The organism is Pseudomonas sp. R1-6, assembly GCF_051132115.1.
GTDB lineage: Bacteria > Pseudomonadota > Gammaproteobacteria > Pseudomonadales > Pseudomonadaceae > Aquipseudomonas.
Genome location: NZ_CP071662.1, coordinates 173,015 through 228,943, shown reverse-complemented (window position 1 = coordinate 228,943; position 55,929 = coordinate 173,015). Strand labels below are relative to the sequence as shown.

Below are 55,929 nucleotides of genomic sequence, written 5' to 3'. Positions count from 1 at the left end.
ACCGTGGCCAAGACCGGCAACATGATCGCCGCCAAATATCGTATCGAGGGCTCCATCAGCTCGATCGTCAAGCGCAGCGAAGATTACAAGGACGTGTTCTACAAGTTCAGCCTGCAACTGATCGACGTCGAAAGCGGCCTGGCCGAATGGATGGACGAAAAAGAAATCCGCAAGACCACGGAGCGTTAAGCCATGCGTACATGGATCGCAATGATGGCCCTGGCTTGCGCATTCACGGCGCAAGCGGCCCCAAAAGTCGCGGTGACGGATCTGGCGTACCAGGAACGCGTCGAGGAATACATCCACACGGTTTCGGCCCAAAGCAACTTCCAGGCAAGCCCGTACAGCGCCAGCGCGTCGTCGAGCTACGACGAGATGGAGGCCACCAGCAGTTACATCGAGCAGGGTGAGCTGCGCAAGTTCACTGGTGATATCAAGGGCGAGATGCTGCGCAGCGGCATGTTCCAGCTGGTGCAGGGTACGCCGTATACCGCGTCGTCCAAGGGCGACGTATACGACGTGATCAAGCGTATCAAGGCGGGGAACTTCAAGGGGGCCGACTACGTGCTGTTCGGCACTGTGTCGGACATTGACTTCACCCGCGACATCAATGAACTTGGCACTGCCGACAGCTACTCGGCGGTGCTGGCCCTGACGTTGGTGGCGGATTTCAGCCTGATCAACACCAAGACCTTTGAAATCACCTCGGCCTTCACCGCCATGGGCGAAGGCCAGGACACCAAGCTACTGAACCACCGTGACGTGCGCATCAGCCTCAATCGTCCGCGGGTCGTGCGTGAAGTGTCCAAGGCGCTGGGGGAAGATGTGGCACGGCAGTTGAGCGAACAGCTCGGCGGCCCGATCCAGGAGCAAGCCGGCGAACCTGTGCAGCGCAACAATCTGCCGAGGGACACGGCGCCAGTGATCCTGCGCTGATTTTCAGTCAGGTAACTGATTTTGTGGTGAGGGGATGGCTCCCCTCACCCCATTGGTTTACACCGCAGCCTTGCGGATCGTCGCCAGCAAACCCGCCGCGCCAATGAACAATCCGGCAAAGGTCCGGTTCATCCGCCGTTGCTGCTTAGGGGTACGCAACAGGCGCAACACCTTGGACGCCAGTCCGGTGTACCCGGCCATGACAATCAGATCGACGCAAATCATCGTCACGCCAAGGATCAGGTATTGCTTGACCAAAGGTGCATGGGGATCGATGAACTGTGGCAGCACGGCGAGCATGAACACCAGGGCCTTGGGGTTGCTGATGTTGACCAGAAAGCCGCGAAACACCAGCGCCAAGGGCTTGCCGATGGGGCGCACCGCCGCGTCGTCGCTGAGGTCGCCGGGGACGGCCCGCCACTGCTTGACGCCCAGGTAGACCAGGTATGCCACGCCGAACCACTTGATTGCATAGAAGGCGGTTGCCGACGCGGTGAGGATCGCGCCCACGCCTGCCGCGACAATTGCGATTTGCAGCGCCAGGCCCAATTGCAGGCCCAAGGCGTTCCAATAACCGCGCCAGAAGCCGTATTGCAAGCCACTGGACATCGATGCAATGGCACCGGCGCCCGGCGAAAGACTGATGACCCAGCAAGCGGCGAAAAACGCCAGCCACGTTTCCAGCAACATTGCACACCTCGGCTCAGATCCATCGAAACGACTAAGCTAATGCGCTGCCGGGCCGGTGGCCATTCTTTTTTTCAGGGGTCGCCAGGGTAGGTGCCGGGTTATTCGACGAAACCGCCGACCGGAAACGCCTCGCTGCCGCGCCAGCGCCGCACCGACCGTTGGAAAAACAGGCTATTGGGCACCTGAACCATGGAACTGCCGGTGCCGAGTTCCTCGGGTTCGATCAACGTGGTGTAGAGCAGATTGATCGCCACCACCCGCCCCTTGATGCCTGGCTTGTCGGTGGCTTCCACCAGCTCGACTACGTCGCCCAGGCGGAACGGGCCGACGGTGTAGATCAGGATGGCACACAGCAAATTCGACAATACGCTCCAGATGGCAAAGAACGCGACCGCCGCAACGGCAACGAACCCCGACAGCGCGGTCCAGAGCACCGTGGCCGAGACACCGAGGCGCTCCAGCGCCACCAGCACTGCGCTGCCCATGATCAACCAGCGCAGCACGCCGCGCAGAATGATCATCAGCTGGGTCGGCAATGGATAGCGCTCGCCGAGCCCCGTGAGGAAGCGCGCCACGAACCGCTGGGCAACATAACCTACCAACAGGATCAGCAGGATTTGCACACCGAGCCAGATCGGCTCGATCCACAGGACCGGTATGGGCAAGGACAACGCTTCCATCAGGACAACGCCTCCAGCTCCGCTTGCAGGTTTTCCAGCAACTCCAGGGCTTGCATCCACGCCTCCTCAAGTTCCGCTTCCCGAACCTTCAGCTTGGCCTGTTCGGCCAGCAGATCACGCAGCTCGTCCTTGCGTGCCGCCTCGTAGAGACCACTGTCCCCGAGGCTGGTTTCGATTTTTTGCAGCTTTTCATGCAGCTTGCCGAGCTCGCCTTCGAGCTTGTCGGCTTCGCGCTTGTGCGGCGCCAGTTGCTGGCGCAACGCCGCGGCGGCCTGGCGTTGGGCTTTCTTGTCGGTTTTGTCCGGGTTGACCGGCGCGCTGCTGACCGGTGCGTTGCGCTGGCGATAATCCACAAGCCAGCGCGCATAGTCTTCAAGGTCGCCGTCGAACTCTTCGACTTTACCGTCCGCGACCAGATAAAAGTCGTCCGTGGTGCTCTTGAGCAAGTGCCGGTCGTGGGAAACCACCAGCACCGCGCCGCTGAATTCCTGCAAGGCCATGGTCAGGGCCAGGCGCATCTCCAGGTCCAGGTGGTTGGTCGGTTCGTCGAGCAACAGCAGGTTCGGCCGCCCCCAGGCGATCAACGCCAGGGCCAGGCGGGCTTTTTCGCCGCCGGAGAAATTCAGCACCGGCTCGTCGATGCGCGCCCCGCGGAAATCGAAACCACCGAGGAAGTCCCTGAGTGTCTGCTCACGCTCGGTTGGCGCCAGGCGCTGCAAGTGCAGCAGCGGGCTGGCCTTGGCATCGAGGGAATCCAGCTGATGCTGGGCAAAGTAGCCGACCACGGTGTTTTCACCGCGCGTCAGGCGCCCGGCCAGAGGCTGGAGCTCACCGGAAAGGTTTTTGATCAGGGTCGATTTACCGGCGCCGTTAGGCCCCAACAGACCGATCCGCGCGCCGGGGGTCAGTTGCAACTTGACCTTCTCCAGCACGGTTTTTTCGCCATAGCCCAGTCGTGCATCCGACAGGTCAATCAACGGGCTGGAGATCTTCGACGACTCGCGGAAAACAAAATCGAATGGCGAATCGACATGGGCCGCCGACAGCTCTTCCATCCGCTCCAGGGCCTTGATCCGGCTCTGCGCCTGGCGAGCCTTGGTGGCTTGGGCCTTGAAGCGAGCGATGTAGCTTTCCATGTGCGCGCGCTGCGCCTGCTGTTTCTCATACGCTTGCTGTTGCTGGGCCAGGCGCTCGGCGCGGGCACGCTCGAAGGCGCTGTAGCCGCCGCGATACAAGGTGAGCTTGCGCTGATCGACATGGGCCACGTGATCCACCACGGCGTCAAGGAAATCCCGGTCGTGGGAAATCAGCAACAACGTGCCCGGATAGCTCTTGAGCCAGTCTTCGAGCCAGATGATGGCGTCGAGGTCCAAGTGGTTGGTCGGTTCGTCGAGCAACAGCAAGTCCGACGGGCACATCAGGGCTTGCGCCAGGTTCAGGCGCATCCGCCAACCCCCGGAGAAATCACCGACCTGACGGTCCATCTGTTCATTGGTAAAGCCCAGCCCGGCGAGCAATTTACGAGCCCGGGCGTCGGCGGTATAACCGTCGGCGCTGTCGAGCTCCGCGTGCAGGCGAGCTTGGGCGGCGCCGTCATGGGCGGCTTCGGCTGCGGCGAGGTCGCGCTGGACCTGACGCAGGCGCAGGTCGCCATCGAGCACATAATCCACCGCCAGGCGTTCGAGGGTGTCGACCTCCTGACGCATATGGGCGATGCGCCAATCGGCGGGCAGCAAGCAATTGCCGGAGTCCGGGTGCAACTCGCCGCGCAACAAGGCGAACAGGCTCGATTTGCCGGCGCCGTTGGCACCGATGAGGCCGGCTTTGTGGCCGGCGTGCAGGGTCAGCTCGGCGTCTTCTAGCAGACGTTGCGGGCCACGCTGTAAAGTCAGGTTCTGAAGTCGAATCATAATGGCGGCGGAGTCTACCAGCTTCGCCCGCAACTGGCGCGAGTAGCACGATGTCGTCTGATCTGTGGAGCTTTTCGATCAACCTCTACGCCAAGCCTGGTGTGGAATCCGCGTGCCTGGCACTACAGACAGGTGGCGCGAACGTGTGCCTGCTGCTCTGTGGGCTGTGGTTGGAACAACGCGGCGTGAGCTGTGATGAGCAAAAGCTTCAGCAGCTTAAGCATCTGGCCGGACCTTGGGACTCGACCGTCGTGCAACCGTTGCGCAAGTTACGCACCCAATGGAAAAACCTTGCCCTTCAGGATCCAGGGCTGGGTGGCTTGCGCGAACAGGTCAAGAAACTGGAACTGGAAGCCGAACGGCTATTGCTTGAGCGGCTGGAGGCAACGGTCAAGGAATGGCCAACGGGACAATCCTTGGATTCAGCGCAGTGGCTGCAAAGGCTTGCGGCAAATGCCGGCCAAGCCAACCACGACGCGCTGCATCAGCTGCGCGTCGCGGTTTCCGACGTTTAGGAAACGCGGGTTGGAGTGGGGCTTGGGGCGGTGGCTACACTCGGGTTCAGTGCCGGTGCTGGCGTACCAACTGTTGGCGCGGGGGTCGCCGCCGGAGCTGGCGCAGCAGGTTTGGCAGCCGGAGCGGTTGCCGGTTTTGCAGCGGCTGGCTTGGCGGCGGCTGGCTTTTTCACGGCCGGCTTCGCAGCGGGCTTGGCGGCGGCAGGTTTGGCGGCAGGCTTGGCGGCAGCGGCGCTCGCTGGTTTGGCTGCAGCCGGTTTAGCCGCAGGCTTAGCCGCAGCTTTGGCAGGCGCCTTGGCGGCGACTGGCTTGGCCGCGGATTTCGCAGCAGGTTTGGCAGCAGTGGCCTTGGTCGCAGTTGGCTTGGCAGCCGGCTTCGCAGCGGGTTTGGCGACCGCTTTCACAGCCGGTTTGGCAGCGGTGGCTTTCGTTGCCGCAGACTTGGCGGCAGCGGTTTTCGCCGCGGGCTTGGCAGCCACTTTGGCAGCAGGCTTAGCGGCGACAGGTTTGGCAGCGGCTGCTTTTACGGCAGGCTTGGCGGCAGCTTTGGCGGCCGATTTTTTCGCAACGGGTTTCGCCGCGCTGGCAGCAACCGGTTTTTTCACGGCAGGTTTGGCCACTGGTTTGCTGGCTGCCTTTGCCCCTACCTTGGTCACTGGCTTGGCGGCCACTTTTGTTGGAGTTTTTGCCGCGACAGGTTTAGCCGCTGGCTTCTTGGCCGATACAGCGGCAGGCTTGGCCGCGCGAAGCGTCAGCGCCTTGCCTGCGGCTTCCTGGACGCGACCCACGCCTTGGGCCAGCTTCAGGCTCTCCTGGGCGTCACGCTTGAGTTGCAGGATGTAGGCGCGGGTTTCGGATTGACGATCCTTCAGGGCATCGAGCAGGTTCTCGAGTTCCTTCACGGCATCCTTGGCCTTGGCTTGTGCCTTGGCTTTGCCAGCGGTTGCCGCGTCTTGCAGTTTGGTGCGCGACTTGTGAAGTTTTTCCTGCGCCTTGCCGCGTTGTTTTTCCAGCTTGGCGAGTAGTTTTTCAGCATCAGCCAGGGCTTGGGAGCAGGCATTTTCCAGATGCTCGAGCAAGCTGCCCGACAGTTGTTGGAGCAAGTGCAACGGAGTGTTTACAGGCTTCTTAGTGGCCGACATGGTTTACCTCCTGACTGACGTGAGTGCGGCTCATACTAGACCTCTGCTGCAACCGCCGCTAGGGCATGTTGACACTACACAAGGCGTTGCGTTGCACGGCACAAGAAATCTTCTGCGCCGGCGCCTGGGCAATTCACTTTTACTGTTTGCGGCACTGGCATAATCCCTCGAATCGAGGCCGGAGAAAGTACACATGTCGCGTCAACTTTTTTTACTTCTTTGCATGATTTTCCCAGTGGCCCACGCCACAGAAAAACCCAACGCAAACGAAGCCCGGGAGCTGGCCTACAGTCTTGGCGCGAGCCTGGGGGAACGCCTGCGCCAAGACGTACCCGACCTGCAGATACAAGCCTTGGTCGAAGGCCTGCAACAGGCCTATCTTGGCAAGCCGCTGGCGTTGGACGATGAACGCATCGAAAGGATCCTGGCCGAACACCAGGCGCAGTTGACGGCGCAATCGGCGACGCCGCAAGACCAAGTGGCGCTGAAGACCGAGCAAAAGTTTCTCAACGAGGAAAAAGGCCGGCCAGGCGTCCAGCAATTGCCGGACGGCATCCTGTTGACCGAACTCAAGCCAGGCAGTGGCACGAAAGCCGGCCCCCACGGCAAGGTCCAAGTGTTGTATGTCGGTCGTCTGCCGGACGGCACGGTGTTCGATTCCAACCATCAGGCACAGTGGTTCAATCTTGATAGCGTGATCGATGGCTGGCGCAGTGCATTACCGCAGATGCCCGTAGGCGCGAAGTGGCGGTTGGTGATTCCTTCAGCCTTGGCCTATGGCGCCGAAGGTGCCGGAGACGTTATTCCACCTTTCACGCCCCTGGTATTTGAAATTGAACTGCTGGGCGCGACGACTTGACGCCCTGAAAAGAAAAACGGCACGCAATGCGCACCGTTTTCTGTCCCGAAGATGTTCTCAAGCCTGGACCGCAGCTTCTTCCTTGTGGGCGTTGTGCAGCACTTCGATCAGGCAGTCTTCCAGCTCGAAACGCTCGTGCAACAAGCCGCCCAGTTCCTTGAATTTTTCCGCCACGCATTTGCCTTCATCGCACAGGTCGTTGAAGGCCAGCAGCTTCTCGGTGATGACATCGATGCGCGGGTAAATCGTGTCGGCCAGTTCCAGGCCGCGCTTGTCGTTGAAGGCCTTGGCCTCGCCCGTGAGTTGCTCGTAGATCTCGAAATGACCCGCGGACACATAGTCCACCAGCACACCACAGAACTCTTGCAAGGGCTTGCGGCTTTCACTCAGTGCTTCAGGCTTGTCGCCAAGAGCATCATAGGCTCGAACCAGTTCGTGACGCTCCTGCAACCAGCGGTCGATCAGCAGATGCACCCCACCCCAGCGTTCCTGAGCATTCTGACAACTTTCGAGCATGGTGATTTCTTCCCTTCTGAGTCACGCCCCTCGCCGTCTGAAACACCCGCCTGAATGATCAGGAGCAAGCCAGACACAACATGATCGAGTGGCATGATTCCAATGATACGTGCGGGCCAGATTATGCCCGCGCGACAACTGCTTCAAGGTACGCAGGAGAGAAAGTTCATACAAGTGTTTAATCCAGCGCCCGGACCAACTGCGACGTCTCGCCGCCGAGCGGCCGTACCAGGGCATCCCAGACCAGGCGCAACAGCAGGTAAGTCATCGAGACAGCAACGGCGAGGAAGAACAGCAGGCTCCATTCGGGGATGCTCAGGTCGAACAGCGTCCAGGTGACACTCGCACAGTCGGGGGCACCATTGGCGACGCGATGCGCGGCACTCCACCACGAGTCCACCTCCGGCAATTGGGCCACGCAGTCAGGCAGCAGCTCATGTGACTCGCTTTGCACCAGTACATTGCGCCAAGCCAACGCCAACCCTGCCGATGCAAAGGCAGCCCCCATCGCTGCATAGGCGATGCAGCCCTTGCGGGTTGGGCCATGCACGCACGCCACGAGGCAATTCACCAGGAAGAGCATCAGGCACAGCCGCTGCAAGATACACAGGCTGCAAGGGGACAGGCCAACCGCGTATTCCAGATAACTGGCGACGCCCATAGCCAGGGCAGCAGCGATGGAAGCCATGAGAAACAAGAAGCGTGAGCTGGCCAGAGACATGGCGGATCCGTAACAGAAGAGACAAGCTGTAACGGTAGAGGAAAGCCCCTGGGCCTTTCAAGGCAGCCCCGCGCAGACACTTCACCAGAGGTGTAGGGAATTCCCGACAGGCCAAAGAGGATTCAGCTCAGTGTGCTGTAGGACTTCGCTGAGCGCTTGGTCAGACCTCCAAAAACCGGGCCGGGATTCGCCACCGTTTGCCTCAGGATGGGCACGACGCCGTGGCGAGAGAGTGTGCTCTCCCTTCCCTGCGGTTCATACCCACCTCAAAGAGTCTTCGTCCCGCCTCAAGTTGACAGGACTTGAGGCGAAACCGGCAGCGGCGCCGCAAGCAAGCGCTCATCCAGCAACCCCAACCCCTCCTGGAACAGCTGGTTGCTTCGCTCGGCATCCCCCAACTGCGCCAGCAGCCGCGCCAACTCGGCGCAAGCTTCGGGGTTGCGCTGCATGCGCAGGCTGCTTTCCAGATAATCCCTTGCCTTGCCCCACAGGCTGTTCTGCAGGCACAGGCGCCCGAGCGTCAGGAGCAGGCTCGGATCATTCGGATGATCCTTAAGCCAGCCTTCAGCCACCTGCAGTTGCCGGCTCGAATCCGCGCCACGAACCAGGCCATACAGGCGCGCCAGGTGGCTGTCGTAGTTGCGCTTGAGCGCAGCGCGCAGCACCTCTTCCGCCTCTACCTGGGCACCCAGCTGCCGAAGCTGCTCGGCGTAGGCCAATACCAGTGCCGGTTCCTGGCGCTGGGCGGAAGTCAGTTGCTGCCACGCGCGATCAAGCGATTGCAGGCCGACACTGCCATCGGCCTCGCGGTGGGCTGCCAGGGTGAGGTTTTCGCCCCAGGCCCGGCGCTCCAGTTCTGCCAGTTCGGCGGCAGGCAGGACCTTGTCCTTGCGCAACTCGGGCAGCAACCGGATCACCGCCGGCCAATCCCCCCGCTGCTGGTGCAAGCGTTGCAGCTGACGCAAGGCCTGGGTGTTATGGGGGTAGCGTTCGTGCATGGCTTGCAGGGTAGTCAATGCACCGTCTGTGTCGCCACGGTCCATCTGCAACTGGGCGTGAGTCAGCGCGATAGCCAGCTCCGCCTGGGGCTGGCGCTCCAAGGCGCGCTCCAGCAAGCTATCGCTCTGATCGTAAAGGCCCTGCTCGTTGGCAGCGCGAGCGGCGCCGAGGTAATACAGCAACGGCTGCCGCTCGGCTTCGGCGGCACGATGCAAGTGCCGTTGGGCGCTGGCCCAGCGTCCCTCTGCCAGGTCCAACTGTCCGTGCTCGATTGCAACCTGGATTCGACGACTGCGGTTGCGCCGCGACCACGGGTTGACCACGCCGGTCGAGGTGGTCACCAGCCCAATCAGCGCGGTGACACCTCGCCACAGCAACCAAAGCACCGCGATCAATGCCAGCGTGACCCACAACCCGGCCTCGTAGCGGAAGTTCTTGTACGCCACCAACACGTAACCCGAATGCTCGGCAATCGCCACGCCCAGCACAGCGGCAACGGCGATGACCACGAACAGAATCACGTAGAGGCGCTTCATGGCGTGGCCTCCTGCTCACCTGCCTTGGGCAACGGCTTGACCGATTCTTCGGCGCTCACGTTGCGGCGTTCAAGATAGGCCTGGACGGCGCTGAGGGTGCCGGTCAGGTCTGGCGTGACCACCGTCACCGGCATCTTGCCCAGCTCAACGACTCGTTCCAGCATGATTTTGCTTTGCGGGTTGTCCTGGTTGAAATTGTTCTTGAGGACGTCACGGGCTTCGGCCAGTGCCTGGGTGTACACCGGCGCCTGGCCGTTGAGGGCGGCCCATTGCGCCTGCTCCAGGGCCAAGCTCAAGGCCAGGCGCACCTGCATCAGGCTCTGGCCGGCGAGGAGCGGACGGACATTTTCATCGGCATTGAAATCGATGCGGATGTAGCGCGAAATACGATCCCACCACTGCGACCACTGGCTGGCGCCGTCGCCATCGGCGGTCAGCCCCAGTAGCGATTCACCGCGGTCCTTGTATTCGGGAGCGATTTCCGACAACTGCAAGACCTGGTCACGCAGGGCGCCCAACTGGAGGAACAGGCCGGTGCGATCCGGCTGCTCTGTGCTGCGCAACGCAGCGAGGGTCTTGGCCAGCTGTTCGCGGGCAGCGAAGGACCCAGGATCGTTTTGCTCGCGAAGGATTTCATCGGCACCCTGCACAAGGGCCTGGGCACTGTTGATGTCTTGCAGGGCGGAAAGTCGCAGGCTGGCCAGGCGCAACAGGTGCTCGGCTTCGGCCAGGCGCCAGTCCTTGCGGCTGGAACCAAGCACGGTTTCCAGGCGCTGGTTCAGGCGCTGCTGGTCGCCTTGCAACTGGGCGACCTGACGTCGCCGCTCTTCCAGCTCTTGAGCCGCAGGCAACTGCTCCAGGCGTTCGCTCAGCCGCTGCTCGTTGAGCTTGAGGTTCTGGGCCTGGTCGTTGAGTGCCTGGACCTGAGCGGCTTGCTGCTGGGTATTGGCTTGCAGGTGACGCACTTGCCAGATACCCCATCCGCCCACGGCCACGCCGGCAGCGCCCAACAATAACGCGACAATCGCAAGCCCGTTACCGCGACGCGGCGCCACCGGCACCGACGGGTCAATCGGAGCTTCGACCGCTGGCTGATCTTGATCTTTTGGCAAGGCTGTTTCGCTCACGTATCCATCCTTTGCATTAGAAAACGGCACGGATTGTTCCCGTAAAGCCGCCAGCAAAGCCGCGGCACTGGCGCCACGACAATCCACAACTGTCCTGGCCCCGGCGGCACGCGCCATCTCGGCGACCCTGGGGCTTGGAACAAACAAGGGTAGCCGCGCCAGGGCGGGCCACGCGTCACCGGCCAGCCGGTGCAGATGCTCGAAGCTCTGCCCACTGCTGACCACCAGCGCGTTCAAGCGTTCCGCCTCGACCTTCGCTGGCAACTCGCCTTCGCCGTAGTGCGGCAAGCCGCGACGGTACAACTCCAGGTAGTCGACACTAGCACCTTGCTCTCGCAAACGCTCTGCCAGCAAACCGCGCCCACCCTCGCCACGCACGATCAAGACACGTGCGTCAGGCCGGTCGATAGCCTGGCGCAACGCTGCCAGCTCAAGCAGGGCTTCGCTGTCGTCACCGTTTTCGGGGTAAAAAACGCGGAGGCCGGCATCGGCCAGAATTTGCCCGGTCGCGGCGCCTACGCTGAACCAGGGTTGCTCTGGAAGGCGCGGCCAGTATTGACGCAGCAACTCCACGGCCAAGCGTGCCGCAGGCTTGCTGACGACGATCACCGCGCTGTACCGATCCAGAGCCTGGAACTTGTCTCGCTCGGACTCGGACAGGGGGACCGGCGTGATATCCAGCAGCGGCATGGCGCTGCTATGGATGCCCGCCTGCGCCAGAACGGCCGCCAACGCAGACGACTCGTCCGCCGGCCGGGTCAGTAGCAGCCGCCATCCCGTCACGCGTCGCCGGCCTCGCCGTAGACTTTCTTGAGAATATCGTCGGCGCCTTGGCTCAACAGGTCCTCGGCGACGCGCACGCCCAACGCCTCGGCATCGCGACGCGGCGCCCGGGCCTCGGCGGCGAGCAGTTGGCCGCCACTCGGATCGCCCACCAGGCCCCGCAACCAGACCTGCTCACCCTCAAGGACGGCGTAGCAGGCGATTGGCACCTGGCAGCCGCCGTTCAAATGCTTGTTGAGTGCCCGCTCGGCGAAGACTCGGATAGCCGTGTCTTCATGGTGCAGCGGCGCCAGCAGAGCGTGAATCTCGCTGTCGGCGCTGCGGCATTCAATGCCCACCGCCCCCTGCCCACCGGCCGGCAGGCTGTCATCGACGCTGATGGCCGAGGTGATGCGTTCTTCGAAACCCAGACGGATCAGGCCCGCTGCGGCGAGGATGATCGCGTCGTACTCGCCGGCGTCGAGCTTGGCCAGGCGCGTGTTGACGTTGCCCCGCAGGAAGCGGATCTGCAGATCAGGGCGACGGGCCAGCAGCTGTGCCTGGCGGCGCAGGCTCGATGTGCCCACCACACTCGCGGCGGGCAGCGCGTCAAGGCTGGAAAAGTCGTTTGAGACAAATGCGTCGCGCGGATCTTCCCGTTCGCAGATGCAAAAAAGGCCCAGGCCTTCGGGGAAGTCCATGGGCACGTCTTTCATTGAATGCACGGCGATATCGGCTTCATTGTCCAGCAAGGCTGTTTCCAGTTCCTTGACGAACAAGCCCTTGCCACCGATTTTCGAGAGTGGCGAGTCCAGCAGCTTGTCGCCGCGACTGACCATGGGCACCAGCGTCACGACCAGCCCCGGATGGGCCGTTTCGAGGCGGGCTTTGACGTATTCGGCCTGCCAGAGGGCCAAGGCGCTTTTACGGGTGGCGATGCGGATCTCGCGAGGGGACATGGATCAATCCGTACTTAAAAGATACGGCAGATAATAACAGCTCAGCCAAAACCGCTTTGACTTGAATCACGACGTCGCGGCCTCCCTGGCCGCCAATCCTGGAAACGGAACGCTCGAGGACGTCGCGCTAGAGCTGCTGCATCATCTTGCGCACGCCGGCGACATGCCGCCGACTGACGATCAGCGCGTCGCCATTCAATCCCTTCAGGTACAGCTGGAAATGCCCCAGCGGCGTACGCTGCAAGCGCTCGATACGTTCGCGGGCCACCAGGGCGTTGCGGTGGATACGCACGAACCGCTCGCCGAACTCATCCTCGAGAGCCTTGAGCGGCTCGTCCAGCAACACTTCACCGCTTTCGTGACGCAAGGTCACGTACTTGTGGTCGGCGATGAAATAAACCACTTGGTTCAAGGGGATCAATTCGATGCCCTTGCGGGTCCGCGCGCTGATGTGGCTGCGTGGGCCGCTGCCGCTTTCGGCGGCCGGGCGGGTGAGCGCCGCCAACTGCGTGCGGTTCGGCCGCTCGGCCTTGCGCAACGCCTCCTCCAGCGCCTGGATGGACACTGGCTTGAGCAGATAGCCCACGGCACCGGTCTGCAATACCTCGGGAGGAAACTCGTCACGCGTGGTGCAAAACACCACCGCCGGAGGTGACTCGCGCTCGCAGAGCTTCGCCGCGACCTGCAAGCCGTCGAGACCCGGCATGCGAATGTCGAGCAGCACGATATCCGGCTTGTGGCTGTCGATTAGGGCCAATGCCTCTTCGCCATTGGTGGCGCTCGGCTCCAGGACACTGTAACCCTCGAGTTCACGGAGCAATCGGCTCAGGTCCTCGCGGGCCAGTGGTTCGTCGTCAACGATCAGGACATTCATATAGCGCTGGATTCCTGCGTGAGTCTCGCACAAGGATAGCGTAGACAGGGGAAGTGACATCCGTCACCGCGATCCACGCTAAGACTCGTCCGAGGGCCAAAAAGTGCCGCGAGGCGGTTGTCGATCTTTACCAGCGCTTGCCCACCGATGCTCGAGGCCTGTTGTCGCACAGCGTCGCCACAGGGTTTGTTAAGACTCGATCTGACCAATATGAGCACCCCCCTTTAATGGTGCGTCCGATGCGTCCAGGATGAAAAAGCAAAGACCTACCGTCCACTGTAGACGGTTGCCACGACGATATTGCTCAATCGAAAAATATCCTTGTGCAAAAAACCCGTGCAATGGTTGACCCGCACGGTAAAAAACCTGCCGAGCAGTGCCAGCGCCAGCCCCGGCAACCCTGTTATCATCCGGGCCAGCGTTAACCGTTATCTTTTTCCAGCCGATCACGAGCGAATTCATGAGCACTGACAAGACCAATCAGTCCTGGGGCGGCCGCTTCAGTGAACCCGTCGACGCTTTCGTCGCCCGCTTCACCGCCTCCGTCAACTTCGACCAGCGCCTGTATCGCCACGACATCATGGGCTCGATTGCCCACGCCACCATGCTGGCCAAGGTCGGCGTGCTGACCGATGCCGAGCGCGACAGCATCATCGATGGCCTGAAGACCATCCAGGGCGAGATCGAGGCCGGCCAATTCGACTGGCGCGTTGACCTCGAAGACGTGCACATGAACATCGAAGCGCGCCTGACCGATCGCATTGGCGTGACCGGCAAGAAACTGCACACCGGCCGCAGCCGCAACGACCAGGTCGCCACCGATATCCGCTTGTGGCTGCGCGATGAGATCGACCTGATCCTGGCCGAAATCACCCGCTTGCAAAAAGGTCTGCTGGAACAAGCCGAGCGCGAGGCCGAGAGCATCATGCCGGGCTTCACGCACCTGCAGACCGCCCAACCTGTAACGTTTGGGCATCACATGCTGGCCTGGTTCGAAATGCTCAGCCGTGACTACGATCGCCTGGTGGATTGCCGCAAGCGCACCAACCGCATGCCCCTGGGCAGCGCCGCGCTGGCCGGCACCACCTACCCGATCGACCGTGAATACGCCGCCCAGTTGCTGGGCTTCGACACCGTCGGTGGCAATTCGCTGGATAATGTCTCGGACCGCGATTTCGCCATCGAATTCTGCGCCGCCGCGAGCATTGCCATGATGCACTTGTCGCGCTTCTCCGAAGAGCTGGTGCTCTGGACCAGCGCGCAATTCCAGTTCATCGATTTGCCCGACCGTTTCTGCACCGGCAGCTCGATCATGCCGCAAAAGAAAAACCCCGACGTACCGGAACTGGTACGCGGCAAGAGCGGCCGGGTGTTCGGCGCATTGATGGGCCTGCTGACCCTGATGAAAGGCCAACCGCTGGCCTACAACAAGGACAACCAGGAAGACAAGGAGCCGCTGTTCGACGCTGCCGATACCCTGCGTGATTCGCTGCGGGCGTTCGCCGACATGATCCCAGCCATCAAGCCCAAGCATGCGGTCATGCGCGAAGCGGCCCTGCGCGGCTTCTCCACCGCCACCGACCTGGCCGATTACCTGGTGCGCCGTGGCCTGCCGTTCCGGGACTGCCATGAAATCGTCGGCCATGCCGTGAAGTATGGCGTAGACAGCGGCAAGGACCTGGCAGAGATGAGCCTGGACGAACTGCGCCAGTTCAGCGACCAGATCGAGCAAGACGTGTTCGCCGTGCTGACCTTGGAAGGTTCGGTCAATGCACGTGATCACATTGGCGGCACCGCACCGGCGCAGGTCAAGGCCGCCGTGATGCGTGGCCAGGCGCTGATTGCCAGCCGCTAAAAAGCCAAAAGCATCGCGAGCAGGCTCGCTCCCACATTTGATCTGCGCAGGCTCACACAATATGTGTTCACTGAAGATCTAACCGTGGAAGCGAGCCTGTTCGCGATGGCGACCTGCAAGGCGCTAGAACTTCACTTCCTGGCAGCGATCTTCGCCAAAAACGCGGGCATCTCAGCATCCCGATCCGCCGCGATCCGCCGCACGTGCGGATTCTGCTCCAACAACTCCATCAAGTTCCTGGCTGCCGGCATGTCCGCCAACAGATCGATGTCGAAGACTTTCCTGCCCACCTGCAAAACCAACGAAAGGCTGTAGTAGAAATACAGGTCCGCGATGCTGAACGTCTCTCCCGCCACATAAGGCGAAAACTTGCCGTGCCGGCTGAGCGAAGCGAACCCCAACAGCAATTCACCTCTGGCCTTTTCCTTGATCGCATCGGGCACCGACATGCCGAAAAACGCTTCCGGATAACAGGCGCGCCCCGGCAGCTCGATGTACAGCTCGATTTCCCGGCACAAGGCCAATACCTGGGCGCGCCCGAACGGGTCCGTTGGCAGCAAGGCCTTGCCTGGCTGGGTTTGCTCGATGTACTCGAGGATCACGCTGGTCTCGTTGATGAAACCATGCTCGGTCTTCAGCACCGGAACCTTGCCGCGCGGGCTGATGGCCAGCGCTTCCGGAGTCTGGGCGCCAAAGAACTGGACTTCTTCGAAGGGCACTCCCTTCTCCAGGAGAGCCAGCTTGACCATGTTGTAATAATTGCTGACAGAAAAACCATAAAGCTTGAGCATTCCATAGCCTCCAGGCCGTGCGGGGTTGGCAGCCTTGGGTTATAGACCGCCGGCGTGTTTCGCGCCAGGCGCATCACGCCGCTGAATACAGGTAAACTGGCGCCTTTTCCTAAAGGAGGCTGCCATGAGCGAGCCCATCGACAACGGCAACGACATTGACGAAGAAGAGTTCGTCGAGAATACGCTGATCCAGGCCATCGAGAATCAGATCGAAAGCGACAATCCACCAGCGGCCAAGGCCACGTTCAACAAGCTGACCCTGGTGGGTTATGAGCGTGAAGAAATTCTCAACCTGATGGCCCACGTACTGGCGGTGGAAATCGACGCGATCCTCGAAGAAGACCGTCCGTTCAATACCGAGTGGTACGAAGCTGCATTGCGCGCCCTGCCCGAGTTGCCGCCGGAAAAAAACTAAGCTGTTCTTGTGGCGAGGTAGCTGGCTCCCTCGCCATGAAAAAGTTCCCGGACAAAAAACCATGACTCTGACACTGGACAGCTCGCCCAAGTGCGCTCACCTTAGTGACGCTGTCGTCCAAATTCCTAGAAAGTCTGGAGTCCTTATGTCGCTTACCCCTGAGCTGGTTGCCGAACTGGAAATCCTTGCACTCTTCAACCTGGACAGTTCCCAGGAAGGCCTGAAAATTCATCAGACCGCTGCCCCCAAAGCCATCGCCGCTGCCCAACGCCTGTTTGACAAAGAACTCATCACCCAACCCGATGGCGGTTACCTGACCAGCCTGGGCCGTGATGCCGCACAGAATGTGCAAACGGTCCTGACGATTCTTAGCGTCCAAGAAACCGCCTGATTTTCCGCCTCGCCCACGGAAATCCCTCTGCTCGGGATTTCCGCAGGCGCGTGGCGCCTCCGTAAAAATACTTGGCTCGACCGCGTTTTCCAGCTCAAGAATTCCAGGAACCGGGCGCTATCCTGCCATCACCTGTTTTTTTCCCCACGTTCGACGCCGCGATCCGGTTTGAGCTGACATGACCCGCAACCATGAAATACGCCCCGATCTGGACGAGGGAATCGACCGCAAGGTCCTGAGCCAGCTGCGCGCGCGTTTCCTCAAGCTCAACAGCGGCCGAATGGAGCGCGCCCTCGAAGGGCTGTCGACCCGCCAGCAGGGCGTGTTGACGCTGCTTCCGCTGTTTTTTCATGTCAACCATCCCTTATTGCCCGGTTATGTCTCGGGCAGCACACCGGCCGGGCTGTCCAATTACGAACCCGACACCGACGTCCTCGCCGAGGCCCAGCGGCTGACTCGCTCGTTCTCGTACAAACCTCGCCACGGCAGCAACCCACCGCGGCCCATCCTCGGCCTGTTCCTGATGGGCAGTCTCGGCACCTTGGCCCAGGCCGATCAGAGCGACATGGACGTTTGGGTGTGCCATGGCCCGGACCTGAGCGACGACGAACTGGCCGAACTGCGAAAGAAATGCCAGTTGCTGGAAACCTGGGCGGCCACCCAGGGCGCCGAAGCGCACTTCTTCCTCATCGACCCGCAGCGATTCGTCCGCGGCGAACGGGACAATCAGCTCAGCTCCGACGACTGTGGAACCACCCAGCATTATCTGCTGCTGGATGAGTTCTATCGCACCGCGATCTGGCTGGCCGGGCGCACGCCAATCTGGTGGCTGGTGCCGGTCTACGAAGAAGAAAACTACCAGCAGTACACCCATACGCTGATCTCCAAACGCTTCATTCGTGCGGACGAGACTCTGGACTTGGGTCACCTGGCCTACATCCCGCCGGGAGAATTTATCGGCGCCGGGCTCTGGCAGTTATTCAAGGGAATCGAATCGCCCTACAAGTCGGTGCTCAAACTATTGCTGACCGAGGTCTACGCCAGCGAACATCCGGATGTCCGCTGCCTGAGCCTGCGTTTCAAGCAGGCGGTGTTCGCCAATCATCTGGATCTGGATGAGCTGGATCCGTACATGGTCGTTTATCGCCGCCTCGAGGAATACCTGATCGCCCGCGGCGAGCCGGAACGTCTGGAACTGATCCGGCGCGCCCTGTACCTGAAGGTCAATCGCAAGCTCACCGGCCATGCTCGCAGCAGCGGCTGGCAGCGCAACCTGCTGGAGCGCCTGGCCCGGGATTGGGGCTGGGACCAACGTCAACTGGCGCTGCTGGACAGCCGCAGCCAGTGGAAGGTGCGCCAAGTCAGCAACGAGCGGCGGGCCCTGGTCAACGAGCTGACCTACAGCTATCGCTTCCTGACCCAGTTCGCCCGCACCGAGAAAACCGTCAGCCTGATCAACAAGCGCGACCTCAATGTTCTCGGTCGCCGGCTGTACGCGGCCTTCGAGCGCAAGGCCGACAAGGTCGAGTTCATCAATCCCGGGATTGCCCCGGACCTGGCGGAAGACACCCTGACCCTGGTCCAGTCGCCGAACAAGAAAGAGCCCGGGCAAAACCAATGGGGTTTGTACAACGGCAGCCTGAACGCGCTGGAATGGGAAAATTTCGCCCCCATCAAACGCAGCCGCGAGCTGCTCGAATTACTCACCTGGTGTCATCGCAACGGTGTGATCGACAGCAGCACGCGTCTGGCGCTGCACCCCGGCGAAAGCGACCTGAGCGAGTTTGAACTGTTCAACCTGCTGGGCAGTTTGCAGCAGGCCATCGCTTTGCCCCTGGCCACGGTCGACGAAGAACAGTTGCTCCACGCCAGCGTGCCCAGTGAAGTGTTGATTCTGGTAAACGTGGGCGTCGACCCACTCAAGCATCACCGCGACCTGAACATCCTGATGACCACCGAGCGCACCGATTCCCTGAGCTACGCCGGGGTCCGGGAAAACCTGGTGCTGACCCTCGACCAGGTCACGCTCAATAGCTGGAATGAAGTGCTGGTCAACCGCTTCGACGGCGAGCATGCCCTGCTCGATTGCTTGCGCGACTACCTCAACGCCTTGGCTGCGATACAACGCCAGCCGCGCTTGCAGGTCCGGTGCTTCTGTCACAACCGCGCGCAATTCATCGCACGCCGGGTCGAAGAAGTCATCGAGACCACCCAGACCCTGCTATTGAGCAAGCTCAATTACCGTTATCTGCTGCAAGTCCAGCAGCACTACCACGTATTGGAATTGGTGCCGGGCCAGGTCAGCCACGTGGCGCTGGGCAGCCTGTCGGCATTGATGGATTATCTGGGGGAAGAGCTGACGGCCTATAGCCCGCTGCACCTGGATTCAATGGCGCTGGAAGATCACGATGTGGCGCTGATCCTGCCCATGGGCCAACCCGAGTGCATCCAGGTGTTCTACCGGGTCTATGAGGACGAAGCCGAGCTGTACGTGCTCGATGAGCTCAACGCCTTGTGGCAGCAGCGCTTGCCTTATCACGACGAACAGAGCCTGCTGGTACCGCTGCAGCGGTTCCTGCAATCGGTGCTGTACCGCCGCGATGCCTTGCTACCGATGGACGCTGCCCAGCCGGTCACGCTGGAAATGCTCTATTACCAGCTCCTGCCTTCAGGGAACGGGCGGGCCCGGAGGGTCGAATCACGACAGGCGCCGCAGACGCCGGTCAACAAACCGTTCTATGACGTACAAGCAATCATCGGCAAAGCGGCGCACGGACAAGTGCACGTCACCCTGTATTGCGATCAGCGGGAATTTTCGGAACTGGAGCATGGCGACCAATTGTTTCATGTGGTCGCCAGGGAAATTGTCGGGCAGCGCCGCGACGCCGAACGCTATCGTTGCTACATCACCGACCTGGACCTCTCGGGCCTGGTGGGTGACGGCGCCAGCCCAAGTATCCTGTTCCTGCGCTACAAAGCCGACCTGGAACGGGCACTGAACGAGGCGCTGAACCAGGTCTGAGGCGGGCTTCAGAATGCGCAGTCGCCACCGTTGACCGGCTGCGACTCGACCTCCAGCAATGTCAGCTTCAAGGTCTTGCCGCCCGGCGCCGGCCAGTCGATGTGCTGGCCGACTTTCAAGCCCAGCAAGGCGCTGCCCACCGGCGCCAGGATCGAAATCTTGCCCTCGTCGGCGTTGGCATCCTTGGGGTAGACCAGCGTCAGGTGATAATCCTTGCCGCTGCTTTCCTCGCGACAGTGCACCCGCGAGTTCATGGTTACGACATCGGCAGGCACTTCATCGTGACCCACCAGGTTCTCGGCGCGATCCAGTTCGGTTTGCAAGGCGATCACGCCGGGAAGCGTTTCATCCAGGCTGTCGATCAAACGCTCCAGACGCTGCACGTCCAAGCGAGTAAGGGTGATGGAAGGTGCGGTCATGATTCAGGCAGACTCCTTTCTTCTGCACGAAAAAGCAAAACCCCGCCACATAAAGACGGGGTTTTCACGCGCCTCGATGAGTTGAGGCGTTGCTGGACACTACCACAGCTCAAAAAATATACAACCCAAGGGCTCTCGCCACAAAAGCGCTCTCGCCAATCCAGCGATTAAACCAGCGACTTGCGCTTGAGCGCCTCGGCGCAAATCAACCGCCGACGCTCATCATCAGCCGAGCGCCATTCGCGTATATCCTCCACATGCCGGAAACACCCCAGGCAGACCTTGCGTTCATCGAGCTTGCACACACTGGTGCACGGCGACGGCACGGCCGGGCTGACATTGCTGTAGAGCGGCTTGGGCGGCCGCGCCGGGACGGTCTGGCTCACGGAATCACAAACCTTCGAAATCGAATTCGACGCCAGCCTGCTGCTTGACGATGCGCTCGAGCATCTCGCCCAGTTGCTCTTCGCTCTTGTCACACATCCAGCGCTCGCTTTCCTCGTCGTAGTCGAAGTGGAAACCACCGGACACCGCCGCCAGCCACAACTGCCGCAACGGCTCCTGGCGGCTGAAAATCAGCTGGGTGCCATTTTCGAACTTGACGGTCAGTACGCCGGCGGAGATTTCCAGGTCGATGTCCAGGTCGCTCTCGTCGAAGATATCCTCCAGCTTTTCCTGGGTTTCATCGACCAGATCGTGGAAACGGGCTTCAGTCAAACTCATTGCGACAACCTCAAAATGTCTGATCATGCTCAAGCGCCGCAAGATACGGACGCGCCCGGCTGAATGCAAAGGATAACGACCAAGGGCCCGTAGGTGCTGAACATTGTCCGTCGAATGAACGCCCCTGGAGCCCAAGGCCCGCCGGACGGGCGCCCCGTTGCATAGGCAAGCTGTCGGGTGGCCGGTATACTCCGGCGCAATTAACGCATTTTCAAGGATTTCGCCATGAAGCGCCTGATCTCTTCCCTTGCTGCGCTCGTCGCGGTTGCCTGCCTTGTGACAGCCTGTGGTCAAAAAGGTCCGCTGTACCTGCCTGATGACAGCAAGTCCCCTGAAGAGCAGGCCAAGTCGTCGCAATCCAAGTCCCACTCGCACGACACCCAGACCACTTACTAAGGGACCGCCATGGACGCTTTTAACTACCGTGGCGGGGAGCTGTTCGCGGAAGGGGTTGCCCTGTCCGCGATCGCCGAACGTTTCGGCACGCCGACCTACGTCTATTCCCGGGCCCACATCGAAGCCCAGTACCGGACGTTCGCCGATGCCCTCGAAGGCATGCCGCACCTGGTGTGCTTCGCTGTAAAAGCGAACTCGAACCTGGGCGTGCTCAACGTCCTGGCGCGCCTGGGCGCAGGCTTCGACATCGTGTCCGGTGGCGAGCTGGAGCGCGTGCTGGCCGCGGGCGGTAGCGCCGACAAAATCGTGTTCTCCGGCGTCGGCAAGACCCGCGAAGACATGCGTCGCGCCCTGGAAGTCGGCGTGCACTGCTTCAACATCGAATCCACTGACGAACTGGAGCGCCTGCAAGTCGTCGCCGCCGAACTGGGTGTTCGTGCGCCGGTTTCCCTGCGCGTGAACCCGGACGTCGACGCCGGCACCCACCCGTACATTTCCACGGGCCTTAAGGAAAACAAGTTCGGCATCGCCATTGCCGACGCCGAGGACGTGTACGTACGCGCCGCCCAACTGCCGAACCTGGAAGTGCTGGGCGTCGATTGCCACATCGGCTCGCAACTGACCACCCTGGAACCGTTCATTGACGCCCTCGACCGCCTGCTGGCGCTTGTCGATCGCCTCGGCGATTGCGGCATCTACCTGCGTCACATCGACCTGGGCGGCGGTGTCGGCGTGCGCTATCGCGATGAAGAGCCACCGCTGGTGGCCGACTACATCAAGACCGTGCGCGAGCGCCTCGAAGGCCGTGACCTGGCGCTCATGTTCGAGCCCGGCCGCTACATCGTCGCCAACGCCGGCGTGCTGGTGACCCAGGTCGAGTACCTCAAGCACACCGAGCACAAGGATTTCGCCATCGTCGACGCGGCGATGAATGACCTGATCCGCCCGGCGCTGTACCAGGCCTGGATGGACGTCACAGCCGTGCGCCCTCGCGATACCGCGGCCCGCCCCTACGACATCGTCGGGCCGATCTGCGAAACCGGCGACTTCCTTGCCAAGGGCCGGGAGTTGGCGCTGGAAGAAGGCGATCTGCTGGCCGTTCATTCGGCGGGTGCCTACGGGTTTGTCATGAGTTCCAACTACAACACCCGCGGCCGCTGCGCCGAGGTGCTGGTGGACGGTGATCAGGCATTCGAAGTACGCCGCCGCGAGACGGTAGCCGAACTGTTTGCCGGCGAAAGCCTGCTGCCGGAGTAAAACCATGCTGCTGCGTTTTACCAAGATGCACGGCCTGGGCAATGACTTCATGGTCCTCGACCTGGTCAGCCAGCACGCGCATATCCTGCCCAAGCACGCCAAACAATGGGGCGACCGGCACACCGGCATCGGTTTCGACCAATTGCTGATCGTCGAGGCACCAAACAACCCGGACGTGGATTTCCGCTACCGGATCTTCAATGCCGACGGTTCAGAAGTGGAGCAGTGCGGCAACGGCGCGCGCTGTTTCGCCCGTTTCGTGCTGGACAAGCGCCTGACCGCCAAGCGGCAGATTCGCGTCGAGACCAAAAGCGGCATCATCGAACTGGATGTGCGCAGTGACGGCCAGATCGGCGTCAACATGGGCGCCCCGCGCCTGGTGCCGGCGGATATCCCATTCCAAGCGCCAGCCCAAGCCCTGAGCTATACCGTGGACGTCGACGGCACCGCGGTGGAACTGGCGGCGATCTCCATGGGCAACCCCCATGCCGTACTGCGCGTGGACGACATCAACAGCGCTGCCGTACACGACCTGGGACCAAAGATCGAAAACCATCCGCGCTTCCCGGCGCGCGTCAACGTCGGCTTTTTGCAAGTCATCGATCGCCACCGCGCCCAACTGCGTGTATGGGAACGTGGCGCCGGGGAAACCCAGGCATGCGGCACGGGCGCCTGCGCCGCCGCCGTCGCCGCGATCAGCCAGGGGTGGATGGATTCGCCGCTGCTGATCGACCTGCCAGGCGGGCGCCTGTCCATCGAATGGGCAGGCCCAGGCCAACCGGTGATGATGACCGGCCCGGCCGTACGCGTATACGAAGGACAAGTTCGTCTTTGAGTGAGCCAAACCCATGACCGACAAGCCAAAGGTTCCAGCCCCGCAGCCCGACGAATCCTCGAGCCCCTCAGACGCCGCGGCCGTGGCCGCCTACCTGGAGGCGCATCCGGACTTCTTCGTCGAGCATGAAGACCTGCTTGCAACGATGCGGATCCCCCACCGGCGCGGCGATACCGTGTCGCTGGTCGAGCACCAGATGAAGATCCTGCGTGAACGCAACATCGAAATGCGCCATCGCCTCTCGCACCTGATGGACGTCGCCCGGGACAACGACCGGCTCTTCGACAAGACCCGTCGGCTGATCCTCGCGCTGATGGACGCCAGTACTCTTGAAGACCTGGTAATGAGCGTCGAAGACAGCCTGCGCCAGGATTTCCAGGTGCCCTTTGTCAGCCTGATCTTGTTTGGCGACAACGCGATGCCGGTGGGCCGCTGGGTCACCCACGCCGACGCGCAGACGGCCATTGGCGGGCTGCTTACCGAAAACAAAAGCGTCAGTGGCAGCCTGCGCGAACATGAGCTGGATTTCCTGTTTGGCGAAGAACAGCGCAAGCAGATCGGCTCCACCGCCGTTGTCGCCATCGCCCACCAAGGCGTGCATGGCGTGCTGGCCATCGCCAGTCGCGATCCGCAGCACTACAAGAGCTCGGTGGGTACGCTGTTCCTGAGCTATATCGCCGAAGTAACCGGCCGTGTGCTGCCACGGGTTGCCGGTTCGCTGCGTTCGGTACGCTGATGATGGAGCGGCAACTGGACGCCTACTGCGAACACCTGCGCAGTGAGCGCCAGGTGTCCCCTCACACCCTGTCGGCCTACCGTCGTGACCTCGAAAAGGTGCGGGGCTGGTGCCAGAAGCAAAACATCGACAACTGGTCGGCCCTCGATATCCAGCGCCTGCGCAGCCTCGTTGCTCGCCTGCATCAGCAAGGGCAATCCTCCCGCAGCCTGGCGCGACTGTTGTCGGCGGTGCGCGGCCTGTATCAATACCTCAATCGCGAGGGCCTGTGCGATCACGATCCAGCCACAGGCCTGGCACCCCCCAAGGGCGAACGCCGGTTGCCGAAGACCCTCGACACCGACCGTGCCTTGCAATTGCTCGATGGCGCCGTCGAGGATGATTTCATGGCGCGACGGGACCAGGCGATCCTCGAACTCTTCTACTCCTCAGGCCTGCGGCTTTCCGAGCTGACGGGGCTGAACCTGGACCAATTGGACTTGGCCGACGGCCTGGTTCAGGTACTCGGTAAAGGCAGCAAGACCCGCTTGCTGCCTATCGGCCGCAAGGCCCGCGAAGCCCTGGAGCTTTGGTTGCCACTACGAGCGCTGACCAACCCCGTCGATGACGCGGTCTTCGTCAGCCTGCAAGGCCGACGCCTGGGCCCACGTACCATCCAGCTGCGGGTCAAGGCCGCCGGCGAACGGGAGCTCGGTCAGAACCTGCACCCGCATATGCTCCGGCATTCGTTCGCCAGTCATCTGCTGGAATCTTCCCAGGACCTGCGTGCCGTCCAGGAACTGCTTGGCCACTCGGACATCAAGACGACCCAGATCTATACCCACCTGGATTTCCAGCACCTGGCGACGGTCTATGACAGTGCCCACCCCAGGGCCAAACGCATCAAGGGCGACGAATCATGACCATCGAGCTCATCACCTTCGACCTGGACGACACGCTGTGGGACACCGCGCCGGTGATCGCCAGCGCCGAAGCCGTACTACGTCAATGGCTGACCGACAACGCACCCGACCTAGGCGATTTTCCCGTGGAGCGCTTGTGGGCGATCCGCGCCCAAGTGCTCAGCGAAGAACCGAACCTCAAGCACCGCATCAGTGCGTTGCGCAGGCGCGTGCTGTTCCGGGCGCTGCAAGATGCCGGCTACGACCAGTGGCGAGCCTCTGAGTTGGCGGACCAAGGATTCGAAGCATTCCTGCATGCCCGCCATCAACTGGAGATCTTTCCAGACGTACAGCCGACCCTGGAAATCCTCGCCAATCATTTCGCACTTGGCGTCGTCACCAACGGCAACGCCGACGTGCGACGCCTGGGGCTGGCGGATTATTTCAAGTTTGCCCTGTGCGCCGAGGACATTGGCATCGCCAAGCCTGACGCAAGACTGTTCGAGGAAGCCTTGCAGCGCGGCGGTGCCACGGCACAGACCGCCGTGCATGTAGGCGATCACCCGGGCGACGACATCGCCGGCGCCCAGCAGGCCGGTCTGCGTGCGGTGTGGTTCAACCCGATGGGCAAGGCCTGGGATGCCGATCACGCACCGGATGCGGAGATTCGCAGCCTGACCGAACTGCCAGGGTTATTGGCGGCGTGGCATAGCCAACCCTGAACCTTGTGGGAGCGAGCTTGCTCCCACAGGGCCGAGCCTGTCCGTGGAGTTTATCCCGCCCATGAAAAAGCCCGCAGCGACGGCGGGCTTTTTCAGCAAGCAAGAAACAGAGGCTCAGATAGGGCGACTGCCATACTTGTTGTCGGGCTTCTTGGGCGGATCGGCGACCACGTTGGCCTCCACTTCCTGCACCTTTCCGCCCCTGGCCAGGAATTCCTCCATGGCCTTGGCAAGCGCGTCACGCTCCTTGTTCTTGGCCTCTACGCTCGGTAACTCGTCGACTGATACCGCTGCCTTGGCCTTGCCTTTGGCAGTGGGGACCGGAACATCGGCACCTTCGTCGTCGGCAACATCTTCAGCCGCCGCTTCCAGGCCTTCTTCGGTCTCGTCTTCGTCACCTACTTCGAGGTCGTCGTTTTCCAGATCATCGTCGCTCATGTTCTACCTCATGACTTGCGAAAAGCAGATTAGTTATAGCCCAGCTTCGCCATCTGTCGAAGGCTGCCAGAAAAAATTCAAGATCCGCTGACAAGCAGCGGTCATGCCCCTTCACCGTGCAAGGTGGCGAGGACTTTACGAGCACCGCCATGATCTCGGTGCTCGCCCAGATAAACGCCTTGCCAGGTACCCAACGCCAACCGTCCCGCCGTCACCGGAAGGCTGAGCTGACATCCCAGCACACTGGCCTTGAAGTGCGCCGGGAGGTCGTCCAGGCCTTCGTCGTTGTGCTCATAGCCGGCGGTTCCTTGTGGGATCAGCCGATTGAAAAATCGTTCGAAGTCTCGACGTACCGCCGGATCGGCGTTCTCGTTGATGGTCAACGAGGCCGAGGTGTGCTGCAGCCACAGATGCAACAGACCGACACGGCATGCCTTGAGTTCAGGCAGGCCGGCGAGTAGCTCGTCCGTCACCAGATGAAAGCCCCGGGGCCTCGCCCGCAGGGTTATCAGCGTCTGTTGCCACATACAGATCTCCGCACGTTCGGCGCGCATTCTAGCGCGCTCTGGAAAAAAACAAAGGGCCTAATATTCCTGCCTCGATGTAAGTCTTTGGCGGTAGAAAAACCCATGTCGTATACACAACAAAAGGCGTCGGAAAAAACCGGCGAACCTTGTGAGCAATGACAAATTCCAGACAAAAAAATGCCCGGCGAACCGGGCATTTTTTTTGCGCGTTGCTTACAGGTTGTAACCACGCTCGTTGTGCTGGGCCAAGTCCAGGCCCACGGCTTCTTCTTCCTCGGAGACACGCAGGCCCATGACGGCGTCCAGTACCTTGAGAATGATGAAGGTCACGACCGCGGTATAGATCACGGTGAAACCCACGCCTTTGAATTGAATCCACACTTGTGCGCCGATATCGGTCACGGTGCCGAAGCCACCCAGTGCCGGTGCAGCGAATACACCGGTCAGGATCGCCCCGAGGATACCGCCGATGCCATGTACGCCGAAGGCATCCAGGGAGTCGTCATAGCCGAGCTTGCGCTTGAGGGTGGTGGCGCAGAAGAAGCACACCACGCCCGCCGCCAGGCCGATGACCAACGCGCCCATCGGGCCCACGGTGCCGGCAGCCGGGGTGATTGCAACCAGGCCGGCCACCACGCCCGAGGCAATGCCCAGCGCGCTTGGCTTGCCGTGGGTGATCCACTCGGCAAACATCCAGCCCAGTGCCGCGGCAGCCGTGGCGATCTGGGTGACCAGCATCGCCATGCCGGCAGTGCCGTTGGCCGCGACGGCGGAGCCGGCGTTGAAGCCGAACCAGCCTACCCACAGCATGGCCGCGCCCATCAGGGTATAACCCAGGTTATGCGGTGCCATTGGGGTGGTCGGGAAGCCTTTGCGCTTGCCCAATACCAGACAGGCTACGAGACCGGCGATACCGGCGTTGATATGCACCACGGTGCCGCCAGCGAAGTCCAGCACGCCCCAATCCCACATCAGGCCGCCGTTGCCGGACCAGACCATGTGCGCAATCGGCGCATACACCAAGGTGAACCACACGCCCATGAAGATCAGCATGGCGGAGAATTTCATCCGCTCGGCAAAGGCACCGACGATCAGCGCTGGGGTGATGATGGCGAAGGTCATCTGGAAAGTGATGAACACCGCTTCCGGAAACAATGCAGCCGGACCGGTCAGGCTGGCCGGGGTGACGCCCGCCAGGAATGCCTTGCCCAGGCCGCCGATGAAGGAATTGAAGTTGACGACGCCCTGTTCCATGCCAGTGGTGTCGAACGCGATGCTGTAGCCGTAGATGACCCACAGGACGCTGATCAGACCGGTGATGGCGAAGCACTGCATCATCACCGAAAGAATGTTTTTCGACCGAACCATGCCGCCGTAGAACAGCGCAAGGCCAGGGATGGTCATGAACAGGACAAGAATCGTGGCAGTCAGCATCCAGGCAGTGTCGCCGGAGTTGAGGACTGGGGCTGCCGCTTCTTCCGCCATGGCCAGGCCAGGCATTACGAAGGACAACAGGGCTCCTAGCCCTGCGAATTTACGCAGAGTCATATTGTTTTCTCCTGGGGCGTTGGGTTTGACGGCTTAGATAGCGTCGGTATCGGTTTCGCCGGTACGGATGCGAATGGCCTGTTCCAGATTGACCACGAAGATCTTTCCGTCACCAATCTTGCCGGTGTTGGCGGCCTTGGTAATCGCCTCGATGACCCGATCAAGATCCTTGTCGTCGATGGCGACATCGATCTTCACCTTGGGCAGGAAGTCGACCACGTATTCCGCGCCGCGATACAGCTCGGTATGGCCTTTCTGCCGACCGAAGCCTTTGACTTCAGTAACGGTAATGCCCTGCACGCCGATTTCGGACAGCGACTCGCGTACGTCGTCCAGCTTGAACGGCTTGATGATGGCAGTGACTAGCTTCATGAAACTCTCTCCCGAATTGGTGGACTTGCCCCAGGAAAACAAACCCGACTCAAGTCTAAGCGCAGTGCCTGGCTTTGTAACGCGTCGTCGGCCCAAGTTGCCCGACCGGTGCCAGCTGACTACTCCTGACGAAACTCCCCGCTCCGCCTGCTGCACTGCATTCGTCACAGCGACTGCATCAGTGCATGGGTCACCAGCCACTAAGCAGAAAGCTTGCCATCTGTACCCAACCCCCCTGATTTCAACCCTTTACCCGTTGCGCCGGTCTGCGCCGAACCACGAACCGCAGCGATACGCACAACAACGGTGCGGTGATGCCCGGGGCCGTGCGCGAAAAGCGTGCAACCCGAGCCGCGAATTGACTATAGACACTGCGTGATACACTGCCCGCCATTGTTTCCAGGACACCTGACATGCTCGCGCCCAAAGACCTCCTCGACGCCCTGAGCGGCCACGCCTCCCGCCTGTTGAGCGGCGACACGCCACTCCCCAAGAATGAAATCGAAAGCCAGTTCAAGGCCCTGCTGCAAAGCGGGTTCAGCAAGCTGGACCTGGTCAGCCGGGAAGAATTCGACAGCCAGATGGTCGTGCTGGCCCGGACCCGGGCACGGCTGGAGAGCCTGGAAGCCAAGGTGGCCGAGCTGGAGGCGCGACTCGACCCCAAGGACGAGTGAGCACCTCTTGCCAGGGACGCGGCGTTAAGCGCGTGATTTGTCCCAGGCCCACCAGATCATCCAAAGCGCCGGCAGGGGCTCGCCGCCTGTAACGGCAATTGAAAAACAACCGCCTGAATGGCGGTTGTTCATTCATGCCCCCACTTGCGCAACATCCTGCGAAAATTTGCCCCTTCAATTGCCCCGCCCTCTCAGTTTCCCCGGACTAGTCTTCAAGAGCCGCAGGATGCGGCTCTCCATCAGTCAAGGAACGCTTCATGTCGCTCGCCATCGTCCACAGCCGCGCCCAAGTGGGGGTCGAAGCCCCTGCCGTTACCGTTGAGGTTCATCTGGCCAACGGCTTGCCGTCACTGACGATGGTCGGCCTGCCGGAGGCGGCGGTGAAGGAGAGCAAGGACCGGGTGCGCAGCGCGATCATCAATTCAGGGCTCAATTTCCCGGCGCGGCGCATCACCCTGAACCTGGCGCCAGCGGATCTCCCCAAGGACGGAGGCCGGTTCGACCTGGCGATTGCCTTGGGAATCCTGTCGGCCAGCGTGCAGGTGCCGACCTTGATGCTGGACGACGTGGAGTGCCTCGGCGAACTGGCATTGTCCGGCGCCGTGAGACCGGTACGCGGCGTGCTCCCCGCGGCGCTGGCGGCACGCAAGGCTGGACGCATGCTGTTGGTACCCCGGGCCAACGCCGAGGAAGCTTGCCTGGCATCGGGGCTGAAGGTGATCGCCGTGGACCATCTGCTCGAAGCAGTGGCGCATTTCAACGGCCACGCCCCAGTCGAGCCTTTTGTGTCCAACGGGCTGCTCTCGGCCAGCAAACCCTATCCCGACCTCAGCGAAGTACAAGGTCAAGCCGGAGCCAAGCGCGCCTTGCTGATCGCGGCAGCGGGAGCTCACAACCTGTTGTTCAGTGGCCCACCCGGTACGGGCAAGACGCTGCTGGCGAGTCGTTTGCCGGGGTTGCTGCCACCGCTGGCCGAAAGCGAGGCCCTGGAAGTCGCGGCTATACAGTCGGTCGCCAGTTGTGTGCCCTTGAGCCATTGGCCGCAACGGCCGTTCCGCCAGCCACACCATTCGGCGTCCGGCCCTGCCCTGGTGGGTGGAGGCTCCAAGCCGCAACCGGGGGAAATCACCCTCGCCCACCACGGCGTGCTGTTCCTGGACGAGCTTCCAGAGTTTGATCGCAAGGTATTGGAAGTCCTGAGGGAGCCCTTGGAGTCGGGGCATATCGTGGTTTCGCGCGCCCGCGATCGCGTGCGCTTCCCGGCCCGCTTCCAGTTGGTAGCGGCCATGAACCCCTGCCCCTGTGGATACCTTGGCGAGCCCAGCGGCCGCTGCTCGTGCACACCGGACATGGTGCAGCGCTATCGCAACAAGCTGTCCGGCCCCTTGCTCGACCGCATCGACCTGCACCTGACCGTGGCGCGGGAAGCCACGGCGCTCAATCCCAAAGGCGAACCGGGTGACGACACCGCCACCGCGGCCGAGCGGGTGGCCGAAGCCCGGGAACGCCAGCAAACCCGCCAAGGCTGTGCCAACGCATTCCTCGATCTACCGGGGCTGCGCCGCCATTGCAAACTGTCCTCGACCGACGAGGCGTGGCTGGAAACCGCCTGCGAACGACTGTCCCTGTCGCTGCGAGCCGCCCACCGCTTGCTGAAGGTCGCCCGCACGCTGGCCGACCTTCAGCAGTTGGAACGGATCAGCCGCGAGCACCTGGCCGAAGCCCTGCAATACCGGCCCGCAACGCCATGAAACAGGTCACGGCTTGCTCAGGTCCACCAGCGGTGTGTCTCGCACCTCGACCTTTCGATCGCCCTGGATGTCATCAATGCGCTTGAGGGCTTTGTCCACGGCCCCCTTGTCCGCCAGAAGACTGTAGTGGATCTGGAACTGCTTGCGCTCTTTCGGTGCGATGCTGGGCACCAGGCCCAGCGGACGCTGGTAGCGGCGGTTATAGGAAAAACTGGTACCTGGCTCCAAGCCGGTCACGTAGCCCTGGCCTTGGGTATCGGTGTTTTTCCACAGGGAAAACACCGGAAGCGTCCCGGTATTGAAGCCCACGGAAACGCCGAGGCTACCGGCCTTGTTGTGCAGGACGGTCAGCGTATCGCCCTTGGCGTCGGCGTAAGGCACGACGTTGTAAACGGTTTCATCGTAGTCCTTGGTGGGAGCTCGATAGGTGGTCCAATCCTTCAGGTCGCCCTTGGCCTTGTCGTTGAACGGCGAAACCTGTTTGACCGGGGCGGCGAAGCGGGCCCCCTGCTCCAGGAATGGCGTGCTGAAATTGCTGTGATAGAGCGCCTGGTATTCCTTTGGATAATCGCCATTGTTGGTCAGCGTGTCGTTGAGGGAAAAGGTCACGCTGCCGGGCTCGGTGACCAATTCAGTCTGGACCGAGAAGTCAACCTTCTTGAACGCCTGCTCCTTCAACTCGCCTCGCAGGGTGATGGCGTAAGGTGGCTTTTCATCGATGTGCAAGGTGACTTTGTTCGCCGGAATGTTCGCGGCGCGCCCATGCAAGGTCAGCAGTTCACCGTTGTCGATGCCGGGGTGGCCGACCCACTCATAGCCGCAGCGGGTCACCAACTCATTGAAGCCTTCGAGCCAGCCCAGGCCACCTCGGCCGTTGAGTTCGATGAATGCTGGATTGACCACTTCTTTGACCGGCGAATCCCAGCCCATACGCACATCGCCGACCGAGGCTTGAAGCACGTTCATGCCACGGGTCGGGACGACTGACAGCTTCAGAGTGCCGTTGTCGATGTCGACAATGCTCACGCCTTCCTGACGCCCCCCGTGGAGGGTGCGCATCGTCACGGAAAACGGCTTATCGGTTTTCACGCCCAGTTGTTGGCTGGTGATTTGCCAGGGTTGGGCGGCTTTATCGGAGTCGAGCAGTACGTAATCCCACGCCATCGCATGGGAAGCTACGCCCAAGGCGCCGAGGGCAACGAAGAGTCTTAGGGAATTCATGGAGACGGCCTTTTGTTGGAGTTGTGCGGTTTTTATAGACTTGAAGAAACGTTTCAGCAAGCCAAAAAACAGCAACTACCTGAAAAAGTACACGGCTACAGATTGGAGATTTTTTGCGGGAAACGAGCTTGCTCGCCGTGATTTTTTTCCTAGGCAGCCTAGAACCCGTGGCGAGGGAGCTTGCTCCCGCTCGACTGCGCAGCAGTCGCAAGACGCGACGATAAGGTCTGCCTGAAAAGCCACGGGCCTGCTATGCAGGCCCGCGGGAGCAAGCTCCCTTGCAACGGGATTGGGTTGGCTTGCTCGTGAGGGGACGGTTTCAGCGGAACCGATCGACTTCTTTGCGAAGGTCCTGCGCCAGTTTTTCCAGTTCCTTGGCGGTGATCGCCAGGTTCGAAACCACTTCGCGCTGTTCGCTGTTGGCCATGGCAATACTCTGCAGGTTGCTGCTGAGCAGGGTCGCGGTGCTGCTTTGCTCCTGCGTAGCCGTAGTGATCGCGGCGAATTGCTGGCCGGCCGAGCGGCTTTGCTCATCGATACGCGCCAGGGCCGAGGCCACGTTGGCGTTACGCGACAAGCCTTCCTGCATGAGCAGGTTGCCCTTCTCCATGGTGCTGATGGCGTTGCCGGTTTCCTGCTGGATGCTGTTGATCATGCCGGAAATTTCGTCAGTGGCCTGGCGAGTGCGCGAGGCCAGGCTCCGAACCTCGTCAGCTACCACGGCAAAACCACGACCCTGCTCGCCCGCCCGTGCAGCTTCGATGGCGGCGTTCAACGCCAGCAGGTTGGTTTGCTCGGCGATCGAAGTGATCACACCGACAATGCCACCGATCTCCTGGGATCGCTGGCCCAGCGTGTTGATGACCGTTGCAGTGCTGTTCAAGGCGCCCGCGATCTGTTCCAGGGACGATGACGCTTCGTCCATCGAGGTACGGCCGATGCGAGTCTGTTGGGCATTGTCCTGTGCCACGCGCTCGGTATTGCCCATGTTGTCGGCGATGTTCAGGGAGGTGGCGCTGAATTCTTCCACCGCCCCGGCCATGCTGGTGATCTCGCCGGACTGTTGCTCCATCCCTTCATAGGCGCCACTGGACAATCCGGAGAGAGCCTGGGCACGGCTGTTGACCTCTTGGGAGGCTTTGCGAATGTGCTCGACCATGGTCGACAAGGCTTGGCTCATCTGGTTGAACGCACGGGCCAGTTGGCCGATCTCGTCGTGGCTCGACACATTCAGGCGCACGCTCAGGTCGCCGGCGCCCAAGGCTTCGGCCTGACGCACCAAGTCACCGAGGGGAGCCAGTTTGCTGCGCAACAGCCATACCGCCGCACCGACCGCCAGCAACATCGCCAGCAAACTGCCGATCGCCAGTTGCGTACCGACGTTCCAGGTCACTGCGTTGATCTCGGTTTTCGGCATGCTCGCCACGACCGACCAGGGCCCGCCCTCGAACGGCACGGCAACGCTATAGAACTCCTCCGCGGTGTCGTCCCAGAAAGCACCCTTGCCAGGCTTCTTGACCAACGCTGTGATGGCCGCGGTAGCACGGTCCAGTGCCTGCACACCGGCCGGCGGCACCAACCATTTGTTCTGCTCGTCCAATAACGCCAGCGAACCGGTCTGTCCGATTCGGAAGCGCTTGAGGTTTTCGAACTGCGCATTCTGCGCATCGGTGTAATCGAATCCTACGTACAACACGGCAATGATCTTGCCGCTGCCATCACGTACAGGCGTGTACTGCGACATGTAGAAGCGCCCGAACAGCAACGCCCGGCCAATGTAGCTCTGGCCGCTGATCACCGGGCCGTACGCCGGTCCGGCGCGGTCGAGCACAGTACCGATGGCGCGCGTACCGTCCTGTTTGCTGACGGATGTACTGACGCGGACAAAATCGTCGCCGCTGCGCACGAATACCGTGGCCACGCCGGCGGTCATCGTCTTGAAATCATCCACTTCCTTGAAATTGTTGTTCAACACTTCGCTGCCAAGGCTCAAGCCAGGCGTCTGAACGCCCGCCACCGTCACCGGCTGGTCCGGATGCACGCTCAAGCCGGCGCTGAAACGCTTTTCGAACAGACCCGCCAGCCGTTGGGTGCTTTCGCGCAACGTGCTGTGGAACGTGTTGAGCTGATCGGCCATCAGCCGCGCTTCGCTCGCGAGATGCTCTTCACGGGTAGAAAGGTTTGCAGCGTCAAGCGAACGCAAGGCAAAGACAGTACTGCCGGAGATCACGACCGCCAGTATCACGGCAAGGGCAAGGCCTAGCTGTGAGGCGATCCGGGCACGAGGTTGAGACATGACGGCTCCTGGCCGAGAGACTGGATCATCTTGATCACATCGCACGCTCGGCATCTGATTCGATGAGGTAGGTATTGGCCCTTTCTGAACGAAGGTTCTATGTTCACCTTCGGCCGTAACGCCGAATACTTGAGGGCTTTGGAAGGAATAATACCAAGTGGCTAGCACGGCGACTGCAACGTTTCAGCCCAGGCGCTTGACCTCAGGTAGTTGCATGGCCTTCACCTCGCTCTGGAGAAAGTCGCTGAGCCGGCGCAAACGTTCACCCCCGGGCCGGGTTTTCGGCCAGACCAGGTAGTAATGCTCGCCGCTGGCGACAGCGGTTGGCCATGGCAGGCTCAAGCGCCCCTGGGCAACGTCCTCGGCCACCATCAACAAATCGCCCATGGATACGCCGTAGCCGCGCGCGGCCGCGATCATGCCCAGTTCCAGGGTATCGAACACCTGACCGCCCCTGAGCGAGACTTTGTCAGCCAAGCCCATGCGCTGCAGCCAATTGCGCCAGTCGCGGCGATCCGGAGTGGGATGCAATAGCTCGGCCTTGGCCAATCGCGCCACATCCCAGGGTTGGTCATTGAGCAGGTTCGGAGCGCCGACCGGTATCAACTCCTCGGGAAACAGCAGGCTGGCCTCCCAGTCCGCAGGGAAATGCCCATTGCCCAGCAGGACTGCGCAATCGAAGGGCTCGGTATTGAAATCCACCGAGTCGATGTCCATCCAGGCGCTTGTCAGCTGCACTTCGTTGCCCGGTTGCAGATGGCGAAAGCGGCTCAGGCGCGCCAGCAGCCAGCGCATGGTCAGGGTCGATGGCGCCTTCATCCGCAGGATGCCGTCTTCTCCGTGCAATGTGTGGCAAGCCCGCTCCAGCGCCATGAAGCCCTCCCGCACGCCCGGCAGCAGCAGGCGCGCCGACTCGGTCAGTTGCAGGTTGCGCCCGCTGCGCTGGAACAGTCGACAGGCAAAGTGATCTTCCAGTGTGCGGATGTGCCGGCTGACGGCGCTCTGGGTGATCGACAGCTCCTCGGCGGCGCGGGTAAACGAGCTGTAGCGCGCCGCGGCTTCGAATGCCCGTAGCGCATAAAGCGGAGGAAGACGGCGAGACATCGCAAAAGCTCCATGGCGTGGTTTGCAAACTCTACCAGAAACCCATTCAGCATGAGTTTTAATCATGCCAGCAATCTTTTTTATCCTTTTGTGCAATCCGGCGGGAGGGCCGAGAATCTTCGTCTTACTGCCTTGCTGGAACATGGAGTGTGATGATCATGCGGCATCCTGTGCGTACCGAACTCTGGGCCATCCTGCGCCTGGCGGGACCGTTGATTGCTTCGCAGTTGGCGCACATGCTGATGGTGCTGACGGACACCCTGATGATGGCTCGCCTGAGCCCCGAAGCCCTGGCAGGCGGCGGGCTCGGGGCGGCGAGCTATTCATTCGTATCGATTTTCTGCATCGGCGTGATCGCGGCGGTGGGCACCCTGGTAGCGATCCGCCAGGGCGCGGGCGACATCGAAGGCGCCACCCGGCTGACCCAGGCCGGATTATGGCTGGCCTGGTTGATGGCGCTGGTGGCGGGCCTGCTGTTGTGGAATCTCAAGCCGGTGCTGTTGATGTTCGGCCAGACCGAAACCAACGTGCTCTCTGCCGGGCAATTTTTGCTGGCACTGCCGTTCGCCCTGCCCGGTTACCTGAGTTTCATGGCCCTGCGTGGCTTTACCAGCGCCATCGGGCGGGCCACGCCGGTGATGGTGATCAGCCTCGGCGGCACGGTGGCCAACTTCCTTCTCAACTATGCGCTCATCACCGGCATGTTCGGCCTGCCGAAGCTCGGCCTGATGGGGATCGGCCTGGTCACGGCCATCGTCGCCAACTGCATGGCCCTGGCGCTGGCCTGGCACATTCATCGGCACTCGGCCTACCGCGCTTATCCATTGCTTGCCGGCCTGTCGCGACCCAATCGCCAATACCTCAAGGAACTGTGGCGACTGGGCTTGCCGATTGGTGGCACTTACGCGGTGGAAGTCGGCCTGTTCGCATTCGCCGCCCTGTGCATGGGCACCATGGGCAGCACGCCGCTGGCGGCCCACCAGATCGCGCTGCAAATCGTCTCGGTGGCCTTCATGGTTCCGGCGGGCATGTCCTACGCCATCACCATGCGTATCGGCCAGCATTACGGTGCCGGGCAATTGCTCATGGCGCGCCTGGCCGGGAGGGTCGGGATTGGTTTTGGCGCGGCCGCCATGCTGGCGTTCGCCATGGTGTTCTGGCTGCTGCCGAATCAATTGATCGGCCTGTTCCTGGACCATGAGGACCCGGCGTTCCGCGCGGTCATCGACCTGGCGGTGAGCCTGTTGGCCGTGGCGGCGTGGTTCGAGCTGTTCGACGGCACACAAACCATCGCGATGGGTTGCATCCGCGGATTGAAGGACGCCAAGACCACGTTCCTGGTGGGCCTGGGTTGCTATTGGTTGATCGGCGCGCCGGCGGCGTGGTGGATGGCGTTCCATTTGCATTGGGGCCCGACCGGTGTCTGGTGGGGCCTCGCCCTGGGCCTGGCCTGCGCGGCGGTGAGCCTGACGTTGGCGTTCGAGTGGAAGATGAAGCGGATGATTCGCAGCGAGCCGGGACAGCAAGGTTTCGAAGCGATCCAGGCCAAATGAAACAAAGCCCCTTGTGGGAGCTCGCTCCCACCGGGTTTTGGGTTAGCTGATTTCCAGCATCGACTGCTGATCACCCTCGGACATCAGGTATTCAACCAACTCCGCCAGCGGCAACGGCTTGCTGATCAGGAACCCCTGCACCTGGTCGCATCCGAAACCGCGCAGCAACTCCAGTTGCTCGCGGGTCTCGACGCCTTCGGCCACCACCTCGAGGTTGAGGTTATGGGCCAGGTTGATCATCGCGTGGACCAGCTTGCGGTTCTCTTCGCGCTGCTCCATGCCGCCGACGAAGCTCTTGTCGATCTTGAGCAGGGCGATGGGCAGGCTGTTGAGGTGCACGAACGAGGAGAATCCGGTGCCGAAATCATCCAGGGAGAACCGTACCCCCAGGCGACCCAGGGCATCCATGGTCTGTTTGACCAGTTCGCTGCGACGCATCACGGCGGTTTCGGTGAGCTCGAACTCCAGCCATTGGGCCTCGACACCCCGTTCGGCGATCAACCGGCTCAGAGTCGGCAGCAACTGGCTGTCCTGGAACTGCCGGAACGAAAGGTTGATCGCCATGTGCAACGGCGCCTGCCCACGTTCACGCAAGTCCTGCATGTCCCGAAGGGCCCGGGCAATCACCCAGTAACCCAACGGCACGATGAGCCCGCTCTGCTCGGCCAGCGGCACGAACTCACTCGGTGGCAACAAGCCGCGCTCGCCATGGCGCCAGCGCACCAGGGCTTCGAGGCCGACAATCGTGCCATCCGCCAGGTTCAGCCGAGGCTGGTAATGCAATTCCAGCTCATCACGTCGCAACGCCCGCCGCAGCTCGCTTTCCAGGTCGGCGAGGCTGCGGGCATTGCGGTTGATGCGCTCGTTGAAGATATGAAAGGTGCAGCCTTGGGTGCTCTTGGCCTGCTGCATCGCGATATGGGCGTGCCACATCAAGGGGTCCGCACCGGCTTGCGCCCGGGCGTGGGCAATGCCCAGGCTGCAACCGATCAACAGGCTTTCACCGTCGACCCAGTAGGGTTCGGCCATGGCTTCGATGATGCGCTCGGCCATCCACTCCGCTCGCTGGGGCGCCCGGCGGGTGTCGATCAACAAGGCGAACTCGTCGCTCCCCAGCCGTGCCAGCTGATCACCGGCCTCAAGCGCGCCTTTGAGCCGCGAGACAACCTGCAGGATCAGCCGATCGCCGGCCTGGTGGCCGAGCGCGTCATTGGCGTGACGGAAGTTGTCGAGGTCCAGGTGACCCAGGGCCAGGCCACGGCCTTCGTTTTCAGCCAGGCGAGCCGCCAGCAAGGTCTGAAAACCCTGGCGGTTGGCGATGCCTGTCAACGGGTCCTGCTCGGCGAGCCGTTGCAGGGTGTTTTCCAGCATCCCCCGCTCGCGCACGTGACGCAGGCAACGACGCAGGGTCGCCTCATCGAGGGCGTCGCGCACCAGCCAGTCGCTGACGCCATCCGGGGAAACCGAAGGTTCATGCTCGAGCAACAGAACTGTCGGCAAACGACAACGACCCGGTGCCGGCTGCAGGGCGGCAACGGTGAGCAGCACCGCGTTGCGGTTGTCCTCGAACAAGCTGCTGACCGAGTCCCAGTTCGGGGCGCTGATCAACACGACCGAGGGCCCCATGGGCGCCAGGCACTCGCGCAATATCGCTGACCACTCAGGCGTTTCGGCCAACAACAGCAAACGCAAGGGTTCGACAGGCGTGGACAAGCTGACTCCCTAGACTCTGCAAGGTGGTAGGCGCGGGGCATTATGACGCGCCGATGGGCAATCACCAATGCCAATGGTTCTCAGATACCCGCTTTTTGAAGGTTTTTCATCCCAAAAAACGAACGTTGGAACCAATTTCCGTCCGCATCCTGAGGGAAAGTGACGAAAGCGGCAATTGCAATGATGCGCAACGTCACAAGTCGGACAGGGCAGCACAATTCTCAGAGCCTGTTAAAATGCCGGCCCATTTCGCAAACGACTCCCTGAACCCTGTCATGTCCCGACTCAACCCCCGGCAGCAAGAAGCCGTGAACTATGTCGGCGGCCCTCTTTTGGTGCTCGCCGGTGCAGGCTCCGGCAAGACCAGCGTGATCACCCGCAAGATCGCGCACCTGATCCAGAATTGTGGCATCCGCGCCCAGTACATCGTCGCCATGACCTTCACCAATAAGGCCGCCCGGGAAATGAAAGAGCGGGTCGGCGGCCTGCTGCGCGCCGGCGAAGGTCGCGGCCTGACGGTCTGCACCTTCCACAACCTGGGCTTGAACATCATCCGCAAGGAACATGCGCGGCTGGGCTACAAACCGGGCTTCTCGATCTTCGACGAGGCCGACGTCAAGGCCCTGATGACCGACATCATGCAGAAGGAATATTCCGGCGACGACGGCGTAGATGAGATCAAGAACATGATCGGCGCCTGGAAAAACGACCTGATCCTGCCGCCCGAAGCACTGGAAAACGCCCGCAACCCCAAGGAACAGACCGCCGCCATCGTCTACGCCCATTACCAGCGCACGCTCAAGGCGTTCAATGCGGTGGACTTCGACGACCTGATCCTGTTGCCGGTCAAACTGTTCCAGGACCACGCCGACATCCTCGAGAAATGGCAGAACAAGGTCCGCTACCTGCTCGTGGACGAATACCAGGACACCAACGCCAGCCAGTATCTGCTGGTGAAACTGCTGATCGGCAAACGCAACCAGTTCACCGTGGTGGGCGACGATGACCAGTCGATTTACGCCTGGCGCGGCGCGCGGCCGGAAAACCTGATGCTGCTCAAGGAAGACTACCCGTCGCTCAAAGTGGTGATGCTGGAACAGAACTACCGCTCCACCAGCCGGATCCTGCGCTGCGCCAACGTGCTGATTTCCAACAACCCCCATGAGTTCGAAAAACAACTGTGGAGCGAGATGGGCCACGGCGACGAGATCCGCGTGATCCGTTGCCGCAACGAAGACGCCGAAGCCGAGCGCGTGGCCATGGAAATCCTCAGCCTGCACTTGCGCACCGACCGGCCGTACAGCGATTTTGCGATCCTGTACCGCGGCAACTACCAGGCCAAGCTGATCGAGCTGAAACTGCAGCATCACCAGGTTCCCTATCGTCTGTCGGGGGGCAACAGCTTTTTCGGCCGCCAGGAAGTGAAGGACCTGATGGCCTATTTCCGCCTGATCGTGAACCCGGACGACGACAACGCCTTCCTGCGGGTGATCAACGTGCCGCGCCGGGAAATCGGTTCGACCACCCTGGAAAAACTCGGCAACTACGCCACCGAGCGCAAGATCTCCATGTACGCCGCCACCGACGAAATCGGCCTTGGCGAGCATTTGGACAGCCGCTTCACCGATCGCCTGGCGCGCTTCAAGCGTTTCATGGACAAGGTCCGCGAGCAGTGCGCCGGGGAAGATCCGATCTCTGCGCTGCGCAGCATGGTCATGGACATCGACTACGAAAACTGGCTGCGCACCAACAGCTCCAGCGACAAGGCCGCCGACTACCGCATGAGCAACGTCTGGTTCTTGATCGAGGCGTTGAAGAACACCTTGGAAAAAGACGAAGACGGCGACATGACCGTCGAGGACGCCATCGGCAAGCTCGTGCTGCGGGACATGCTCGAACGCCAGCAGGAAGAGGAAGAAGGCGCCGAAGGTGTGCAGATGATGACGCTGCACGCCTCCAAAGGCCTGGAGTTTCCCTACGTGTTCATCATGGGCATGGAAGAAGAAATCCTGCCGCACCGTTCCAGCATCGAGGCCGACACCATCGAAGAAGAACGGCGCCTGGCCTACGTCGGGATTACCCGGGCGCGCCAGACGCTGGCCTTCACTTTCGCCGCCAAGCGCAAGCAATACGGCGAAGTGATCGACTGCGCCCCGAGCCGCTTCCTCGATGAGTTGCCGCCGGACGACCTGGCCTGGGAAGGCAACGACGACACGCCGACAGAGGTCAAAGCCGTTCGCGGTAACAGTGCCCTGGCGGATATACGCGCGATGTTGAAGCGCTAGAATTTTCCACTATTTCAGGCGCTGAACGCGTCCCAGAGGAGGCTTCATGGAAGCCCTGCACCAGAAAATCCGAGAGCTAGGCATCGTGCTGTCCGACCAGGTATTGAAGGTCGATGCGTTTCTCAACCACCAGATCGATCCGCAGTTGATGAAGCTGATCGGTGATGAATTTGCCGCACTGTTCAAGGATTCGGGCATCACCAAGATCGTCACCATCGAAGCCTCGGGCATCGCCCCGGCGATCATGACCGGGCTGAATCTTGGCGTGCCGGTGATCTTCGCCCGCAAGCAACAGTCCCTGACCCTGACGGAGAACCTGCTGTCGGCCACCGTGTATTCCTTCACCAAGAAGACCGAAAGCACCGTCGCCATCAGCCCACGCCACCTGACAAGCAGCGACCGCGTGCTGATCATTGATGATTTCCTGGCCAACGGCAAAGCCTCCCAGGCGCTGATTTCCATCATCAAGCAGGCCGGCGCCACCGTCGCCGGGCTGGGGATCGTGATCGAGAAGTCGTTCCAGGGCGGCCGCGCCGAACTGGATGCCCAGGGCTATCGCGTCGAATCGTTGGCCCGGGTGAAGTCGTTGGCGGGTGGGGTTGTGACCTTCCTCGATTAATACCCATTCCCCTGTGGGAGCGAGCCTGCTCGCCCCCACAGGGGATGGCCGATTTCTAAGGCGCAGTCGCCTTGAGCCCCGCCAGCAACAGCCGCTGATACAGCTCTTCCTTCAGCCCCTCCGGGCTCGTCAGCTGCATTCGCTCCAGATGCCCGGCATATTCCCAGGGCTGCGGCGCATCCAGGGCGGCTTTGCCCAGATCCAGGATCTCGGTGAGCTTGAATTTGCTTTTCAGCCAATTCAGCGCCCGCAATAAGTCCCGCTCGACCTCATCGAAATCACAGCCCAACGGGTACTCCGGAAACAGGTTGGGATGCCGCGCCTGGATCCCCTGCAAACGCTCCGAGGTGTTGTCGGCAAAGCGTGGATCGAGGCGAAAGTCCTTCGGCAGCTTGCCGGCATTTTGCGCTTGCTCGATCAATCCGGGTTGGAAGCGTGAATCGCTGATGTTCAGCAACGCCTCGATCACCGCGGCGTCGGTCTTGCCCCGCAGGTCGGCGATGCCGTACTCGGTTACCACAATGTCACGCAAATGGCGTGGAATCGTGCAGTGACCGTATTCCCAGACAATGTTCGAACTGACCACCCCTCCCGATTCCCGCCAGCTACGCAACAGCAGTATCGAACGCGCCCCTTCCAGCGCGTGGCCCTGGGCGACGAAGTTATACTGCCCACCGACGCCGCTGAGCACCCGCCCGTTTTCCAATTGGTCAGCCACTCCCGCGCCCATCAAAGTCATGGTGAAGACCGTGTTGATGAACCGAGCATCGAGGCGCTGCAAGCGCTTGAGCTGCTCCTGACCGTACAGCTCGTTGATGTAGCTGATACGCGTCATGTTGAATTCAAGCAGACGGCTCTGCGGCAACTCGCGCAAGCGCTCGTAGAAACTGCGCGGGCCGAGGAAGAACCCGCCATGAATGCAGATGCCATCGGGTTGCGCCGCCTCGTCGAGGGTTCCGGCAATGGCCCGCTCCTGGGTCGGCTCGTCGGGGTAGACCTTGCGCCGGATAATTCCTGCTTCCGCCAGCACCAGCAAACCGTTGACGAACATCTCACTGCAACCGTACAACCCCTTGGCGAAAGGCTCGACCCCGCCTTCGCGCTCGATCAATTGCGCCCACTGGCTGAGGTTCAGTTCCGCCAACAGAGCCTGGTAACCGGCGTTATCGGCTTGGCGCGCCAGCAGTGCCGCTGTCAGTGCGTCGCCCATGGAGCCGATGCCGATTTGCAACGTACCGCCATCGCGCACCAGGGTGCTGGCATGCAGGCCGATCAAGTGATCCTGGAACCCCACCGGCATGTTGGGCGTGGAAAACAACGTGTGGCTGTCCTTCTCGTCGATCAACAAGTCGAAGCCATCGATGCCGATTTCCGCGTCACCGGGCATGTACGGCAAGTCGCTGTGGACCTGGCCCACCATGAGAATGGTCTCCCCCGCCTCGCGCCGCTTGGCGATCATCGGCAACAGATCCAGGGTAATGTCCGGATTGCAACTCAGGCTAAGCCGATCCGGGTGGTCCGGGTCGCTCGCCACCAGTTGGGCGATCAGGTTCAAGCCTGCCCCGTTGATGTCCCGGGCCGCGTGGCTGTAGTTACTGCTGACATAGTCCTGCTGGGCCGACGCGCTGTGTAAAAGGCTGCCGGGCTGCATGAAGAATTGTTGGACGCGGATATTGGCCGGCAGGCTGTCGCGCTGCAGGTCGGCCAGGTAATCGAGTTCGGGATAATCGCCAAAGACCCGTTCGACGAAGGGTTCGAGGAAGCGCTTCTGCAACCCATCGCCCAAGGTCGGCCGCCCCAGGCTCAAGGCGGTGTAAATGGTCAGCTGTCGCTCGGGCAGTTGCGCGATGCGCCGGTACAGCGCGTTGGCGAACAGATTGGGTTTGCCCAGCCCAAGGGGCATGCCGAGGTGGATATGCGCGGGCAGGCGCTCGAGCACCTCATCCACCGCCTGTTCGATTGAACACAACTGCACCATCCTACCCTCCGGGACTTTCCATGAATGTGGGTTGGACCGAGCTTGCCGGGTCTTGGTTGCGATGAACAGCGCTGAAAAATCCCAGGCGCAAAAAAGCCGCTCGTAAGCGGCTTTTTTGTGAACAATGCCGGCGTTTTACAGGCCAGACATCTCTTTGATGGCGCCCTTGAGCTCTTCATCCGAGCAATCGGCGCAGGTGCCTTTAGGCGGCATGGCGTTGACGCCCGTGATGGCCTTGGCCAGGATGCCATCGAGACCGCCCTGGTGGTCGGCGCGTTCTTTCCAGGCTGCCTTGTCACCGATTTTCGGCGCGCCCAGCAGACCAGTACCGTGGCAAGCGTTGCAATGTTTGGCAATGACGTCTTTTGGCGCCTTGGCACCGCCGGCACCGCCCGCCGCAGTAGCCACTTCCATCCCCTTGCATTCCTTGCCCTGGACGCAAACCTGGCCGACGGGTTCAAGGCGCTTGGCGATGTCATCGTTGGGCGCCGCTTGAGCGCTCGCAGCCCATAGGGCCAATACGGTTGCTGGTGCAGCCAGCATTTTCATAATTAGGTTCACGCGTACACCCTCAATGGTGGCTAGTCACGCCTGCGGCCACGGTTTGCAGGCGGGCGCAAGTATAGCGGTAAGCCTGTCACTCCGAAACAACCCCAAAGTCGCAAGGGTCTTGTTTGTCATGACAGGCCAACCTTCGGGCGCCTTTGCCCATGCGGGCTCGGCGCCTCTTGGTCTAGAAATTGGCCGGTGTGGCTGCGCTGATCAGTCGCGCCGGCACGTCGAACGGGTTACGGAAGCGGTGGGGCTTGGTGCTTTCGAAATAGTAGCTGTCACCGGCTTCGAGCACGAAGGTTTCGGCGCCCACCACCAATTCCAACCGCCCTTCCACCAGGATCCCGGTTTCTTCGCCTTCGTGGGTGAGCATCTCGTCGCCCGTGTCGGCGCCAGGCGGATAGATTTCGTTCAAAAACGCAATCGCCCGGCTCGGATGCGCCCGGCCCACCAGTTTCATGGTCACGGCGCCATCGGAGATGTCGATCAGTTCGTTGGCTTTGTAGACGATCTGGGTCGGTTTCTCCTGGAGGATTTCTTCGGAGAAAAACTCGACCATGGACATGGGAATCCCGCCAAGGACCTTGCGCAGCGAGCTGATCGAGGGGCTCACGCTGTTTTTCTCGATCATCGAAATGGTGCTGTTGGTGACGCCCGCGCGCTTGGCGAGTTCACGCTGGGAAAGGCCTTTGAGTTTACGAATGGATTGCAGTCGTTCACCGACGTCCAATGCTGGAGCCTCCAGGGAATCAGGTTGTGTGTAAAGTGAACGTTATCATGGCGACAGCGTTCAGTATTTACAACACTTTGGCCCGAATCCTGTGCGGTGAAGCGACTTTCGGTAGATAGCGCTGAGCCTCACCCCTTGGAATAGAGCCTTGGCACCCGCCGCAGGTTGCAGAATATCTGGTAGGGAATCGTGCCGGCAGCCATCGCCACGTCGCTGGCGAGGACATTTTTGCCCCATAGCTCGACCGTGGAGCCGAGCCCGGCCTGGGGGATATGGGTCAAGTCCACGCACAGCATGTCCATCGATACCCGCCCGACAAGTTGGCTACGCTGCCCGTCCACCAGCACCGGCGTGCCGTTGGGCGCCTGGCGCGGGTAGCCGTCGGCGTAACCCATGGCGACCACGCCCACACGGGTCGGTTGCGCCGTGACAAAGCGTGCGCCATAACCCACGGGCTCGCCGACGGGAAGCTCGCGCACGCTGATGATTCTAGACTCCAGCGTCATGACCGGCTGCAGGCGCGAAGCAACGGCATTGGCCTCCTCGAAAGGCGTTGCGCCGTACAGCATGATGCCGGGCCGCACCCAGTCGCTGGGGATCTGCGGCCAACCCAGCACCGCCGGAGAATTGCGCAGGCTGACCTCTGCCATCAGGCCCTGGCGGGCCTGCTCGAATACTGCTAATTGTTGCAGGCTGCTGGGGTCATGCAGTTCATCGGCACGGGCGAAGTGACTCATGAGTACGATCTTCGCCACGTTTCCACTGGCCAGGAGGCGACGATACGCCGGCTGGAACTCGTCCTGATGCAATCCGACCCGATGCATACCCGAATCGAGCTTGAGCCAGACCGTGATCGGCTTGCCCAGCGTCGCGCGCTCGATCGCTTCGAGTTGCCACAACGCATGCACCACGCACCAGAAATCATGTTCGACGATCAAGGCAAGCTCATCGGCCTCGAAAAATCCTTCCAGCAGCAGGATCGGTCCACCAATACCGCCCGCTCGCAGCTCCAGGGCCTCTTCGATACAGGCCACGGCAAACCCGTCGGCCGTTTCCTGCAAGGCTTCGGCGCAGCGCACCGCCCCGTGCCCATAGGCGTCGGCCTTGATCACCGCAAGGGCTTTGGCCCCCGTGACTTCGCGGGCCAATTGATAGTTATGACGCAAGGCTTGGAGGTCGATCAGGGCACGGGCAGGACGCATGGCGGCACGCTTCTAGGCAGTCATGGATAAAAAACCGGCGCAGGCTGACAGCATCAACCACCAACAGCGCCGGGAGAGGGAGAGTTTTGACAGCTGTCAGGGCAGCGCGGCCGAAACACTCAAGCAGTCATTGGTGAGCTGGCGCTGGATTGCCATGTTTTGCGGACTCCTGGGGTTTGCTGCCATAACGGGAAATGTCGAGGCCTTCGGCGCTGATCTGTGGCTTTTTCTTCGCCATCAGGTCCGCCAGCAGGCGACCGGAACCACAGGCCATGGTCCAACCGAGGGTGCCGTGGCCAGTGTTCAGGAACAGATTCTTGAACGGGGTAGCGCCCACGATAGGCGTGCCGTCCGGTGTAGTTGGGCGCAGGCCTGTCCAGAAACTGGCCTGGGCCAGGTCGCCGCCCCGAGGATAAAGGTCGTTGACGATCATCTCCAGGGTTTCGCGCCGACGCGGGTTCAGCGAAAGGTCGAATCCAGCGATTTCGGCCATGCCGCCGACGCGAATACGGTTGTCGAACCGGGTGATCGCGACCTTGTAGGTCTCATCGAGAATGGTCGAGGTCGGCGCCATCGCCGGGTCGGTAATCGGCACGGTCAGGGAATAGCCCTTGAGCGGATACACCGGCGCGCGGATACCGAGGGGCTTGAGCAACTGTGGCGAGTAGCTGCCCAAGGCCAGGACGTAGCGGTCGGCTGTTTCCAGCTTGCCGTCGATCCAGACGCCGTTGATGCGGTCACCGGCGAAATCCAGGCGCTCGATATTCTGGTCGAACCGAAATTGCACGCCGAGCTGGACAGCCATTTCCGCCAGGCGGGTGGTGAACATCTGGCAGTCGCCGGTCTGGTCATTGGGCAGGCGCAGCGCACCGGCGAGGATGTCGGTGACGTTGGCCAACGCCGGCTCGACCCGGGCGATGCCTGCGCGGTCGAGGACTTCGAACGGCACGCCGGACTCCTTCAACACGGCGATGTCCTTGGCCGCGCCATCGAGCTGGGCCTGGGTGCGGAACAGTTGAGTAGTTCCCAGGCTGCGGCCCTCGTAGGCAATGCCGGTCTCGGCGCGCAACTCGTCCAGGCAGTCACGGCTGTACTCGGACAGGCGGACCATGCGCTCCTTGTTGATTGCGTAGCGGCTGGCAGTGCAATTGCGCAGCATCTGCGCCATCCAGAGGTATTGATCGATGTCGGCAGTGGCCTTGATCGCCAACGGCGCGTGACGCTGCAACAGCCACTTGATGGCCTTGAGCGGCACACCGGGCGCGGCCCACGGCGAGGCGTAACCCGGCGACACCTGGCCGGCGTTGGCGAAGCTGGTTTCCATGGCCGGCGCCGGCTGACGGTCGACCACCACCACTTCAAACCCGGCACGGGCCAGATAGTAAGCACTGACGGTACCGATGACGCCGCTACCCAAGACCAGAACGCGCATGTTGAATCCTCATCGCGGATGACCGCTGACGTTTGTTGTACAAAGCTTAGATGGGCGCAGTGTAAAAAAGATCAGCCAGTGCTTTTCACTATATAAATCCCTATATTTGGCGAGAATTCTCGGCAAAAACCCTTTTCATGGAGGCGCATCACCTGTGCGTACCAATACCCAGACCAAGCGCGAGCTGGACAAGATCGACCGCAACATTCTGCGCATCCTCCAGGCGGACGGGCGGATTTCCTTCACCGAACTGGGCGAAAAGGTCGGTCTCTCCACCACGCCATGTACCGAGCGGGTCCGGCGCCTGGAGCGCGAAGGCATCATCATGGGCTACAACGCCCGGCTTAATCCGCAGCACCTGAAGGGCAGCCTGCTGGTGTTTGTCGAGATCAGCCTCGACTACAAGTCCGGCGATACCTTCGAAGAATTCCGACGCGCAGTGCTGAAATTGCCACACGTCCTGGAATGCCACCTGGTATCGGGCGACTTCGATTATCTGGTGAAGGCGCGGATTTCCGAGATGGCCTCGTACCGCAAGCTGCTGGGCGACATCCTGCTCAAGCTGCCCCACGTGCGTGAGTCCAAGAGCTATATCGTGATGGAAGAAGTGAAGGAGAGCCTGAACCTGCCGATCCCGGATTGAGCGGCCTAGACCAACACCTGCCGGGTACTCGCCATGTACTCATGAATCTGCTTCTCGACACGCGGGTGGATCAGCTCCACCGGCCGTCGACCATTGGGACATGGCAAGGTCGCCGTGGTGCCGAACAGACGGCAGATCAACGGCCGCTCGTCGTAGACCGTGCAACCGTTCGGCCCCAGGTGCACGCAATCGAGCGCTTCCATGGCGGCGTCCTGTTCGGCGCGGGTCTTGCGCGGTAGCCGGGACATTTCCTCGGGCGAGGTGGTCACCGGGCCGCAGCAGTCGTGACAGCCCGGCACGCACTCAAACGTAGGGATCTGCTGACGCAGCGTGCGGATTTTTTGGCTGTTGCAGCTCATCGAGGCGAGTACCGGGTCGGGACAGCCTTGGATTCTGCCTCAAAAGGCGCAGGCCAGACAGCGTCAGCCGACCAGAGTTGCCGATGGAGGAAAGCGCGGCTTATGCTCCGTAAAATTTCTCAAACACATCAATCAGGATTACGCACATGAACGCCCGTGTTCAGCAACCTGTCCCGAGCCACGCGCACGCCGCCTCTTATTACGCCGCCAGCAGCCTGCCGCAGCCGGACCATCCGGTGTTGCAAGGCGAGCTGATCGCGGACGTCTGTGTGGTGGGCGGCGGGTTCTCTGGGTTGAACACGGCCATCGAACTGGCCGAGCGCGGGATGAGCGTGGTGTTGCTCGAAGCACATAAAATTGGCTGGGGTGCCAGCGGACGCAACGGCGGCCAGTTGATTCGCGGCGTTGGGCACGGCCTCGACCAGTTTGCTTCGGTCGTCGGTAACGACGGCGTCCGTCAGATGAAACTGATGGGGCTTGAGGCGGTGGAAATCGTCCGACAACGAGTCGAGCGCTTTCAGATTTCTTGCGACCTGACCTGGGGTTATTGTGACCTTGCGAACAAACCCGGCGACCTTCAGGGCTTCGCCGAAGACGCCGAAGAATTGCGCAGCCTGGGCTACCGCTACGAGACCCGACTGCTGCGCGCTGACGAAATGCACAACGTGGTGGGCTCGGATCGTTACGTTGGCGGCTTGGTCGACATGGGTTCGGGTCACCTGCATCCGCTCAACCTGGCGCTGGGAGAAGCCACGGCGGCCCAGCAATTGGGAGTTCGACTGTTCGAACGATCAGCCGTCACCCGCATCGACTATGGCCATCAAGTAAAAGTACATACCGAGCACGGCTCGGTCCGCGCCAATACCCTGGTGCTGGGCTGCAACGCCTACCTCAATGGCTTGAACCAGGAGTTGAGCGGCAAAGTGCTGCCGGCCGGCAGCTACATCATCGCGACCGAGCCGTTGAGCGAAACTCAGGCACATGCGCTATTACCGCAGAACATGGCCGTTTGTGATCAGCGGGTGGCGCTGGATTATTACCGGCTTTCGGCGGATCGCCGCTTGTTGTTCGGCGGGGCTTGTCATTATTCCGGGCGCGATCCGCAGGACATCGGCGCCTATATGCGTCCGAAAATGCTCAAGGTTTTCCCTCAGTTAGCGGACGCGAAAATCGATTATCAATGGGGCGGGATGATCGGCATCGGCGCCAACCGCTTGCCACAGATCGGCCGTCTCAAGGATCAGCCGAACGTGTATTACGCCCAGGCCTACTCGGGCCATGGCGTAAACGCCACGCACCTGGCGGGCAAACTGCTGGCCGAAGCAATCAGTGGGCAACAGGGAGGTGGCTTCGATCTTTTTGCACAGGTGCCGCACATGACATTCCCAGGGGGCAAACATTTGCGCTCACCGCTGCTGGCATTGGGGATGTTGTGGCATAGATTGAAAGAACTGGTGTGACAGGGGCCGAGGGAGCTTGCTCCCTCGCCACAGGTTTCTTATCGATTCAAATCCGCCAGAACGGCTTCAAGCCTTCCGCCCGCGCCTGCTCCCGACTCAGTCCAATATCACGCAACTGTTCGGTCGACATGTCCAACAGGGCTTTGCGTGTATGCAAACGATGCCAGAACAGTCCCCAGCGACTCAGGCCGGCTGGCGCATTGCGCAAAGCCCCGCTGCGCAGCTCCTTTTCCTGCCCAGCCGCCAGTTCCTGACTGTGTAACGTCAGCCGTACATCGCTCAAGCCGTTCATTTTTGATCGCTCCTGTTTACTTGGGTAGCCAGAGCTTTCATGATGCGCGGACGGCCAAAAGCAATACAGATTCAGGCGATGTCTTTTATAAGCATACAGAATCGGCGTTTTCGGCACTGAATCGAACTTTTGCGCCGCAACTGTATTGGTTGTCGCTTTCCCACTTCACTGAGAACGCACCATGACGCTGTACGTGAACCTCGCCGAGCTGCTCGGCACCCGTATCGAACAAGGCTTCTACCGCCCCGGTGACCGGCTGCCGTCGGTGCGCGCCTTGAGCACCGAACACGGGGTCAGCCTGAGCACGGTCCAGCAGGCCTATCGCGTGCTGGAGGACAGCGGGCTGGCAATGCCGAAACCCAAGTCTGGCTATTTCGTGCCGGTCAGCCGGGAACTGCCGGACCTGCCGGCGGTGGGCCGTCCAGCCCAGCGCCCGGTGGACATTTCACAATGGGACCAAGTGCTGGAACTGATACGCGCCGTACCGCGCAAAGACGTGGTGCAGCTGGGTCGCGGGATGCCGGATATCCATTCGCCAACCATGAAGCCATTGCTTCGCAGCCTGGCGCAGATCAGCCGACGACAAGACATGCCCGGCCTGTATTACGACAACATCTATGGCAACCTGGAACTGCGGGAACAGATCGCCCGGCTGTCCTTGGACTCCGGCTGCCAACTGGGCGCCAACGATCTGATTGTCACTACCGGCTGCCACGAAGCGCTGTCAGTGAGTGTCCGCGCCACCTGCGAGCCAGGTGACATCGTCGCGGTGGATTCACCCAGCTTCCATGGCGCCATGCAGACGCTGAAAGGCCTGGGCATGAAAGCCCTGGAAATCCCCACCGACCCACTCACTGGCATCAGCCTGGAAGCTTTGGAACTGGCGTTGGAGCAATGGCCGATCAAGGCCATACAGTTGACCCCGAGCTGCAATAACCCGTTGGGTTACATCATGCCCGAGGCCAACAAACGCGCCCTCCTGACCTTGGCACAGCGCTTTGATGTGGCGATTATCGAAGACGATGTGTATGGCGAACTGGCCTACACCTACCCGCGTCCGCGCACCATAAAGTCTTTCGACGAAGATGGGCGCGTCCTGCTCTGCAGTTCTTTTTCCAAGACCTTGGCGCCGGGCCTGCGAGTGGGTTGGGTTGCCCCCGGTCGCTATCTGGAACGGGTGCTGCACATGAAGTACATCAGCACGGGATCTACTGCGCCGCAGCCCCAGATCGCTATCGCCGAGTTTCTCAAGGCTGGTCATTTCGAGCCGCATTTACGCCGCATGCGCGGGCAATACCAGCGCAATCGCGACGTAATGATGGACTGGGTCAGCCGATATTTCCCCCAGGGCACCCGCGCCAGCCGCCCTCGTGGCAGCTTCATGCTCTGGGTCGAGTTGCCGGAAGGCTTCGATACGCTGAAGCTCAACCGCATGCTTCATGACCAAGGGGTCCAGATCGCGGTCGGCAGTATTTTCTCGGCATCTGGCAAATACCGTAATTGCCTGCGCATGAACTACGCTGCCAAGCCAACGGCGCAAATCGAAGATGCCGTTCGCAAGGTGGGTGCCGCCGCGAGCAAGCTGTTGAGCGATGTCGCCAACGTCCAATGAAGCTCATCGATCACTGAATGATCAGCGGTGCAGGCACGCTCAGCCAACCTGGCAAGCCACCTCAAGACGATCGATAGGCGCTGAGGATGCCGGCATCTGGCGAGTATCGATTTCCAAGCGGCAGATTTGCTCATCGGCAAGCGCTATAGAGAGTTTTGCCACGACAGGGGCATCCTCCAGATATACCAGGCCCGTGTCGACCACCGTCGTCAAGTACTCACCCGCATGGTCGTAAACCCCAAGGCCCTTGGCCATGGGTACCCCCTCTTCGTTGCGCACGTATAGCAACAAGCGACGAACCCTGGCGGCCTGGAAGTCGAGCCGCGGCACAGCGCCGCGCGCTGCCCGCACTTCTTGGTAACCATTTGGCACCTCAATGTTGCGAGGGAGGCTGACCGTGTCGATTTCAACACGGCTCGCCTGGTAAGGCGGCAGTTCAGCCGCCACCGCACGCCCGGCTCCATCGGTCCAGACGGGCCCCTGGGGCGTTCCAATCTTCACTCCGGCGTAGTCGCCGACTTTGAGCAGGCCGAACGTGTCGCGCAGCGGATACGGCGAAGGCGTCACGCCCTCGTCGTGCAAAGCCAACCCGCCGCGTAGCGTCAGGTCATAATGGCGCGCGCCGGCGCTGCTCTGGGAATACCCCAGTTCTGCGCTGGTATAACGGGGCACGGCGTTAAGCCTGGCGTTGAAGTCGTTCCGGTCGTCGGCGAAGCGATCGGCACCGATGCTGTAGCCAAGGCTGTCACTGACCTGCTCCGAATAACGTGCGCCACTGCGCACTCCTCTCGAATCATCGTAACGTACAGAAGTGCTTATTCTTCGGTTGCGTCCCAGGGGAACACCCACGTTGACGAACGCACCTGATCTACCCGCTTGCTCAAACCTGTCGTGTTCAAGGCTCAGCGAAAACGTCGCCCAGTCGAAACCCCGCGACCATGCCGCGCTGACCCTCGAATGAGCTTTTCCACCCCCGCCCTGATACCGAGCCAATGATCCGCTCAGCGCACCCCAAGCCGGATCCGCTCTCCTCAGCGATAGGCTCCAGTGATTGGCCGCGCGGGCAAACGGGTCACCTCCAACGGCATCACGCCCGGCCTCAGACAAGTATCGAAACCCAGAGCTGCGCTGGCCCGCTGTCAAACCGACCGATAGCCCGTCGCCCAGCGTCGTGTTGAGTGTGGCCTGGATCTCTTGGCCGCCTATGCCTCGTGTCGTGCGTGAACCGAGCTGCTGCAGGGTCAGCACGGTCGCTGGGGTCAGCGCTTGAGAAACGCCCCATCCAAAGGATTGGTAACCGTCGGCCCCCATCCACCCTGCGCTCGTCTGCGTCCGAGGGCCCCATCGCCAGTCCCGGCTGGCGGCAAAAAATGATGGGGTGTCATGGTCACGCCCGATCTGCCGGATCCTGCCTGCCGCCAATCCATAACTGGGCAGGGTGCCTAGTCTCGCGGGACGCACTTGCGCGGCAGGCACATGAAAGTCGCGACGCTCACCGCTTTCTTCGAACACGCCGACTTCCAGATCCAACCTATCACTGATCAGCGGCAGGTCGCGCAAGGTGAACGGCCCGGGGGGGACCAGAGTGGTATAGATCACGATGGCACTCTGGCGGACCTCGACTCGGGCCGTCGAATAGGCCAACCCTTGGACCTCGGATCCCGCGCCCAGCCCACCCGCATCCGCGGAAAGCGCCGTTTCCGGGAAGATTTGCACCCCGGTGAACGGGCCCGTGGAAAACAACGAGGAACGCATGTTCAACTGGCCCAACTGCACCTGCGCGCCAAACCGCTCCCAGGTCTTGGATGCTTGGGTGTACAGCGTCTCGAAACGCGTCACGCCCTGGAACGACGTGTAATTCTGGCGGCTGCGCACGACCCAATCTCCGGCATTGAAACCCAGCTCAGTGCCCAAGCTGCGATAGTGGCTGGACTGCCCCGCAGCGGAACCGTCGATGACCAGAGCATCGTAATTCCACACACCCGCCACCCCTCCGGAGTCCCAGCCGCCGGGACGCTGCCCTGGCCTCGCCAGCAAGTCGGCGGGCACCACCAATGAAACCAGGTTCTGTCCCGGATCAAGCTGCACCCGAAAGCCGGCCAACGCTTGTACGGCAGACAGGCACAGCGCCTCATCAACGCCTGGATTCACGTTCGACGGCGCGGCGATTCCCACGTGCTCAAACAAGTTCGCATCGACGCACAACTGCCCTTCGTCATCGAACGTCACGAAGATCTGCCCGGAAGGTACGCCATTGACATTCAGGGAGACGCGGTTGCGTCCTGCGGCAAACCGCGCGGCGCTGCGAAAGTACTCGGCGACATTCGGATCGATCCCTCGCGCTTCGAGCACCGAACGGTCAAATTCATCGGACGCCTGTGCCGAGGCTTCGGTCCAGGCAATCGACATCAGGACCAGGCTGCCGACAGGCCGCCAGAAGACACCCAGGCCCACTACTGCAAGCTCAAGCGTGCGTCGTGGCTACCAGCGGCAAACCCGTAGGTGGTGGCTGGGAACAACCGGACATGTGTGCCCAGGCTCGATGGCGTGGCGAACGCCAGCGTTTCCCCCGGCAGGATATAGGTACGGCCGATATTCAGTGTTGCACCACCGGGAATCAGACTCACCGATCGCGCCAGCCTCACAACATAGGGGCTGGGATTGCTCACGCTTATCTCACCGGTCCTGGCGCTCCAGACCAGCCGTTTCCAAGGCATTCGCTCCGTTGCCAGGCCAGCCGGACGAATAATCACCGGGATGTTCTGGCGCACGCCCATGGAGATTTGTGCGCCACTCGCCGCCGGACGCGCTTTGATGCCCTCGAACACGACGCGCTTGAGCCGCTCCGTCTGCAAGACAGCGGCACTGTGAAGGATAAAACGCACTTGCTGGCTCTGGCCGGGTTCCAGTCGAGCCACGGGCGGGTTGACCAGGAGCAACGGTTCCTTGTCCTCCGGAAGGTCAAGGACAGCGCTATAGAGCAATGCCGGTTGATCGTCCGTATTCCTGACATTCAGGGTCGCCTCCCCTATGCCCTGGTCGACAATCACAACCGGCGTTTCCGGGACCATTCCGGCCGCCTGGGCGCCTAGGCCTATGAATGGCAGGCACAGCGCTGCCATCGCACTCGTCCACAGCGAGCAATTTCGAACAAACATGGGAATCTCCAGAGGCACCGACCGAGACATGCCAGGCACGTCTCGTCGGCATCAAACCTAGCTGCAGGAGCACGGCTCCTCAGGCGAATCGATGGCCCTTCAGACGCGCATTACGCGTCGTCATGCGCCAGGAGTCAGAGATAAAACACATCGAACGTAACCGAACCGTCGAGATCGAAGTCATCGGTGGTAGCCGGTAATTCGGACGTGGCGCGAATGACCGCGGCGACTTTCATCGGGAAGGTGTGAAGACGAGCCGGTGCGGGACCGGCTGCCGGGCTACCCCCCCAGGAGTAAGTCGTTGGCGCATTGGTCACCAAACCATTGGTCGGCACGCTCCAGCCCGGATTGGCCGCCGTTCGTAGCAGCAGTGACTGCAAAGCGCCGTCGGCCCGAGGCTGGCCACTCAACAAACCGAAACCACCGATGCCGACCCCCTGGGTGCTACCCAGGCCGCAATACAGATCATCGCCTCGGCTTCCGTTGAAGGACAGGCCCGGCACTTTGGAAGCACCGCGGTTGTCAGTCACGGCAATTTCCACGGCCGCCGGAGCGGAGCAGGTGATTTGCAGGCTGACGTCCCGCTGAGGAAGATCGTTCTGCCGATCGGGGGCCAGGGTGGACGAAAAAATCCGGCCTAGGTTGACATCGCTACCACCGGCAAATGCCGGAACGCAGGAGGTCGGAATGACCCGGCCAGTTACATTCAAATCAACACTGGCCGCCTGGGCGATCATGGGC

General features: G+C 61.4%; 54 protein-coding genes and 2 pseudogenes (2 of these 56 only partly in view). 22 read left to right on the top strand and 34 right to left on the bottom strand.

The window, feature by feature from the left end; all coding sequences use genetic code 11:
• Together lpoB and J3P81_RS00995 are read left to right on the top strand one after the other, a co-directional pair.
• Positions 1–189 carry the 3' portion of a penicillin-binding protein activator LpoB gene (gene lpoB, locus J3P81_RS01000; RefSeq protein WP_030138155.1) on the top strand. 399 nt of this gene lie to the left of the window's left edge, so the window shows 189 of its 588 coding nt (coding positions 400–588); the start codon falls outside the window, past its left edge; it ends in the stop codon at positions 187–189.
• A 3-nt stretch (positions 190–192) separates the two neighbouring features.
• On the top strand, positions 193–936 hold the full coding sequence (locus J3P81_RS00995; protein ID WP_420765130.1) for a penicillin-binding protein activator LpoB: 744 nt from the start codon (positions 193–195) through the stop codon (positions 934–936).
• 57 nt (positions 937–993) lie between these two features.
• On the opposite strand, the gene rhtB is transcribed toward J3P81_RS00995, so the two are convergent.
• The 3 genes from rhtB to J3P81_RS00980 form a co-directional block, all read right to left on the bottom strand.
• Entirely contained in the window at positions 994–1,626 is a 633-nt protein-coding gene (gene rhtB / locus J3P81_RS00990; RefSeq protein ID WP_420765131.1) for a homoserine/homoserine lactone efflux protein, read from the bottom strand.
• Positions 1,627–1,724: 98 nt separating this feature from the next.
• Complete coding sequence (locus tag J3P81_RS00985; RefSeq protein WP_420765132.1) at positions 1,725–2,306, bottom strand: mechanosensitive ion channel domain-containing protein; 582 nt, start codon at positions 2,304–2,306, stop codon at positions 1,725–1,727.
• Positions 2,306–4,216 (bottom strand): ATP-binding cassette domain-containing protein, encoded by a 1,911-nt coding sequence (locus J3P81_RS00980; protein ID WP_434561673.1) that lies wholly within the window; start codon positions 4,214–4,216, stop codon positions 2,306–2,308. The genes J3P81_RS00985 and J3P81_RS00980 overlap by 1 nt, the downstream gene beginning before the upstream one ends.
• Positions 4,217–4,266: 50 nt before the next feature.
• Here J3P81_RS00980 and J3P81_RS00975 point away from each other — a divergent pair, with 50 nt between their 5' ends.
• Positions 4,267–4,731 carry a TIGR02444 family protein gene (locus J3P81_RS00975; protein WP_434561671.1) on the top strand — a complete coding sequence of 155 codons (465 nt, stop codon included), beginning with the start codon at positions 4,267–4,269 and terminating at the stop codon, positions 4,729–4,731.
• On the opposite strand, the gene J3P81_RS00970 is transcribed toward J3P81_RS00975, so the two are convergent.
• Positions 4,728–5,873, bottom strand: coding sequence for an AlgP family protein (locus J3P81_RS00970; protein WP_434561669.1), 1,146 nt, complete (start codon positions 5,871–5,873; stop codon positions 4,728–4,730). The genes J3P81_RS00975 and J3P81_RS00970 overlap by 4 nt on opposite strands.
• Before the next feature lie 193 nt (positions 5,874–6,066).
• Here J3P81_RS00970 and J3P81_RS00965 point away from each other — a divergent pair, with 193 nt between their 5' ends.
• Positions 6,067–6,732, top strand: a complete 666-nt coding sequence (locus J3P81_RS00965) for an FKBP-type peptidyl-prolyl cis-trans isomerase (RefSeq protein WP_434561667.1) — start codon at positions 6,067–6,069, stop codon at positions 6,730–6,732.
• Positions 6,733–6,789: 57 nt separating this feature from the next.
• Here the strand turns inward: J3P81_RS00965 and J3P81_RS00960 are convergent, their stop codons facing one another.
• The 8 genes and pseudogenes from J3P81_RS00960 to J3P81_RS00925 form a co-directional block, all read right to left on the bottom strand.
• Positions 6,790–7,248: an Rsd/AlgQ family anti-sigma factor gene (locus tag J3P81_RS00960; protein WP_039590209.1), complete on the bottom strand. Its 459-nt coding sequence runs from the start codon at positions 7,246–7,248 to the stop codon at positions 6,790–6,792.
• Between the two features lie 178 nt (positions 7,249–7,426).
• Positions 7,427–7,969, bottom strand: a complete 543-nt coding sequence (locus J3P81_RS00955; RefSeq protein WP_420765137.1) for a disulfide bond formation protein B — start codon at positions 7,967–7,969, stop codon at positions 7,427–7,429.
• 287 nt (positions 7,970–8,256) lie between these two features.
• Positions 8,257–9,504 (bottom strand): heme biosynthesis protein HemY, encoded by a 1,248-nt coding sequence (locus tag J3P81_RS00950; RefSeq protein WP_420765138.1) that lies wholly within the window; start codon positions 9,502–9,504, stop codon positions 8,257–8,259.
• A complete protein-coding gene (locus J3P81_RS00945; RefSeq protein WP_434564175.1) occupies positions 9,501–10,631 on the bottom strand; it encodes a uroporphyrinogen-III C-methyltransferase in 1,131 nt (376 codons plus the stop codon). Before J3P81_RS00945 ends, J3P81_RS00950 begins: the two co-directional genes overlap by 4 nt.
• An 84-nt stretch (positions 10,632–10,715) precedes the next feature.
• Positions 10,716–11,414: pseudogene (locus J3P81_RS00940) on the bottom strand (uroporphyrinogen-III synthase); the annotation flags it as partial.
• A complete protein-coding gene (gene hemC / locus J3P81_RS00935; protein ID WP_434561665.1) occupies positions 11,411–12,352 on the bottom strand; it encodes a hydroxymethylbilane synthase in 942 nt (313 codons plus the stop codon). The gene hemC and the pseudogene J3P81_RS00940, both read right to left, overlap by 4 nt.
• Before the next feature lie 127 nt (positions 12,353–12,479).
• Positions 12,480–13,226, bottom strand: coding sequence for a LytR/AlgR family response regulator transcription factor (locus J3P81_RS00930; RefSeq protein ID WP_420765140.1), 747 nt, complete (start codon positions 13,224–13,226; stop codon positions 12,480–12,482).
• Positions 13,223–13,372, bottom strand: a pseudogene (locus tag J3P81_RS00925) (sensor histidine kinase); the annotation flags it as partial. The gene J3P81_RS00930 and the pseudogene J3P81_RS00925, both read right to left, overlap by 4 nt.
• Before the next feature lie 314 nt (positions 13,373–13,686).
• Here J3P81_RS00925 and argH point away from each other — a divergent pair.
• Positions 13,687–15,081, top strand: coding sequence for an argininosuccinate lyase (gene argH / locus J3P81_RS00920; RefSeq protein ID WP_434561663.1), 1,395 nt, complete (start codon positions 13,687–13,689; stop codon positions 15,079–15,081).
• Positions 15,082–15,212: 131 nt separating this feature from the next.
• Here argH and J3P81_RS00915 read toward each other — a convergent pair whose 3' ends face one another.
• Positions 15,213–15,872, bottom strand: a complete 660-nt coding sequence (locus J3P81_RS00915; protein ID WP_434561661.1) for a glutathione S-transferase family protein — start codon at positions 15,870–15,872, stop codon at positions 15,213–15,215.
• Positions 15,873–15,996: 124 nt separating this feature from the next.
• On the opposite strand from J3P81_RS00915, the gene J3P81_RS00910 reads away from it, so the two are divergent.
• The 3 genes from J3P81_RS00910 (at position 15,997) to J3P81_RS00900 (ending at position 19,700) form a co-directional block, all read left to right on the top strand.
• A complete protein-coding gene (locus tag J3P81_RS00910; protein ID WP_420765143.1) occupies positions 15,997–16,287 on the top strand; it encodes a hypothetical protein in 291 nt (96 codons plus the stop codon).
• 145 nt (positions 16,288–16,432) lie between these two features.
• Entirely contained in the window at positions 16,433–16,678 is a 246-nt protein-coding gene (locus J3P81_RS00905) for a TIGR02647 family protein (RefSeq protein WP_030129110.1), read from the top strand.
• A 178-nt stretch (positions 16,679–16,856) separates the two neighbouring features.
• Entirely contained in the window at positions 16,857–19,700 is a 2,844-nt protein-coding gene (locus J3P81_RS00900; RefSeq protein WP_434561659.1) for a class I adenylate cyclase, read from the top strand.
• An 8-nt stretch (positions 19,701–19,708) separates the two neighbouring features.
• Here J3P81_RS00900 and rnk read toward each other — a convergent pair whose 3' ends face one another.
• From rnk to cyaY, 3 genes are all read right to left on the bottom strand, one after another.
• Positions 19,709–20,119 carry a nucleoside diphosphate kinase regulator gene (rnk, locus tag J3P81_RS00895; RefSeq protein ID WP_420765145.1) on the bottom strand — a complete coding sequence of 137 codons (411 nt, stop codon included), beginning with the start codon at positions 20,117–20,119 and terminating at the stop codon, positions 19,709–19,711.
• 167 nt (positions 20,120–20,286) lie between these two features.
• On the bottom strand, positions 20,287–20,505 hold the full coding sequence (locus tag J3P81_RS00890) for a DUF1289 domain-containing protein (protein ID WP_420765146.1): 219 nt from the start codon (positions 20,503–20,505) through the stop codon (positions 20,287–20,289).
• 4 nt (positions 20,506–20,509) lie between these two features.
• Entirely contained in the window at positions 20,510–20,842 is a 333-nt protein-coding gene (gene cyaY / locus J3P81_RS00885) for an iron donor protein CyaY (protein ID WP_420765147.1), read from the bottom strand.
• A 225-nt stretch (positions 20,843–21,067) separates the two neighbouring features.
• Here cyaY and lptM point away from each other — a divergent pair, with 225 nt between their 5' ends.
• The 6 genes from lptM to J3P81_RS00855 are packed head-to-tail and all read left to right on the top strand — an operon-like array spanning position 21,068 to position 25,669.
• Complete coding sequence (gene lptM, locus J3P81_RS00880; RefSeq protein ID WP_033034938.1) at positions 21,068–21,238, top strand: LPS translocon maturation chaperone LptM; 171 nt, start codon at positions 21,068–21,070, stop codon at positions 21,236–21,238.
• 9 nt (positions 21,239–21,247) lie between these two features.
• Positions 21,248–22,495 (top strand): diaminopimelate decarboxylase, encoded by a 1,248-nt coding sequence (lysA, locus tag J3P81_RS00875; protein ID WP_420765148.1) that lies wholly within the window; start codon positions 21,248–21,250, stop codon positions 22,493–22,495.
• Positions 22,496–22,499: 4 nt separating this feature from the next.
• A complete protein-coding gene (dapF, locus tag J3P81_RS00870; protein WP_420765149.1) occupies positions 22,500–23,330 on the top strand; it encodes a diaminopimelate epimerase in 831 nt (276 codons plus the stop codon).
• 13 nt (positions 23,331–23,343) lie between these two features.
• Entirely contained in the window at positions 23,344–24,066 is a 723-nt protein-coding gene (locus J3P81_RS00865; RefSeq protein ID WP_420765150.1) for a DUF484 family protein, read from the top strand.
• Between the two features lie 2 nt (positions 24,067–24,068).
• Positions 24,069–24,968 carry a tyrosine recombinase XerC gene (gene xerC, locus J3P81_RS00860; RefSeq protein WP_420765177.1) on the top strand — a complete coding sequence of 300 codons (900 nt, stop codon included), beginning with the start codon at positions 24,069–24,071 and terminating at the stop codon, positions 24,966–24,968.
• Positions 24,965–25,669, top strand: coding sequence for an HAD family hydrolase (locus tag J3P81_RS00855; protein WP_420765151.1), 705 nt, complete (start codon positions 24,965–24,967; stop codon positions 25,667–25,669). Before xerC ends, J3P81_RS00855 begins: the two co-directional genes overlap by 4 nt.
• 114 nt (positions 25,670–25,783) lie before the next feature.
• On the opposite strand, the gene sutA is transcribed toward J3P81_RS00855, so the two are convergent.
• From sutA to glnK, 4 genes are all read right to left on the bottom strand, one after another.
• On the bottom strand, positions 25,784–26,107 hold the full coding sequence (sutA, locus tag J3P81_RS00850) for a transcriptional regulator SutA (RefSeq protein WP_420765152.1): 324 nt from the start codon (positions 26,105–26,107) through the stop codon (positions 25,784–25,786).
• A 101-nt stretch (positions 26,108–26,208) separates the two neighbouring features.
• Positions 26,209–26,634, bottom strand: coding sequence for a secondary thiamine-phosphate synthase enzyme YjbQ (locus tag J3P81_RS00845; RefSeq protein ID WP_420765153.1), 426 nt, complete (start codon positions 26,632–26,634; stop codon positions 26,209–26,211).
• A gap of 213 nt (positions 26,635–26,847) precedes the next feature.
• Positions 26,848–28,182: an ammonium transporter gene (locus J3P81_RS00840; protein ID WP_420765154.1), complete on the bottom strand. Its 1,335-nt coding sequence runs from the start codon at positions 28,180–28,182 to the stop codon at positions 26,848–26,850.
• A 33-nt stretch (positions 28,183–28,215) separates the two neighbouring features.
• Positions 28,216–28,554 carry a P-II family nitrogen regulator gene (gene glnK, locus J3P81_RS00835; protein ID WP_002555808.1) on the bottom strand — a complete coding sequence of 113 codons (339 nt, stop codon included), beginning with the start codon at positions 28,552–28,554 and terminating at the stop codon, positions 28,216–28,218.
• 413 nt (positions 28,555–28,967) lie between these two features.
• On the opposite strand from glnK, the gene J3P81_RS00830 reads away from it, so the two are divergent.
• Together J3P81_RS00830 and J3P81_RS00825 are read left to right on the top strand one after the other, a co-directional pair.
• On the top strand, positions 28,968–29,228 hold the full coding sequence (locus J3P81_RS00830; protein WP_420765155.1) for an accessory factor UbiK family protein: 261 nt from the start codon (positions 28,968–28,970) through the stop codon (positions 29,226–29,228).
• Positions 29,229–29,485: 257 nt separating this feature from the next.
• Positions 29,486–30,979, top strand: coding sequence for a YifB family Mg chelatase-like AAA ATPase (locus tag J3P81_RS00825; protein ID WP_434561657.1), 1,494 nt, complete (start codon positions 29,486–29,488; stop codon positions 30,977–30,979).
• 6 nt (positions 30,980–30,985) lie between these two features.
• Here J3P81_RS00825 and J3P81_RS00820 read toward each other — a convergent pair whose 3' ends face one another.
• The 3 genes from J3P81_RS00820 to J3P81_RS00810 form a co-directional block, all read right to left on the bottom strand.
• On the bottom strand, positions 30,986–32,200 hold the full coding sequence (locus tag J3P81_RS00820) for an aldose 1-epimerase family protein (protein WP_434561655.1): 1,215 nt from the start codon (positions 32,198–32,200) through the stop codon (positions 30,986–30,988).
• 319 nt (positions 32,201–32,519) lie between these two features.
• Complete coding sequence (locus J3P81_RS00815) at positions 32,520–34,496, bottom strand: methyl-accepting chemotaxis protein (RefSeq protein ID WP_434561653.1); 1,977 nt, start codon at positions 34,494–34,496, stop codon at positions 32,520–32,522.
• A gap of 183 nt (positions 34,497–34,679) precedes the next feature.
• Positions 34,680–35,600 (bottom strand): LysR substrate-binding domain-containing protein, encoded by a 921-nt coding sequence (locus J3P81_RS00810; RefSeq protein ID WP_420765159.1) that lies wholly within the window; start codon positions 35,598–35,600, stop codon positions 34,680–34,682.
• Positions 35,601–35,752: 152 nt separating this feature from the next.
• On the opposite strand from J3P81_RS00810, the gene J3P81_RS00805 reads away from it, so the two are divergent.
• Positions 35,753–37,153 carry a NorM family multidrug efflux MATE transporter gene (locus J3P81_RS00805; RefSeq protein ID WP_434561651.1) on the top strand — a complete coding sequence of 467 codons (1,401 nt, stop codon included), beginning with the start codon at positions 35,753–35,755 and terminating at the stop codon, positions 37,151–37,153.
• Positions 37,154–37,195: 42 nt separating this feature from the next.
• Here J3P81_RS00805 and J3P81_RS00800 read toward each other — a convergent pair whose 3' ends face one another.
• On the bottom strand, positions 37,196–38,866 hold the full coding sequence (locus J3P81_RS00800; RefSeq protein ID WP_434561649.1) for a putative bifunctional diguanylate cyclase/phosphodiesterase: 1,671 nt from the start codon (positions 38,864–38,866) through the stop codon (positions 37,196–37,198).
• 275 nt (positions 38,867–39,141) lie between these two features.
• On the opposite strand from J3P81_RS00800, the gene rep reads away from it, so the two are divergent.
• Both rep and J3P81_RS00790 read left to right on the top strand, forming a co-directional pair.
• Positions 39,142–41,151, top strand: a complete 2,010-nt coding sequence (rep, locus tag J3P81_RS00795) for a DNA helicase Rep (RefSeq protein WP_420765162.1) — start codon at positions 39,142–39,144, stop codon at positions 41,149–41,151.
• A 46-nt stretch (positions 41,152–41,197) separates the two neighbouring features.
• Positions 41,198–41,770 (top strand): xanthine phosphoribosyltransferase, encoded by a 573-nt coding sequence (locus tag J3P81_RS00790; protein WP_420765163.1) that lies wholly within the window; start codon positions 41,198–41,200, stop codon positions 41,768–41,770.
• Positions 41,771–41,825: 55 nt separating this feature from the next.
• Here the strand turns inward: J3P81_RS00790 and J3P81_RS00785 are convergent, their stop codons facing one another.
• The 5 genes from J3P81_RS00785 to dadA form a co-directional block, all read right to left on the bottom strand.
• Positions 41,826–43,748: an acetyl-CoA hydrolase/transferase C-terminal domain-containing protein gene (locus J3P81_RS00785; RefSeq protein WP_434561647.1), complete on the bottom strand. Its 1,923-nt coding sequence runs from the start codon at positions 43,746–43,748 to the stop codon at positions 41,826–41,828.
• Positions 43,749–43,883: 135 nt separating this feature from the next.
• Positions 43,884–44,297: a c-type cytochrome gene (locus J3P81_RS00780; protein WP_420767177.1), complete on the bottom strand. Its 414-nt coding sequence runs from the start codon at positions 44,295–44,297 to the stop codon at positions 43,884–43,886.
• Positions 44,298–44,481: 184 nt separating this feature from the next.
• Entirely contained in the window at positions 44,482–45,030 is a 549-nt protein-coding gene (locus J3P81_RS00775) for a cupin domain-containing protein (RefSeq protein ID WP_030138196.1), read from the bottom strand.
• A gap of 128 nt (positions 45,031–45,158) precedes the next feature.
• Positions 45,159–46,232, bottom strand: coding sequence for an alanine racemase (gene alr / locus J3P81_RS00770; RefSeq protein WP_434561645.1), 1,074 nt, complete (start codon positions 46,230–46,232; stop codon positions 45,159–45,161).
• Positions 46,233–46,359: 127 nt separating this feature from the next.
• A complete protein-coding gene (dadA, locus tag J3P81_RS00765; RefSeq protein ID WP_420767172.1) occupies positions 46,360–47,664 on the bottom strand; it encodes a D-amino acid dehydrogenase in 1,305 nt (434 codons plus the stop codon).
• 154 nt (positions 47,665–47,818) lie between these two features.
• Here dadA and J3P81_RS00760 point away from each other — a divergent pair, with 154 nt between their 5' ends.
• Complete coding sequence (locus J3P81_RS00760; RefSeq protein ID WP_003206849.1) at positions 47,819–48,307, top strand: Lrp/AsnC ligand binding domain-containing protein; 489 nt, start codon at positions 47,819–47,821, stop codon at positions 48,305–48,307.
• Positions 48,308–48,312: 5 nt separating this feature from the next.
• Here J3P81_RS00760 and J3P81_RS00755 read toward each other — a convergent pair whose 3' ends face one another.
• Positions 48,313–48,666, bottom strand: coding sequence for a YkgJ family cysteine cluster protein (locus tag J3P81_RS00755; protein ID WP_420767171.1), 354 nt, complete (start codon positions 48,664–48,666; stop codon positions 48,313–48,315).
• A 146-nt stretch (positions 48,667–48,812) separates the two neighbouring features.
• On the opposite strand from J3P81_RS00755, the gene J3P81_RS00750 reads away from it, so the two are divergent.
• Positions 48,813–50,126: an NAD(P)/FAD-dependent oxidoreductase gene (locus tag J3P81_RS00750; RefSeq protein WP_434561643.1), complete on the top strand. Its 1,314-nt coding sequence runs from the start codon at positions 48,813–48,815 to the stop codon at positions 50,124–50,126.
• 46 nt (positions 50,127–50,172) lie between these two features.
• Here the strand turns inward: J3P81_RS00750 and J3P81_RS00745 are convergent, their stop codons facing one another.
• Positions 50,173–50,418, bottom strand: a complete 246-nt coding sequence (locus J3P81_RS00745; RefSeq protein WP_420767169.1) for a DUF1127 domain-containing protein — start codon at positions 50,416–50,418, stop codon at positions 50,173–50,175.
• Between the two features lie 181 nt (positions 50,419–50,599).
• On the opposite strand from J3P81_RS00745, the gene J3P81_RS00740 reads away from it, so the two are divergent.
• A complete protein-coding gene (locus J3P81_RS00740; RefSeq protein WP_420767168.1) occupies positions 50,600–52,030 on the top strand; it encodes a PLP-dependent aminotransferase family protein in 1,431 nt (476 codons plus the stop codon).
• 39 nt (positions 52,031–52,069) lie between these two features.
• Here J3P81_RS00740 and J3P81_RS00735 read toward each other — a convergent pair whose 3' ends face one another.
• The 3 genes from J3P81_RS00735 to J3P81_RS00725 all read right to left on the bottom strand — a co-directional run.
• A complete protein-coding gene (locus J3P81_RS00735; RefSeq protein ID WP_434561641.1) occupies positions 52,070–54,484 on the bottom strand; it encodes a fimbria/pilus outer membrane usher protein in 2,415 nt (804 codons plus the stop codon).
• Entirely contained in the window at positions 54,484–55,188 is a 705-nt protein-coding gene (locus J3P81_RS00730; RefSeq protein ID WP_434561639.1) for a fimbria/pilus chaperone family protein, read from the bottom strand. Before J3P81_RS00730 ends, J3P81_RS00735 begins: the two co-directional genes overlap by 1 nt.
• A gap of 134 nt (positions 55,189–55,322) precedes the next feature.
• Positions 55,323–55,929, bottom strand: the 3' portion of a protein-coding gene (locus J3P81_RS00725) for a DUF1120 domain-containing protein (protein ID WP_434561637.1). 44 nt of this gene lie beyond the right edge of the window; only the last 607 of its 651 coding nucleotides appear in the window; the start codon falls outside the window, past its right edge; the stop codon is at positions 55,323–55,325.

Coding starts and splice junctions, on each gene's coding strand:
- J3P81_RS00995 (WP_420765130.1), top strand. CDS start 193: ATGCGTACATGGATCGCAATGATGGCCCTGGCTTGCGCATTCACGGCG.
- rhtB (WP_420765131.1), bottom strand. CDS start 1,626: ATGTTGCTGGAAACGTGGCTGGCGTTTTTCGCCGCTTGCTGGGTCATC.
- J3P81_RS00985 (WP_420765132.1), bottom strand. CDS start 2,306: ATGGAAGCGTTGTCCTTGCCCATACCGGTCCTGTGGATCGAGCCGATC.
- J3P81_RS00980 (WP_434561673.1), bottom strand. CDS start 4,216: ATGATTCGACTTCAGAACCTGACTTTACAGCGTGGCCCGCAACGTCTG.
- J3P81_RS00975 (WP_434561671.1), top strand. CDS start 4,267: ATGTCGTCTGATCTGTGGAGCTTTTCGATCAACCTCTACGCCAAGCCT.
- J3P81_RS00970 (WP_434561669.1), bottom strand. CDS start 5,873: ATGTCGGCCACTAAGAAGCCTGTAAACACTCCGTTGCACTTGCTCCAA.
- J3P81_RS00965 (WP_434561667.1), top strand. CDS start 6,067: ATGTCGCGTCAACTTTTTTTACTTCTTTGCATGATTTTCCCAGTGGCC.
- J3P81_RS00960 (WP_039590209.1), bottom strand. CDS start 7,248: ATGCTCGAAAGTTGTCAGAATGCTCAGGAACGCTGGGGTGGGGTGCAT.
- J3P81_RS00955 (WP_420765137.1), bottom strand. CDS start 7,969: ATGTCTCTGGCCAGCTCACGCTTCTTGTTTCTCATGGCTTCCATCGCT.
- J3P81_RS00950 (WP_420765138.1), bottom strand. CDS start 9,504: ATGAAGCGCCTCTACGTGATTCTGTTCGTGGTCATCGCCGTTGCCGCT.
- hemC (WP_434561665.1), bottom strand. CDS start 12,352: ATGTCCCCTCGCGAGATCCGCATCGCCACCCGTAAAAGCGCCTTGGCC.
- J3P81_RS00930 (WP_420765140.1), bottom strand. CDS start 13,226: ATGAATGTCCTGATCGTTGACGACGAACCACTGGCCCGCGAGGACCTG.
- argH (WP_434561663.1), top strand. CDS start 13,687: ATGAGCACTGACAAGACCAATCAGTCCTGGGGCGGCCGCTTCAGTGAA.
- J3P81_RS00915 (WP_434561661.1), bottom strand. CDS start 15,872: ATGCTCAAGCTTTATGGTTTTTCTGTCAGCAATTATTACAACATGGTC.
- J3P81_RS00910 (WP_420765143.1), top strand. CDS start 15,997: ATGAGCGAGCCCATCGACAACGGCAACGACATTGACGAAGAAGAGTTC.
- J3P81_RS00905 (WP_030129110.1), top strand. CDS start 16,433: ATGTCGCTTACCCCTGAGCTGGTTGCCGAACTGGAAATCCTTGCACTC.
- J3P81_RS00900 (WP_434561659.1), top strand. CDS start 16,857: ATGACCCGCAACCATGAAATACGCCCCGATCTGGACGAGGGAATCGAC.
- rnk (WP_420765145.1), bottom strand. CDS start 20,119: ATGACCGCACCTTCCATCACCCTTACTCGCTTGGACGTGCAGCGTCTG.
- cyaY (WP_420765147.1), bottom strand. CDS start 20,842: ATGAGTTTGACTGAAGCCCGTTTCCACGATCTGGTCGATGAAACCCAG.
- lptM (WP_033034938.1), top strand. CDS start 21,068: ATGAAGCGCCTGATCTCTTCCCTTGCTGCGCTCGTCGCGGTTGCCTGC.
- lysA (WP_420765148.1), top strand. CDS start 21,248: ATGGACGCTTTTAACTACCGTGGCGGGGAGCTGTTCGCGGAAGGGGTT.
- dapF (WP_420765149.1), top strand. CDS start 22,500: ATGCTGCTGCGTTTTACCAAGATGCACGGCCTGGGCAATGACTTCATG.
- J3P81_RS00865 (WP_420765150.1), top strand. CDS start 23,344: ATGACCGACAAGCCAAAGGTTCCAGCCCCGCAGCCCGACGAATCCTCG.
- xerC (WP_420765177.1), top strand. CDS start 24,069: ATGGAGCGGCAACTGGACGCCTACTGCGAACACCTGCGCAGTGAGCGC.
- J3P81_RS00855 (WP_420765151.1), top strand. CDS start 24,965: ATGACCATCGAGCTCATCACCTTCGACCTGGACGACACGCTGTGGGAC.
- sutA (WP_420765152.1), bottom strand. CDS start 26,107: ATGAGCGACGATGATCTGGAAAACGACGACCTCGAAGTAGGTGACGAA.
- J3P81_RS00845 (WP_420765153.1), bottom strand. CDS start 26,634: ATGTGGCAACAGACGCTGATAACCCTGCGGGCGAGGCCCCGGGGCTTT.
- J3P81_RS00840 (WP_420765154.1), bottom strand. CDS start 28,182: ATGACTCTGCGTAAATTCGCAGGGCTAGGAGCCCTGTTGTCCTTCGTA.
- glnK (WP_002555808.1), bottom strand. CDS start 28,554: ATGAAGCTAGTCACTGCCATCATCAAGCCGTTCAAGCTGGACGACGTA.
- J3P81_RS00830 (WP_420765155.1), top strand. CDS start 28,968: ATGCTCGCGCCCAAAGACCTCCTCGACGCCCTGAGCGGCCACGCCTCC.
- J3P81_RS00825 (WP_434561657.1), top strand. CDS start 29,486: ATGTCGCTCGCCATCGTCCACAGCCGCGCCCAAGTGGGGGTCGAAGCC.
- J3P81_RS00820 (WP_434561655.1), bottom strand. CDS start 32,200: ATGAATTCCCTAAGACTCTTCGTTGCCCTCGGCGCCTTGGGCGTAGCT.
- J3P81_RS00815 (WP_434561653.1), bottom strand. CDS start 34,496: ATGTCTCAACCTCGTGCCCGGATCGCCTCACAGCTAGGCCTTGCCCTT.
- J3P81_RS00810 (WP_420765159.1), bottom strand. CDS start 35,600: ATGTCTCGCCGTCTTCCTCCGCTTTATGCGCTACGGGCATTCGAAGCC.
- J3P81_RS00805 (WP_434561651.1), top strand. CDS start 35,753: ATGATCATGCGGCATCCTGTGCGTACCGAACTCTGGGCCATCCTGCGC.
- rep (WP_420765162.1), top strand. CDS start 39,142: ATGTCCCGACTCAACCCCCGGCAGCAAGAAGCCGTGAACTATGTCGGC.
- J3P81_RS00790 (WP_420765163.1), top strand. CDS start 41,198: ATGGAAGCCCTGCACCAGAAAATCCGAGAGCTAGGCATCGTGCTGTCC.
- J3P81_RS00785 (WP_434561647.1), bottom strand. CDS start 43,748: ATGGTGCAGTTGTGTTCAATCGAACAGGCGGTGGATGAGGTGCTCGAG.
- J3P81_RS00780 (WP_420767177.1), bottom strand. CDS start 44,297: ATGAAAATGCTGGCTGCACCAGCAACCGTATTGGCCCTATGGGCTGCG.
- alr (WP_434561645.1), bottom strand. CDS start 46,232: ATGCGTCCTGCCCGTGCCCTGATCGACCTCCAAGCCTTGCGTCATAAC.
- dadA (WP_420767172.1), bottom strand. CDS start 47,664: ATGCGCGTTCTGGTCTTGGGTAGCGGCGTCATCGGTACCGTCAGTGCT.
- J3P81_RS00755 (WP_420767171.1), bottom strand. CDS start 48,666: ATGAGCTGCAACAGCCAAAAAATCCGCACGCTGCGTCAGCAGATCCCT.
- J3P81_RS00750 (WP_434561643.1), top strand. CDS start 48,813: ATGAACGCCCGTGTTCAGCAACCTGTCCCGAGCCACGCGCACGCCGCC.
- J3P81_RS00745 (WP_420767169.1), bottom strand. CDS start 50,418: ATGAACGGCTTGAGCGATGTACGGCTGACGTTACACAGTCAGGAACTG.
- J3P81_RS00740 (WP_420767168.1), top strand. CDS start 50,600: ATGACGCTGTACGTGAACCTCGCCGAGCTGCTCGGCACCCGTATCGAA.
- J3P81_RS00730 (WP_434561639.1), bottom strand. CDS start 55,188: ATGTTTGTTCGAAATTGCTCGCTGTGGACGAGTGCGATGGCAGCGCTG.